Genomic DNA, 57487 nt, shown 5'->3' with positions numbered 1-57487 from the left:
GGATCTCGAAATGCTCCTCGCCGCGATCCACCTGCAGCTGCTCGCCGACGCGCACCGCGCGTGAGGATTTCGGGCGCTGCCCAGCCACGCTGACCTTGCCGGTCTCGATGGCCTGCTTGGCCAGGCTGCGGGTCTTGAAGAAACGGGCCGCCCACAGCCAGATGTCCAGGCGGACACTGGGCGGCAGCGGGGAAAGCTCGGTCATCGGCAGGGACTACTCCGTTCGCTTGTTCAGGGGACGCGGGTTGTCGGGGTCGGTGCGGCAGCCGCTGCCCCCGATCAGGGTGGGTACGCCGGCAGAAAGATCCTGGCGCTGGCTGCCGACCAGGCACTCGGGCCGGTCGGTGGGCCGCACCTGGGTATCGCCCAGCCGGTCACCTGTCGAACATGCGGCCAGTACGACGCTGATCAAGGCCAGCGCCAGGCTCCACTTCACCTGCAGTCGTTGATGCATTGCCACATCCCGCAAACCGGCTTGGTGCTAGTGTGCGCCTCCCGGGATTCGATCACCACTCCATGGCCAAAGCGCCGCTTGACCTGACCTCCGGCCCGATCGGCCGCAATCTCCTGCTGTTTTCCCTGCCGATCCTGGCAGGCAACATCGCGCAGTCGCTGAACGGTTCGGTGAATGCGGTCTGGGTCGGGCGCTTCCTCGGTGAGGCGGCACTGACCGCCACCGCGAACGCCAACAACATCATGTTCTTCCTGATCGGCTCGGTGTTCGGCTTCGGCATGGCTTCGACCATCCTGATCGGACAGGCGATCGGCGCGCGTGACATCGCGCAGGCGCGGCGCGTGGTCGGCACCAGTGCCACCTTCTTCATCGGCCTGTCGGTGATCATCGCCATCGCCGGTTGGTTCATGGCCCATCCGCTGCTGGCGGCGATGGGCACGCCGGCCGCCTCGCTGCCATTGGCCGAGGCCTACCTGCAGATCATCTTCCTGGCGATGCCGACGCTGTACGCGTTCGCCTTCCTCACCGCCGCCCTGCGCGGTGCCGGTGATTCGCGCACGCCGTTCCGCTTCCTGATGGTATCGGTGGCACTGGACATCGTGCTGAACCCTGTACTGATCTTCGGCATGGGGCCCTTCCCCGCGCTGGGCATCGCCGGCTCGGCCTGGGCCACGCTGGTCGCGCAGACGCTGTCGCTGGCCGGCCTGCTGCTGTACATGCGGCACAAGCGCCACACCCTGTGGCTGGGCCGCGCCGACCTGCGCCTGTTCAAGCTCGACATGACCATCCTCAAGGCGCTGGTGGTCAAGGGCGTGCCGATGGGCCTGCAGATGGTGCTGATCTCGCTGTCGGTGATCCTGCTGATGACCATGGTCAACCAGTACGGCACCGACACCGCCGCGGGCTACGGCGCGTCCCTGCAGCTGTGGAACTACCTGCAGATGCCGGCGATGGCGATCGGCGCGGCGTGCTCCTCGATGGCCGCACAGAACGTCGGCGCTCAGCGTTGGGACCGCGTGCGCGGTACCGCACGCCAGGGCGTGCTGTTCAACTTCCTGCTGACCGGCGCGCTGATCCTGCCGTTGGTTGTGTTCGATCGCCAGCTGCTGGCGCTGTTCCTGCCGCCGGCCAGCCAGGCGCTGGACATCGCCCGCCACCTCAACCATGTGGTGATCGGCTCGTTCCTGTTCTTCGGCGTCAGCTTCGTGATCTCCGGCGTGGTGCGCTCCACCGGCGCGGTGATTCCGCCACTGCTGATCCTGGCCGGCTCGCTGTGGGGCGTGCGCGTGCCGTTCGCCGAACTGCTGCAGCCGTACTGGGGCGCCGATGCAATCTGGTGGAGCTTCCCGGTCAGCTCGCTGGTGTCGATGCTGCTGTCGCTGGCGTATTACCGCTGGGGCGGCTGGCGCAAGGCGAAGATGATGGGCAAGCCCTCGCATGCCGAAGAACTGGCGACGCCGTCGGAGATTCCGGCCAGTCCGCCGTCGCCGGTGGCCGACCCGGATGCCGCACCACCACGGTAGTGCCGGCCGCCGGCCGGCAACCTCATGGACCGGCCAATGACAAGGTAGTACCGGCCGCTGGCCGGCAACCTCACACCTCTCCAGCAGCATCGCGCAACAGCCGGCCAGCGGCCGGCTCTACCGTTTCTTCTTCGCCGCATTGAACGCCGCCGCTGCGCGCAGCAGCGCCTTGAACGCAGCGGCATCCGGCATCGCACCTTCATGGATGTCGATCGCACGCCGCGTGTTGCCCTCCAGGCTGGCGTTGAACAGGCCCTTCGGGTCCGCCAGCGCCGCACCGTTGGCGAAGGTCAGTTTCACTGCCTGCTTGTAGGTTTCGCCGGTGCACAGGATGCCGTTGTGCTCCCACACCGGTGTACCGCGCCACTTCCAGGCTTCCTGCACGTCCGGCAGCGCTTCATGGATCAATGCACGCACGCGTGCCAGTGTTTCACCGCGCCAGTCTGCCAGCTCGGCGATGCGTGCATCGATCAGTTCGGCCGCCGGTGTTCCGGCATCGGCCGGGTTGGGGGCATGCGTAGCCATCAGGAGCTCTCGTCGGGAAAGGAATGAGAAAGTCGGGGTTACATGCGCTCGCCGGGCAACGCGGCGGCCTGGCGCACCCAGTCGAGGAACTGTGCCTCATCCAGCGCGCCATCCTGTGCGATATGCAGGTAGCGCGTATCGGCACTCCTGGACGGCTCGGGCGGCATCGGCTTCAGCACCGCGCCACGAAAGAACGCCACCTTGATGTAGCGGGTGAAGCAATGGAAGCTGAGAAACCAGCCTTCGCCCGGCGCCACCGCATACATCGGCGAGTTCCACTTCACCGCCTTGTGCACGCCGGGTACGGCCCGTTCGATCAACGCATCCAGCTGTGCGCCGACCGGGCGTTTCCAGTCCGGCATGGCGGCGATGTATGCCTGCACCGGAGCATCGCCCTCGCCCTTGGCGATCCGGGGGTTGCCGCCGGACAACAGCGTGGGCGCGGTGGAAGGTGCGGTTCGCTTGGCAGGCATCGCACGGCACGTCCATCGGGATGAAACCGCAGCCTAGCGCGGCCCGTAGCCAGCGGTCACGGCGCAGTGCGCCATCGGCTCAGTCCGCCTGCCGCGCCCGGAACTGGCGCCAATCCGGCAGCTTGCGGTGGCGGCGCAGCGAGCGCATCAGCGCCGCCATCACAAGGCCGAACAGCGCGCCGGCCACCAGACCGGCCACCAGCAACAGCACCAGCGGACGTTCGCTGCCCTGCCACAGCATCAGCCACATCAGCGCGGTCCAGAACAGCCCGAACAGCAGGCCCTGCACCAACGCGTTGGTGCCAAAGCCGGCCAGGATCGGTGGCGGCAGTGCGATGCCCAGGCGCCACAACAGGCGATGCAGCAACGGCGCCGATTGCACGCGTGCCAGCCCCTTGCCGTCGAGAAAGCGCAACGCCGACTGGATCACGGCCGGATAGCGAAGGTTGATGTCGTTCATCACCTGATCGTGGCCGATGCGATGCCGGAAACGCAAACGGCCACCCGAAGGTGGCCGTCGCGGCAACAACCGAAGTTGTTTATCAGGCCTTGTCGGCCAGACGGGCAGCCTTGGCGGCAGCAGCGGCAGCCAGGTCTTCCTTGATGCGGGCAGCCTTGCCTTCCAGGCCACGCAGGTAGTACAGCTTGCCGGCGCGGACCTTACCACGACGCTTCACTTCGACCGAGTCGATGATGGCGCTGTGGGTCTGGAAAACGCGCTCGACGCCGTAGCCGTGCGAGATCTTGCGGACGGTGAACGAGGAGTTCAGGCCGGCGTTCTTGGTGGCGATGACGACGCCTTCGTAGGCCTGCACGCGCTCGCGGCTGCCTTCCTTCACCTTCACGTTGACGACAACGGTGTCGCCCTGGCTGAACTTCGGCAGTTCACGGGTGATCTGGGCGGATTCGAATTCCGCGACGATGGACTTGTTCAGCTTGCTCATGGGTTACACCGATTCTTGTTCGGGTGGGCGTGTCGTATCGACAACGTAGGCTCATGCAGTCACCGGACTGTGCTGCACGTTTGTTTTGGGTACTGCGCGCGCCGACCAGGGCCGACGGGAATTGGCCATGATAGCCGATAAAGCCGACCCTGCGCTAGGGGCTGGCCTTCTGGTTCCGGGCCTGACGGCCCTGCTCCAGCAGTTTGCGGTCGGCCTTGCCCAGTGCCTGTTCATCCAGCAGGTCCGGGCGCCGCTCGGCGGTCCGGAGCAGCGACTGCTGGCGACGCCAGGCGGCGATGGCCGCGTGGTTGCCCGAGCGCAGCACGTCCGGCACGTCACCCAGCGGGTGCTGGGCCGGCTGGCTGTAATGCGGGCAGTCGAGCAGGCCGAGGTCGCCCTCGAAGCTGTCCTGCGCCGCCGATTCGGCGTCGTTCAGGGCACCGTCCTGCAGGCGGGCCACGGCGTCGATGATCACCGCCGCGCCCAGTTCACCCCCGGACAGCACGTAGTCGCCGAGGGAGATCTCCTCGTCGACATTGGCCTCCAGGAAACGCTCGTCGATGCCCTCGTAGCGGCCGCAGAGCAGGACCACGCGCGGCAGCGCCGCCAGTTCCCGCACCTTGGCCTGGGTCAGCGGCGCCCCCTGCGGGCTGAGGTAGATCACCCGCGCCGGGGTCGGATCGGCCTCACGGATCGCCTGCAGGCAGGCCTGCAACGGCTCGATCAGCATCACCATGCCCGGGCCACCACCGAACGGACGGTCGTCCACGCGGCGGTAGTTGCCTTCGGCGTAATCACGGGGGTTCCAGCCGTGCAGGCTGAACAGCCCCTTCTCCTGCGCGCGCCCGACCACGCCCAGTCCGGCGGACTGGGCGAGGAACTCGGGGAACAGGGTGATGACGTCGAAACGCATGCTCACGCTCAGAACTCGGGATCCCAGTCGACCACGACCAGGTTGGCCTCGAAGTCGACCGACTTGACGAAGTCCGGCTGCACGAACGGAATCATCCGCTCGCGGTCACCGCGGACCACCACCACGTCGTTGGCGCCGGTGCTGAACAGGTGCGAGACCTGGCCCAGGGCAACGCCCTCGGTGGTCTTCACGTCCAGGCCTTCCAGGTCCACCCAGTAGTACTCATCGGGCTTCGGCGGCGGCAATGCACTGCGGGCCACGTAGATCTCGGTGCCGCGCATCGCTTCGACGGTATCGCGGTCCTCGACGCCGGGGAAACGGGCGACCAGGTGCTTGCCGCTGTCGCGGCCACGCACACCTTCAATCGTGGTTTCCACGCCGGACGGGCTGCGCACGATCCACGGCTGGTAACGGAAAATGGCGGAACGTGGCTCGGTCCAGGACTCGAGCTTGATTTCGCCGCGCACACCAAAAGCGCCGACAACCCTGCCCAGCAGGATGCGGCGCTCGATATCTTTCATCTGCTTCAACCAAGAGGGCCACGCCGAAGCGTGGCCCGTCAGGATCAGGCCGCAGCGGCCTGGGACTTGGTCGCTTCCTTGATCAGGTTGCGGACCTTGTCGGTCGGCTGGGCGCCGTTCTTGACCCAATGGTCAACGCGGGCCAGGTCCAGCTCGATGCGCTTCTCGGCGCCCTGGGCAACCGGGTTGTAGAAGCCAACGCGCTCGATGTTGCGGCCGTCGCGCGCGCTGCGCACGTCGGTGACGATGATGTGGTAGAACGGACGCTTCTTGGCGCCGCCGCGGGTCAGTCGAATCTTGACCATGGTGTTTTTCCTATTGCCCAGTCGCCAGGATGGCGAGGTAAGCGGGCGATTATAGCGGCAGAGCCCGGCCGAGCCAACCCCGGGCTGTATCCATCTTCACGGTAGCGCAGTGCTATGCCTCGCCACTTTCGTTCAGCAAAGTGATCAACCTCCGACCGCCCCTCCAAGATTCCCGGGGCGATAGCGTCAGAGCGCTCCCGCTACCGGCGCCCGATGCATGTCCAGCACATCTACCTCGTGCCGCTGCAGCAGGTCGTCAAATGCATCGCCGCCAATCCGCTCGACAAGTTGCCGCTCGGATTCGTGGATGGCGATGCACTGCAGCCAGTTGATGGCAACCGGCGGGAACTGCAGCCCCGGGAACCTGGCGTCATTCCAGAAGAAGGGCGGCACCAGATAGACGTGCGGCATCCGGGTCGACGGGAAGTAGTCCTGCAGGATGTCGGGAATCACGCTACCAGGCTGCACCGCCGCACGATCGCGCATGATCGCGAAAGCCGTCGAGGCGACGACGTTGTCCCAATGCAGCGCGTCCTGTTCTGCACACGCACACAGCTCGACGCGCGTTTCCAGTTCGTGCCCCTCCGCATGACATAACACAGAATCCGATAGGCCGATGGACGAGATGGACTTCAGCCCTGCTTCCGGAGAGCTGAACATCGTGAGGATATCGACCGAACGTAGGCGATGATCATCGTGAAAGGCCTGGACCTTGGGCCGCCCCTCAGCGCCCATGACCTTGATTGCGTGCATCGCTACCGCGCGATGCTGCTCGGTGACCGTACCCATATCTGATTGGAACTCCTGAGTGTTGTTCGCTGCGGACGCATCCGCCGGGCATGGCCCGGCGCTACCGGCTGCAACGCTTCAAGGTAGCGTCCGGCTATGCCCAGCGATCGGCAATCACGCGCCTCGTTCAGGAAAGCGGCTGCCACGGCACCGCTGCCAGCACCGCCCTGCCCTGTTCAGCCAGCGTCTGCGAGCTTGGCAGGGCATGCCCGTCGATGGCGTCCAGCGCCCATAGGCCGCTGGCGTTGCAGGCAAAAGCGGCCTTCACACTGTCCAGTTCTGCCAGCGCCAACGGCCGCGTCAACTGTGCGCCGGGCCAATGCTGCTTCAGCAACGTTTCGGCGGTCCCGCGCAGGGCCGGCGCCTGCGGCCAGAGCAGCCGTTCACCATCGTGCACGGCCAGGTTCCAGGTGCTCCCTTCACTCACGTCGCCATCGGCGGTTACGAACAGCACATCGTCGAATCCTTGCGCCATCGCCGCGCGCCGCTCGGCAAACAGGCCAAACGTGCCCACATGCTTGATCTGCGGCATTTCGCGCTGCCAGGCCACGCTGCGCACGCGCTTGGGCGCGGCCAGGGCCACCGGCGCTGAAACTGCCACCAGCACGTCCACCGGCACGGTCGCCAGCGGATTGCGGAAATCGAAGCGGCGCGAGTACACCGTCACCCGCAGCGAGGCATCGGCCAGGCCGGCCTGCCGCAGCGCCTGCGACATCCACGCCTGCACCTGCACCGTGTCCAGTTCGCTGCCGAACAGTTCGCGCGTGGCCTGCGACAGCCGCGCCAGATGCAGGTCCAGCCCCTGCACTGCACCACCACGCACCTGCAGCGAGGTGAAGTGGCCGTAGTTCACCAGCGCCGGCAGCAGGTCCGCCACCTGCGCCGGCTGGCCATTGCAGGTGACCCTCATCGCAGCAGCGCCTGCGCCTGTTCCCACATGCCGCGCAGCACGTCGGCGGCCGGCTGTGCAGGCGCCATCCACGCCGACTGCCCGGCCCAGGCCTGCATCGCCGCCAGGCGATTTTCCTGCACGGCCTGCTTGCGCATCGGCGCGGTCAGGCCACGCTGCACCGGGTACGGGCGCGGCGCAGGGGCGCCTTCGGCAGCAGCGGCGCGCACATACGCGGTCGCCAGGCCACGGCCAAGGCGGCCGCTGAACGCGCGCGTCGGCCAGGTATCTTCCGGTTCGCTGGCGGCCAGCCCATCGGCCCACGCCGATGCGATCGCCGCCTCGGGCGTGCGCAGGAAGGCGGTGCCGATCTGGACGGCGCTGGCCCCCAGGGTGAGTGCGGCAGCAATGCCACGGCCATCGGCGATGCCACCGGCAGCGATCACCGGAATCTGCAGGTGATCGGCCAGGCGCGGCAACAGCGCGAACAGCCCGACCAGCTGGCGTTCGGCCATTGCCGGATCAAACGCACCGCGATGGCCACCGGCCTCCATGCCCTGCGCCACCACGGCGTCGGCACCGGCGTCCTGTGCGGCACGCGCTTCGGACAAGGTGGTCGCGCAGGCGATCCAGGCAATGCCGGCGTCCTTCAGCTGCTGCACGTGGCGCGGCAGCAGCACGCCCATGATGGTCGACGCCACCGCCGGGCGTGCCGCAAGCAACGCAGCGAACTGTTCTTCGAAATCGGCAGGCGTGGCGTCGGCGGCGCTGGCCGGCACGTCCGGGCCCCACTGCGCGAGGAAAGCGCGGCTGGCGGCCTCGGCAGCGACATCACGGCTCGGTGCGGGGTCCGGCAGCCACAGGTTCACCTGCGCCGGGCCGGTGGAGGTCGCGCGGAAGTCCTCCATCCAGCGACCGATATCGGCCGACGACGACAGCACCGCGCCCATCGCCCCCATGCTGCCGGCATTGGCCAGCGCGGCGGACAACGGTACGGGGCAGGCACCGGCCATCGGTGCCAGCAGGATCGGAACGGAAATGCCAAAGCGCCGGCAGAACGCCTCGACGCGGGAAGTTACAGCGGAACTCTGCATGATGGCCCATCGTTTCGGACAGGCCCCCATGGTGCGCGCGGGACAGGGGAAGAGTCGAGCCTGCTGCCCGACCACCTGCTGCGGCGCTTGCGCGCCGCCGCCCGAGCGTGGGCTCGGGCGCTACATCACACTGCGGACGGGGCCGTCATCAACGGAACGGCATGCCACGGCCGCCCATGGCACCCATCATGCCCTTCATGCTGCGCAGCATGCCCTTCATGCCGCCGCCGGCCATTTTGCTCATCATCTTTTCCATCTGCATGTACTGCTTCATCAGCTTGTTGACGTCGGCCGGGGTCACGCCCGAACCCTTGGCGATGCGCGCGCGGCGCGAGCCGTTGAGCAGGTTCGGGTTGCGCCGTTCCTTCTTGGTCATCGAGCCGATGATGGCGATCATGCGCGGCACTTCCTTGCCCTGGCTGACCTGCTGCTTCAGGTGGTCGGGGATGTTGCCCAGGCCCGGCAGCTTGTCCATCAGGCCGCCGATGCCGCCCATGTTCTGCATCTGCTCGAGCTGGTCGCGCATGTCGTTCAGGTCGAACTTCTTCCCCTTCGCGACCTTCTCGGCCAGCTTGGCGGCCTTGTCCTTGTCGACCTGCTGCTCCACCTGCTCGACCAGCGACAGCACGTCGCCCATGTCGAGGATGCGGCTGGCGATGCGGTCCGGATGGAACACGTCCAGGCCTTCCGGCTTTTCGCTGACACCGACGAACTTGATCGGCTTGCCGGTGATGTAGCGCACGCTCAGCGCGGCACCGCCACGGGCGTCACCGTCGGTCTTGGTCAGCACCACGCCGGTCAGCGGCAGCGCGTCGCCGAAGGCCTTGGCGGTGTTGGCCGCGTCCTGGCCGGTCATGGCGTCGACCACGAACAGGGTTTCGGCCGGGTTCACGGCAGCGTGCAGGGCCTTGATCTCGGCCATCATCGCTTCGTCGATGGCCAGGCGGCCGGCGGTATCGACCAGCAGCACGTCGACGAACGACTTGCGCGCGTCGTCGATGGCGGCGCGGACGATGGCCTCCGGCTTCTGGTCGGCGCTGGACGGGAAGAACAGCACGCCGACCTGCTCGGCCAGGGTCTTCAGCTGCTCGATCGCGGCCGGGCGGTAGACGTCGGCCGAAACCACCATCACCTTCTTCTTGCGCTTTTCCTTCAGGTGCTTGGCCAGCTTGCCGACCGTGGTGGTCTTGCCGGCGCCCTGCAGGCCCGCCATCAGGATGATGGCCGGAGCGGGCACATTGAGGTTCAGGTCGCTGGCCTCGGCACCCATGACCGCGGTCAGCTCGTCGCGCACGACCTTGATCAGGGCCTGGCCCGGGGTCAGCGACTTCAGCACTTCCTGGCCGACCGCGCGCACCTTGATGCGCTCGATCAGGGCCTGCACCACCGGCAGCGCGACGTCGGCTTCGAGCAGCGCGATGCGCACCTCGCGGGTCGCCTCGCGGATGTTCTCCTCGGTCAGGCGGCCGCGGCCACGCAGGCGCTCGATGGTGCCGGAAAGGCGCTGGGTCAGGGACTCGAACATGCGGCGCAACCTGTCTGAAAGCGGGGGACAATAAGGCAGACAGTATAACGGGTCCGGCTGTCCGCCCGGACTGCGACCACCGGGCCGTCGCCAGCATCACAGGGGTATGCGAAACTGCAACGATGACAATCGTTCTCATCGCCGTCCTGCTCTACCTGGCTGCCAGTGCCCTGCTGGTGCGCGCGCTCGGCCGCGATGAAAGCACCGGCTCCCCCACCTGGCTGTGGCCGGCCCTGCCAGCGATGCTGCTGCATGGCGGTTACCACGTGATGGTGGCGATGCGCACCAACGGCGGGCCGGACATGCACTTCTTCGCCGCGCTGTCGCTGGTCGGCCTGGGCATGGCTTGGCTGACCTCGCTGGTGGGCGCGCGCGGCCGCATGTCGGCGCTGGGCGTGGTGGTGTTCCCACTGGCCGCGGTACTGCTTCTGGTCTATCACGGCTACGGCCACGAGCCGAGCAAGGTGCTGGGCTGGCGCCTGGCCAGCCACGCATGGCTGGCGCTGCTGGCCTACGCCACGCTGAGCATCGCCGCGCTGCTGGCGATCATGCTGTGGCTGCAGGAACGCGCCCTGCGCCGCCGCGAGTTCCGCCCGTGGCTGCGCGCGCTGCCACCGCTGGCCGACCTGGAATCGCTGCTGTTCCGGGTGATCACGGTCGGCTTCGCGCTGCTGACCCTGACCCTGGTCACCGGCGTGCTGTTCGTCGACGACCTGCTGGCGCAGAAGCTGGTGCACAAGACCGTGCTGAGCGTGCTGTCGTGGATCGTGTTCGGCGTGCTGATGATCGGCCGTCGCCGCTACGGCTGGCGCGGCATGAAGGCGGTGCACTGGACGCTGGCGGCAATGCTGTTGCTGCTGCTGGCGTTCTTCGGCAGCCAGTTCGTGATCGAACTGGTGTTCGGGCATTCGCGATAAAGGCATGCCGACCAACGGTCGGCACCCACCCAACATCACCTGGTAGTGCCGGCCGCTGGCCGGCAACTGGACCGCACCCTGCGTGGATGCTGCCGCCGGTCAGGGCACCGGCTGCGCCAGGATCTTCCGCACCGAGCGACCGCTGTTGGTGAGGATGTCATCGACCTGCCAGCAGCCCTGGCCCTGGCGCACCATCGGCAGACGGGTCACGTAGGCCTTCTTCCATACCGCATAGCGCATCTCGACCTGGCCGGCAGTGGCCGAGGCCTCTTTCCAGCGGTAACGCACCGGGGTTTCAATGTCGCCGTCCTGCGCATCCAGCCACGGGTCGGAATCGATCGTGCAGATGCCCTCTTCGCGCTGCTGGCAGGCACGCTCGCCACGCAGTGCCTTGCCGAACGCCGGGCTGACCAGCGCGGGCGGTGGCTCCAGCAGGTCGCCATTGCCGGTCGTGGCCTCGAACAAGGCACGGGCAACGGCCATGGGTTCCTGGCAGGCCGGTGCGGCCTGCACGGTGGGGGCCAGCAGCAGCCCGGCGATCACGAACATCCCTGTCTTTCGCATGTATCCGTCCCTGATGTAGTGCCGGCCGCTGGCCGGCACTACAGGATATCCCGGTGCTGCCGGCCAGCGGCCGGCACTACCCGATACCCGGCTTACAACCCGTAACGCTCGATCACGTCCAGGTGCGGCTGGCGATCCTGGTCACAGGCTTCAGCCAGGCGCAGCCAGCAATGCGGATGCGGCCACGTCGCGGTGTGCTGCTGGAGGAAGCGGTGCAGCGCCAGCGGCGCATGGTCCTGCGGCTGGGCGACGGTGAACAGCAGGCCGGGCAGCGTGCCCTCCTCCCTATCGGGGTCGGTGACGGTGTAGTCCGGGCGGCTGTGCGACCACACCTTCCAACCCTGTGCTTCGGCCGCCTCGACGAAGGCATTCCACGCCTCTTCGCCCGGGTGCGCGCCATCGATCATCCAGCTGCGGGCGAAGCCGCCGCGCTCCAGCACATGCACCTGCGCATAGGTCGGGATGAAATGCTCGCGCGCTTCCTCCTCCTCGGGTGCCGGATGCACCAGTGCGGCATCGAACACCACCCAGTCGCCCACCTGCTGGGCGCGGTTGGACGGCGCATTCTCGACGATGCGCGCGGTCACCGGTCCGCTGCGGCGGGCGTAGTACTCCATCGGTTCGCCGTTCTCTTCGCTGCGGATGATCACCCAGCCCCAAGGCTCCTCGACCACGCCCTCGTGGCTGGACAGCTCCATGCCGATCGCCGCGGCCGAGCGGCGCACCGCGTCCCAGTCGCGCGCCGCGCTGGCCGCACTCATGTGGTCCCAATGCGCGGCGTTCGGCTCGTCCAGCAGCTCCACCAACTGCGCATAGCAGGCCTGGGCCTCGCTGAAGCGGCCGGTTTCCATGTACATGCGCGCCAGCGTGCCGCGCGCGCCGTGCGAGCCCGGAGACAGCTCCAGAAGCGATCGGGCCGCCTGCTCCAGCGCCGGCCAGTCGGACACCCGGCGTGCGCGCTGCACGTCGCACCAGTGCGCGAACACCGGCACGCTGCTGCGGTAGACCTCGGCCAGCTGGCGCAGGCCGTCGTCGTCCCCCTGCTCGGCCAGCCAGCGCATCAGCGTGTAGGCTGCGGGACCATCGTTCTGCGCATGGCTGCGTACGAACCGCCACAACAGCGCTCGCGCCTCGGCCTGCGCGCCGCAGGCGCTCAGCGCCGAGGCGGCCATCTCGGCCAAGGCCTCGTCATCGGGCAGCTGCGCCTGCGCCTGCAGCAACCACTGCGCCTCGCGCTCGGGGTCGCGCGCCTGGTTCTGTTCACCCTGCGCGTCCAGCCATGCCAGCAGCTCGCCGGCCGGCACCGGCAGCGGTGCGACATCCGGCAATGCATCGATGCGCGCCGCCAGGCCGGCCACCAGCGCTGCCGCCCCCCGGTCCTGGCGCAGCTGCGCCAGATGGGTGCGGGCCAGTTCCAGCTGGCGCAGCGCCACCCAGCGCGCACCACGCTGCAGGGCAAGCTCCAGGCTCAGCGCTGCCACTTCGATCAGCAGGCGATGCGATCCGACCCGGGCGAAGTGCTCGATGATCGTGTTGAAGCGCGTGCCCAGGTCCCACGTATTGCGCGCAGGGTCACGCTGGCACAGCGCTGCGGCGGTGTTCGCCCACAGCCGCCAGTAGTTCGGGGTCAGCTCGCTCCACGGCACCAGCTGCTGCAGCGCTTCTTCGTCGCGGCCCAGCTGGGCCAGCGCCCATGCCTTGGACAGGCGACGCGGCACCGTGCAGTTGGCCGGCTCGTACTCCCCGGAGGCGGCCACTTCGGCTTCGCGCTTCTCGATCAGCGCCAGTGCCTCGTCGGCGCGGCCGACAGCGAGCAGGATCTTGATCTGCATCTCCGGGAAGCTGTCGAACACTTCCTTGCCACAGGCCTCCACGGCGTCGGCCTGCGCCTGCAGGTAATCCAGCGCCTCCTGGCCACGGCCATCGTCGAGCAGCGCATCGGCCTTCTCGCAGCTCAGGCACTGGAAGCAGGCCCAGCTGGGATCGATGCGGCCGAGGGTCTCGTCGCACACCTCGATGCGCTCGGGCACCCAGCCCGGGCCATCGATGTTGCCGTAGCAGGCGGCCAGGTCCTGGGTCACGCAGATCGACTGCGGGCATTCCAAGGTGTCTTCGCGGTGTGCCCGCTCGAACAGCGCAACGGCTTCGCCAAGTGCGCTCTCGCCTTCAACACGGTTGCCGACGCGGTTGCGCAGCGCCCAGTGGCCGACGTAGACGTCGACCCAGGGGTTGTCGAGCGCCTTGCCCAGTGCGCGTGCTTCGGGCAGCAGTGCATCGACGCGGTCGATCTGCAGTTCACTGACCTCGTCGGCGAGGCGGTTCAGCAGGTGCGCGTTCTGCGCCTGGCCGGCCTGGCGCAGGTCGCCCTGCAGTTTTTCGACCCAGTTCCAGATGTCCATGGGGTAAGTACTCCTGTCTAGCGAAGGCTGGATGAGAGGGCGCGGTGCTCAGCGCAGCATCTGCTGCAGGGCACCGGCGATATCGGTAAAGGCGCCGTTGAGATCCGGGCCCTGCGTGGCGGTCGTTGCCCGGGCCAAGGGACGGCCCTGCGCAGCGACGATGATCTTCAGCGAGCGCAGCAGGCGCGCCGCCGCTTCGGCCTGCGGGTGGCCCTCGCGCTGGGCGCGCAGCAGCGCCTGCACCGCCGGGTTGTCGAGGTTGAGGTACAGCCGCGAGGGTGCGCGCGATTCGATGCGTGCGGTGAACTGGCGCGCCAGGCGCAGCGCCGCCATCGAAACGCGCTTGTCGTTCTCGTCGTCTTCCAGGCGCTGCTTCAGTTCGGCCTCGCGGTCGGGCACCACCACCACCGGCAGTGCTTCCGGGCTGAAACGCGCCGGCAGCAGCTGCTCGCCATCACCCAGCTGTTCGCGCAGCCAGGCCAGCTGCGCATCGTCGAGGCTGTCATCGCTGCGGAACAGTGCGCGATTGCCCTGCTCGGTGCCGAGTTCAACCAGGCGCAGGCCCTTGGCCTGGGCCCAGCGCCGCAGGAACGGCACCACCGCGTAACGATGGCCATGCGCGACCGGCACCCCCATCGCGCGGAACAGCATCTCTTCGAAGCCACCGCCATTGTCGAGGATGACATGCACGGCACCGCGCGCCGGCAGGGCACTGGCCGGCAGGTCGCCCTGCGAGGTCGGCACGCGCACATGCTCCATCAGCAGGTCGAACAGGCGGTCATCGCACAGCGCCGCGCCCAGCAGCGCCTCGTTGTGGCGGCTCAATACGCGTCGCCACGCCTCCGGCTGCTGCCGCGCAACGTCGGCCAGACCATCGATCAGCGCCTCCAGCAAGGCATGTTGCACAGCGCGGTACTGGTCATCGCGCTGCAGGTCTTCGCGGCTGGCGGTGGGAGTCAGCCGCGAGGATTCGATCACCCCGCCGATGAAGCCGGCCCACGGCGGCAGCAGGTCACGGGCATCGTCATCCAGCAGCATGCCGCGCACGAACACCGACAGGTTGCGGTTGTCGCTGGTGCCATAGGTGGCACCATCCTGCACCCACAGCAGGCCGGTGGCATCGCTGTTGCCGTCGGCACGCAGCGGCACGGTGACGATCGGCTCGAAATCGTGCTCGAAGCGCGCGGCGAACTGCAGTGCCTGGCGGCGTGCCTGCACCGGGTGCACGGCCACGTCACCCTGCCCCCGCCACGGCGGCGGCTCGGGGTTGAGCGCTTCGGTCGCAGCACCGATGAAGATCGGTTCGGACAGCAGCGCGCAGTAGCGGCCCAGCACCTCGTGCAGGCGCGCCTCGTTGGCCAGCGGCAGGAAGTCCGGATGCAGCTCCAGTTCCACCTCGGTGCCGACCGCGCGTGCCGGCACTTCGCTGACGGTGTACTGCTCGGCATTGCTGGACACGTACAGATGGCCCAGCTCCGGCGTCTGGTACGAGGTGGTACGCACGCTGACCCGCCGCGCCAGCACGAAGGCCGACAGGAAGCCGAGGCCGAACATGCCGATCAGGCCTTCATCATCCTCGCCGCCCTGGCGCAGGCCACGGGTATAGCCGACACCGACGGTGGCCAGGTAGTCGTGGATCTCCTGGCGGGTCAGGCCGGCACCGGTATCGGTGATGCGCAGCACGCCGGCACCGGCATCGACCTGCACCGAAATGCGCGAAGGCACCTGGGCGCCGGGCTGCTCGATGCGGCGGCGGATGATCGAGTCGTGCGCGTTCTGCACCAGCTCGCGCAGCGCCACCACCGGGGCGGAATACAGGTGCTTGCCCAGCACCGTCATCAGTCCATTGAGATCGACCCCGGCACGACGGATCTCGGCGTTGGGGGCGGTGAGCGCGGTGTCCTGCATGTAATCGTTTACTCCTGGGCACGGAAAGGCGCCAGAGGGCGCCTTCGTCGAGCGGGAAAAACTAGCACAGCCAGCCTGACCGTTGCCGTATACGACGTATGTAGAGGCAGGCCCCGCAGCAGTCCCCCCAGTGCCTCACGCCGCGTCGATGGCCTCGGACAGGCGCTCCACCGCGATCACTTCCATGCCTTTCACCGATCCGCCCTTGGGCGCATTGGCCTTGGGCACGATGGCGCGCTTGAAGCCATGGGTGGCGGCCTCGCGCAGGCGGTCTTCGCCATTGGGCACCGGTCGGATCTCACCGGACAGGCCCACCTCGCCGAACGCAATCGTCTTTTCCGCCAGCGGCCGATCCTGCAGCGAGGACAATACGGCCAGCAGCACCGGCAGGTCGGCGGCGGTTTCCTGCACGCGGATGCCACCGACCACGTTGACGAACACGTCCTGGTCGCCGACCAGCACGCCACCGTGGCGATGCAGTACCGCCAGCAGCATGGCCAGGCGGTTCTGCTCCAGGCCGACCGCGACACGGCGCGGATTCGACAGCGGCGACGCATCGACCAGCGCCTGCACCTCCACCAGCAGCGGCCGGGTGCCCTCGCGGGTGACCATCACGCAGCTGCCCGGCTGATGGGTGCTGCCGCCGGACAGGAAGATCGCCGATGGGTTGGAGACCTCCTTCAGGCCCTTGTCGCCCATCGCGAACACGCCCAGTTCGTTGACCGCACCGAAGCGGTTCTTGAACGCGCGCAGCAGGCGGAAGCGGCTGCCGCTCTCGCCCTCGAAATACAGCACCGCGTCGACCATGTGCTCGAGCACGCGCGGGCCGGCGATGCCGCCCTCCTTGGTCACGTGGCCGACCAGGAACACGGCCGTGCCGGTTTCCTTGGCAAACCGGACCAGCCGCGCCGCGCTCTCGCGCACCTGGCTGACCGAACCGGGCGCGGCGGTCAGGCTCTCGGTCCACAGGGTCTGCACGGAGTCGGCCACGATCAGCCGCGGGCCGGCCTTGGACGCATGCTGCAGGATCGATTCGACCCCGGTCTCGGCCAGTGCGTTGACCCCGTCCAGCGGCAGCTCCAGGCGGTGCGCGCGGCCGGCGACCTGCGCCAGCGATTCCTCGCCGGTGACGTACAGCACCGGCAGTTCGGCCGCCATCTTCGCCACCGCCTGCAGCAGCAGGGTCGACTTGCCGATGCCCGGATCGCCACCGACCAGCACCACCGCGCCCTCGACCAGGCCACCGCCCAGCACCCGGTCGAACTCGCCGATGCCGGTGGAGACCCGGCGATGCTCGGTCTGCTCCACGTCCTTCAGGGCGGTGATCTTCGGCGGGTCGATCTTGCCGGCCCAGCCGGCCCGGCGCGAAGCCGGCGCCTTGGCCGCCGCCGCGCTTTCCAGCACGATTTCCGACAGCGAGTTCCAGGCGTTGCACTCGGTGCACTGGCCCTGCCACTTGCTGAATTCGGCGCCGCATTCATTGCAGACGTAGGCGGTGCGGGCTTTTGCCATCGGATGATTTCCAGCAACGGGAACAGGCGTGGCAGGATAGCCGAGCCGGGTCGCAGGTGCTGCGACCACTCAAGTCCTGCCCACCTGCGCCGATAGGGGTCGCGGGCGTGCGCCTTGCGGGCGCCCCTCCCTCCCCCACTGGATTCATCATGACTGGCAGCTACAGTCAGAGCCTGGTCATCATCTCCCTGCTGGTGGCCATTCTTGCTTCGTACACGGCACTGGACATGGCCGGGCGCCTGGCCACGGCCGAGGGTCGCGTGGCCCGCTGGTGGCTGGCCGGGGGGGCGGCGGCCATGGGCCTGGGCATCTGGTCGATGCACTTCATCGGCATGCTCGCCTTCGACCTGCCGATTCCGGTGGGTTACGACCTTGGCATCACCCTGTACTCGCTGGCGGTCTCGATCGGCGCCTCGGCCTATGCGCTGTGGCTGGTGTCGCGGCCCAGCCTGCCGTGGCGCCGGCTGCTGGCCGGTGCCGTGCTGATGGGCCTGGGCATCGCCACCATGCATTACCTGGGCATGGCGGCGATGCGCATGCAGCCCGGCATCGACTACCACCCGGGCTGGTTTGCCGCCTCCATCGCGGTGGCCATCGGTGCCGCCGGCGCCGCACTGTGGATCGCCTTCCGCCTGCGCGCCGAGCGGCGCAACACCCTGCTGCTGCGCGCGCTCGCTTCGCTGGTGATGGGGCTGGCCATCGTCGGCATGCATTACACCGGCATGGCGGCGGCGCGCTTCCCCGAAGGCAGCATCTGTGGCGCCGTCGGCAGTGGCGGCATCGACACGCGCTGGCTGGCAGTGCTGGTGATCGTCACCACCGTGGCCACGCTGGGCATCGCCCTGGTCGCCTCGCTGTTCGACCGGCAGATGCGCGTGCGCACCGGTCTGCTGGCCGATTCGCTGGCGCACGCCAACGACAAGCTGATCCAGGCCGCGCTGCACGACCCGTTGACCCAGCTGCCCAACCGCATGCTGCTGCAGGACCGCATCGAGCAGGCCATCGAGAAGGCGCGGCGCCGCAACCATGCAGTGGCGGTGATGTTCTGCGACCTGGACGGCTTCAAGGCGGTCAATGATGCGTACGGCCACCAGCTCGGCGACCGCCTGCTGGTGGCGGTGGCACAGCGCATCGGCGGCCAGCTGCGACCGCAGGATACCTTGGCCCGCCTCGGCGGCGATGAGTTCGTGATCGTGCTGGCCATCGACATTCCCGACGATGCGGTGGTGGTGGCCGAGCGCATCATCGCCGCGGCCGGCGAACCGTTCCTGCTGGATGCGGCCGAACTGCAGGTCAGCGCCAGCCTTGGCATTGCCCTGTACCCGGATGACGCCGGCAACGAGCGCGAGCTGATGGCCCACGCCGATGCGGCGATGTACCACACCAAGGAAACCGGGCGGAACGGCTACACCTTCTTCACCCCCTCGATGCAGCTCAGTGCCAACCGCCAGCTGCGCCTGCTGCAGGACCTGCGCAAGGCCATCGCCCGCGACGAACTGATCCTGCATTACCAGCCCAAGTTCCCTGCCGCCGGCGCACCGGCCACCGGGGCCGAAGCGCTGCTGCGCTGGCAGCACCCGGAGCTGGGACTGCTGGCGCCGGACGTGTTCATCCCCATTGCCGAGCGCAGCGGCCTGATCCTGCCGATCGGTGACTGGGTATTGGACCGCGCCTGTGCGCAGCTGCGGGCATGGCACCAGGCCGGGCATACGGAATGGTCGATGGCGGTGAACCTCTCGCCGCTGCAGTTCGCCTCGCCGGCACTGCTGGACAGCGTGCGCGAGGTGCTGCAGCGGCACCGGATCGAACCGGCGCGGCTGACCCTGGAGATCACCGAGACCACGGCGATGAAGGACGTCGATGCCAGCCTCGCGATTCTCAACGACCTGACCGCGATGGGCGTGCACATCGCCATCGATGATTTCGGCACCGGCTATTCCAGCCTGCTGTACCTCAAGCGCATGCCGGCCACCGAACTGAAGATCGACCGTGCGTTCGTGCACGACCTGGAGCGCAATGACGAGGACGCCGCCATCGTCTCGTCGATCATCGCGCTGGGCCGCACCCTGCAGCTGCAGGTGGTGGCCGAGGGCGTGGAGACGCAGGCGCAGCGCGAGTACCTGAGCGAACTGGGGTGTGATCAGTTGCAGGGTTACCACCTGGGCCGACCGATGGACGCCGAGGAATTCCTGCGCCGGGTGGGGTGAGGCGCCAGGTCCGGGGTCGGATCCCTTGCCGCAGGCAAGGGATCTGACCCCATCCACGCATGGCGTGGATCTCCTGGTAGAGCCGGCCGCTGGCCGGCTTCGCGTAATTGCCGGCCAGCGGCCGGTACTACCAGCCTGGTGGGTGCACGAAACGCGCAACCACAGCAAACAGAAAGGCCGCCCGAGGGCGGCCTTTCTGCGTGGCAACGTCGCGAGGACGTCAGTGCATCATGTGCACGTTCATGTTGTGCATGACCCACAGGGTGCCGATCACGATGATGCCGATCACCACAACGGTGAAGGCCGCAGCGTTGACGTTCCAGCGGCTTTCCGAAGAGCGGTCCAGGTGCAGGAAGAACACCAGGTGGACCAGCATCTGCAGCACCGCGGTGACCGCGATCACCACACCGTTGACGGTGCGCGAGAAATCACCCGACATCACCATCCAGAACGGGATGACGGTCAGCACCACCGCCAGCACGAAGCCGATCAGGTACGACTTCACGCTGCCGTGGCTTTCGCCGCCGGTGCCGTGGTCGTGTGCGTGGTTGTCATGTGCCATTACAGCGCTCCATTGAGGTAGACGACGGAGAACACGCCGATCCAGATCAGGTCCAGGAAGTGCCAGAACAGGCTCAGGCACGCCATGCGGGTCTTGTTGGTCGGGGTCAGGCCGTACTTCTTCAGCTGCACGAACATCACCAGCAGCCACAGCAGGCCGGCGCTGACGTGCAGGCCGTGGGTACCGACCAGGGCGAAGAACGCCGACAGGAAGGCACTGCGATCCGGACCGTAGCCCTGATGGATCAGGTGCTGGAACTCATAGACTTCCATGCACATGAAGCCGAAGCCCAGCAGCCAGGTAACCGCCAGCCACAGGAACATCTGGCCAACCTGCTTGCGGTGCATGGCGATCATGCCCAGGCCGAAGGTCAGCGACGAGGTCAGCAGCAGCGCGGTTTCCCACGCCACGAACGGCAGTTCGAACAGGTCCTTCGCGGTCGGGCCACCATCGGTACCGCCTGCCAGCACCACGTAGGTGGCGAACAGCGAGGCGAAGATGAGGCAGTCGCTCATCAGGTACACCCAGAAACCGAAGACGGTGTTGCCGCCGGTGTCGTGGTGCTCGTGGTCGTCATGGCCATGGGCCGCCGCGTGCGCGGCGTGCCCGTGGCTCAGGGTCGAGGTATTGGTGCTCATGCCTTCAGCTCCGACTTCACCAGGCCCTGGGCTTCCAGGTGCTTGCGGTGTTCGTTCTCGATGCGTTCCACCTCGGCGGCCGGGACCCAGTAGTCCACGTCCTGGTCGAAGGTGCGGTAGATGAACGTGGCGATCATGCCGACGAAGCCGACGATGGCCAGCCACCAGATGTGCCAGATCATCGCGAAGCCGAACACCAGGCTGAAGGCACCGATGACAACGCCCGTGCCGGTGTTGCGCGGCATGTGGATGTCGGTGTACTTGGCCGGCTTCGGCCAGGCTTCACCACGCTGCTTGCGCTCCCAGAAATCGTCCAGCTCGGTGACTTCCGGCAGCGTGCCGAAGTTGTAGAAGGCCGGCGGCGAAGAGGTTTCCCACTCCAGCGTACGGGCATCCCACGGGTCGCCGGTCAGGTCGACGGTCTTCTTGCGGTCGCGGATCGAGACGGCCACCTGGATGATCTGGCACAGGATGCCGGCGCCAACGATGAAGGCACCTGCGGCGGCGATCAGCAGCAGCGGCTCATAGGCCGGGTTGACCGTGCTCTGCAGGCGACGGGTCATGCCCATGAAGCCCAGCACGTACATCGGCATGAAGGTCACGTAGAAGCCGATGAACCAGCACCAGAACGCGCACTTGCCCCAGAACTCATTGAGGCGGAAGCCGAACATCTTCGGCCACCAGTAGGTGATGCCGGCGAACATGCCGAACACCACGCCGCCGATGATGACGTTGTGGAAGTGGGCGATCAGGAACAGGCTGTTGTGCAGCACGAAGTCGATGGCCGGGATCGCCAGCATCACGCCGGTCATGCCGCCGATGACGAAGGTGACCATGAAGCCGATGGTCCACAGCACCGGGGTGGTGAAGTGCACGCGGCCGCGGAACATGGTGAACAGCCAGTTGAAGATCTTCACGCCGGTCGGGATCGAGATGATCATCGTCGTGATGCCGAAGAAGGCATTGACGTTGGCACCGGAGCCCATGGTGAAGAAGTGGTGCAGCCACACGATGAACGACAGCACGCCGATGCACGCGGTGGCGTAGACCATGCCCTTGTAGCCGAACAGCGCCTTGCGCGAGAAGGTCGCGATGACTTCGGAGAACACACCGAACGCCGGCAGGACCAGGATGTACACCTCCGGGTGACCCCAGATCCAGATCAGGTTGATGTACAGCATGGCGTTGCCGCCACCGTCATTGGTGAAGAAGTGCGTACCCAGGTAACGGTCCAGGGTCAGCAGCACCAGGGTGATGGTCAGCACCGGGAAGGCAGCGACGATCAGCACGTTGGTCACCAGGGCGGTCCAGGTGAACACCGGCATCTGCATCAGCTTCATGCTGGGGGTACGCATCTTCAGGATGGTGATGAAGAAGTTGATACCGCTCAGCGTGGTACCCAGGCCTGCGACCTGTAGACCCCAGATGTAGTAGTCCATGCCGACGCTTGGACTGTATTCGATGCCCGACAGTGGCGGGAATGCCAGCCAGCCGGTGGCAGCGAACTCACCGATCCACAGCGACAGCATGATCAGCACCGCACCGGACACGAACAGCCAGAAGCTGAGCGAGTTGACGAACGGGAACGCGACGTCGCGCGCACCGATCTGCAGCGGCACGGCCAGGTTCATCAGGCCGGTGATCAGCGGCATCGCCACGAAGAAGATCATGATCACGCCGTGGGCGGTGAAGATCTGGTCGTAGTGGTGCGGCGGCAGGTAGCCCTCGGAGCCACCGACGGCGATGGCCTGCTGGGTACGCATCATGATGGCGTCGGAGAAACCGCGCAGCAGCATGACGAAGGCGACGATGAGGTACATCACGCCGATCTTCTTGTGATCCACCGAGGTGAACCACTCCTTCCACAGATAGCCCCACAGCTTGAACTTGGTGATCAGGGCGACGACGCCCAGGCCACCAAGAACCGCGCCGATCAACGTCGTCAGGACGATCGGATCGTGGGGGATCGACTCAAGAGAGAGTTTTCCCAACATGTTCATTCTCCCGAACCCGCATGGCCGGCATGGCCTGCGTGTTCGTGTTCGTTGGCATCCAGGTTTTCACCCGATTCCTTGGAATCATGCGCATCACTGGGGGCATGGCCCTCGTGCGCTTCATGCGTGGCGGCATCGGCAGCGGCGGCACCGGCATGCGAGTGCTTCATGCCGTAATGCTTGTTGTCGCCCATGTGCTTGGCGATGACCCAGTCGAACAGGCCTTCTTCGGTCTTGCCGAAGTAGGTGACCGGATACCACTCGGCGTTGCGTGCTTCACCCAGCGCCTTGAACGAGGCCTTGTCCAGGGTCTGCTCACCGGCGCGGACCTGGTCCAGCCACTGGCGGTATTCGGCATCGGTGACCGAGTAGGCGGTGAAGTGCATCTTGGCGAAGCCCGCGCCGCTGTAGTGCGAGGACATGCCCGGGAATTCGCCGGTCTCGTTGGCGATCAGGTGGAGCTTGGTCTCCATCGCAGCCATCGAGTAGATCATGCTGCCCAGGTGCGGGATGAAGAACGCATTCATCACCGAATCGGACGTGATCTTGAAGTTCAGCGGCGTGTTGACCGGGAACTTGATTTCGTTGACGACCGCCACCTTCTCTTCCGGATAGATGAACAGCCACTTCCAGTCCAGCGAGATCGCCTCGATGGTGACCGGCTTGACGTCCGAATCCAGCGGACGATACGGGTCCAGTGCGTGCGACGAACGCCAGGTCAGGACCGCCAGCACCAGCACGATCATGCAGGGAATGGACCACACCACCACCTCGATCGCCGTCGAGTGCGACCACTTCGGCTCGTAACGGGCCTTGGTGTTGGAGGCGCGATACTTCCACGCGAACGTCAGGGTCATGATGATGACCGGGATGACGACCAGCAGCATGAGCACGGTGGCCGTGATCAGCAGGGTCTTCTCATCCTGGCCGATCTGGCCCTTCGGACTGAGGATGGCCACCGCATCGCAACCGGTGAGCATCACCAGCAACGACAGCAGCAGGCCCGGGCGCAACCAGCGCCCAAGGGTTTTCAACGGAATCATCGGTCGATCCAATTGCGAGGGAATGCCGTTCCCCGTCCCTGCCTGTTCCGGCCAAAAGCCGGTCCCACCGGTCCGGAAGACAGGCAGGGAGGTGGGGTCGAGTCAGCCTTTCAATTTTAGGCCGTCACCCACCATTTAAGAAAGGCATTGACATTGATCGAGCGCAGGAAAGGCCCGATTCTGGCTGCGACACGTTGTCGCACCGCGCAGGTGTGACGGGCCCATGACCCAGGACTGCGTGCCGGCCCCGCGCGCTCGTGGGGCCATTCGCCCTCGTTCGGCAAAGTCACCTGAACCGGTTCAGCGTACTGGCGGGTGCCTGGCGTGGGATGCTCTGCACAGGAGGAAGCCCCCGATGGACAAGATCGACTTCAAGAAGCGCGACCGGGCGCTCTATCAACCGCCCGCCGGCAGGTTCGTACCGGTCGATGTGCCGCCCCTGCCCTACCTGATGGTCGATGGTCGCGGCGACCCGAACACGGCCCCCGCCTACCTGCAGGCCGTGCAGTGGCTGTATTCGGTGAGCTATGCATTGAAGTTCGCGCTGAAGGCCGAAGGGCGCGACTACGTGGTGCCACCGCTGGAGGCGCTGTGGAGCGCCGAGGACCCGGCCAGCTTCATCGCGCGACGCAAGGATGAGTGGGCCTGGACCGTAATGATCCGCACGCCCGAGGGCATCGGCCCTACGCAGTGGCAGGCCGCGATCAGCAAGGCGCGCGCGAAACTGGGGGATGCGCCGCCCAGCCTCCGCCATGAAATCCTTGCCGAGGGCCCCAGCCTGCAGACCTTGCACGTGGGCGCCTACGACGACGAAGGCCCCGTCCTGGCGCATCTGCATGACGAAGTGATGCCCGCACTGGGTTACACCTTCGCCGGCCCCCATCATGAGATCTACCTGAGCGACCCGCGCAGGACCGACGCGGCGCGGTTGAAAACCGTGCTGCGGCAGCCGGTGCGGCCGATCAAGCCTGATGAGGATTCCGGCACATGACACAAGGAATGCCATGCACCTGATCAACCGACTGCTGCACTGGACCACCCTGCCCGCCGGGCGCCGCCTGATGGCCGTGCTGGGTGCCGCACTGGTGATCGTGCTGGCCTGCAATCCGGATCTGCTGCCGTTGTTGCCGGTGGTGGATGCGCTGGGCCTGGACGTACTGATGCTGTTGCTGGGTGCGCAGGTGGTGGCGGTCCTGCCTTGGGTGCGGGAGCGGGCCGCGCGTGGGATCAGGGTGCTCGCACACCTGCTGATCGGTGCATCGGCGGGAGCAGCGGGTGGTTATCTCCGGCAGCTCGCGTGGTGGCTGGCACGGGATGCGGGGATGACGAGACGTTGCTGAAGGCTTGCAGCCTTCAGTGAGGTCACCATCCTATGATAACCGGCGGGCGCAAACAAAAAGCCCCGACCAAAGGCCGGGGCTTTTCACTACAACTGGTGCCGGAAACAGGAGTCGAACCTGCGACCTACGCATTACGAATGCGCCGCTCTACCAACTGAGCTATTCCGGCCTAGCTGGACATTGTAGGACTACAAGCAACATGCGGTCAATGGCTGCGCATCTACCCTCTTCATGGGCCAACAAGCCGCTACCAGCTACTGATAGTGGCTTTCACGGATGACCTTGGAACATCGCTGGTCGAGATCAACATGAAATGACTTCAGTCCACCTTCTGGCAGCAGAACCCTGTCATGGACGTGCTGGACTGAGAAGCCAATATCTGCGGTGCCGGAAGACTCCTCCGCAATGCGATACATCTCCCGTTTCCATCCCCTCGTCTCTTGGACGTAAGTCTCGATTGTCGTCACGCATCTTTCTAGCCCTTCCAACCCCTTCTCACCTCGGGGCTCCTTCGCTGCACAGCCGCCTGCCATCAGCAATGAAAACAGCAGCCCCACTTTCAAGATGACTGAGCGTTTCATCTGCGTCCCTCCATGATAGGTACGAACTCATAACCCTCATGACTTCTAATCATCCCAGGCACTCCCATTTCTTCAAGGAACTGATAGTCATACCCGTTAGCTGCAGGGCGATAACCCTCTTCCCGAGTATTCGGGTGAGTATGGAAGAATCCTATAACTCGGCAACCACACTGAAACTCTGAAGGCTTGAAAAGCACATCCTGCCCCATTTGAGCACGAGTACCAGGTTGAGCACGAATCAATTGAGGGGCGCCAACCAGGTTCGGAGCCACGATCCACCCTCCTTGTTCCCGCTTCAGCGATCCAGGTTGCCCCCACAATACAGTTGGCGCATCGGGGTTGGAGTCCTGCCAAGCTCGCTCCATCTGCCGCTTCAGCCCAGGATCTCTCGTCCAAGCAGGATCAGTCGATTGCGGAGAGCGACCGTAACTTGGTGACGCCGAAGTTGACTGCCTGCTTCCCACTGCCCCCGTGCCCATCGTTCCTCGACCTGCAGAAGAACCACCGTATGCCCCCTGCTCCAACTGGCAGTCAGTGTCTTTGCCACATGCTCGCCGGCCATCGGGATCAAAGTAGCGATATGGGTTCGAATTGGCATACCTGTAGCGTCCGAATGCTCCCACCGAATCGCTTTGGGGCGACACCGGATCCACACTAAGGAACACACCAAGGATTGGATCCATATACCGCTGCTGCATGTAACTCAAGCCCGTCGAAGCATCACTCACGTGCCCTGCATAGCCAGGCCCATCAGCAACGGACCCACCAACCACGGCGCCATAGGGCTCATAGGTGGTACGCCGGATAACGCTGCCAGCCGCGTCAGTCTCAGCGACCGGTGACCCTAACGCATCGGTATGGATATAGGTAATCGTCTCCGCAGCAGCCTGATTGAACAGTCCACCCAGAATCAGCGCGGCCCCACCTACGGTTCGACTCACCAGCATCTTCATTCCTGCGTTCATCGCGCCCACCTCAGTTCGACCAGGCCGAGCACGCCTGCGCGTTGCAGGCACGCACCTTGTAACCACCCTGGCAGCGCGTATCGAGGTCGTAGCCGATGCCTTCTGCCCTATAGGTCGCGCCGCCGCTGCTTGAACGCATGTTGTAGTAGGTGGCACCCGGCGACGCATTCCAGATGACCGAGCAGATGTTGGGGCCGCTCTTTACGATCCTCACACCCGTAGGTACGGCCGGCGCACTGGAAATCGCAACCAGGCCAGCAGCAGAACTGGGGCTGCAGCCTGCGGGATTGCAAGCACGACCACGGTAGTAGAAGTTGCCTCCGCCGCCCTTGCTGAGGGAAACGGCTCGATCCCCCGCAATCAGCGACCAGTTGGCGCCGTCAGTACTTTCGTCGATTTCATAGCGCGTCGCGTCCGCCACTTCCAGCAGGGAGATCGAGTAAGCCGCGCCGATTCCCACCCCATCCGGCACGCGCAGAACCGGGGTCGCCGGAGGACCAATCACGCGCACGCCCGCTACCGCGGACCACGGTCCGCAACCGGCGACATTGCAGCCACGCACCTGGTAGTCCCACTGTCCCGGCCAGCGGCCGCCTCGGGCCACGGCGGTCGCACCGTCTTCCTGGGCGAGTCCGAAGCCACCCCCATTGAGCTGCTCCATCAGCTGATAGCTCGTCGCTGCGGGGATTGCGCCCCACCACATGCTCACGGTTGAACTGTAGCTCACGCCACCGAGATTGATCGCCGTGGCTTGGACCGGTGGCAATGTCACGACGATACTGCCTACGGCGCTTGACGCACTGCACCCGGCGTCATTGCATGCAAAGGCACGATAGGCGTAACTGCCGGCGATTCGTCCGCTGATGGCCAGTTGATTCCCACTGATCCGGTTGATCTCAGTCCATGCTGCTCCGTTGAATTGTTCTTCAATGCGATAGCTGCTGGCCTGTGCCACGCTCGAAACAGAGACGGCGTAGCTGCCGTTGTAGCTCGCAGCAGGTACCGACAGTGCGGGTACGGATGGGGCATACAGCGCGGTAATCGCCGCTTCGGCCGAGTAGACGCCGCAGCCCTGTGGATTGCATGCTTTGACCCGATAGCGATAGGTGCCTGCCGGTTTGCTGGTCACTTGATAGGTGCGGCCAGCACCATCAAAGACCACGCTCCATCCGCCACCCACGGCCTCTTCAAGCACAAAGCGGGCGGCACCCTGTACCGCTGACCAGCTCAGGAAATAGGTTCCGTTGATACCTTGCGCCGGTGCAGTGATCACCGGCGCAGCGGTGGGAGCAAGCTCCACCTGGATGGAGGCTTCCACACCCCAAGCACCGCAGACAGTGCCATTGCAGGCACGGCCACGATAGCGATAGACGCCGGAGCTTCGCCCGGCCAGCGAAACGTTCAGCGCAGGCCCTTGATAGACAGCCTGCCAGTCACCGCCACCCGACTCCTGCACCTCGTAACGCTGCGCACCGGCAACGGCTGTCCACTGCACCGCAAACGCACCGTCCGCGCTGTAACCCGGAACCGTTACGACCAGTGCTGCAGGCGCGATATCCACGGCACGCTTGGCAACAAGGCTGCCGTTGAGCTGGATATAGTCAAAGCCCTTCGCCTGGCGCTGATCGTGCTGATAGCGCAGCACGCCATCCTGCCCATAGAGGGAACGAATGTTGCCATTGGGCGCACTGGCCAGGGTGCGGCGTCCATGCGCGTCGTACTGATAGGCCTCCTTGCCATCGACCTCGCGCAGGCGATTGCCGTAGTCGAACCGGAACGCCACGCCATTGCGGATCTTCAGGTTACCCTGGCTGTCATAGCCAAGCCCGGTCACGGTCGCACCACTGCCGACATCCCGCACGTTCGTCAACCGATTGTTGAAGTCGTACTCAAAGGACTGCCGCCGTGCACCAACGCTGGCGGTGACGATATTGTCCAGAACGTTGTACGCATAGCTTGCGTTTCCGAAGCTGGCCGCCGTCACCGTGGTCAGACGATCCAGGCCGTCGTAACGCATGTCGCGGTTTCCAGGGGCTGCCGGCAGGCCGTCACTGATGGCCGCCACATTGCCATTGGCATCGTAGTCGTAGCCGTCATCGATGACCTTGCCACCTGCACCACTGTCGGTGCTGCGATCGGGCAGGCCGCGCGCGTTCTGCGTCATCTGATGCACGACGCCGTTGCCATAGGTGAAGCCGCTCATGCCGCCGTTCGCGTAATAGCGCACGTTGGTGGCGAAGGCTCCGGCTCGCGTCGGCTGCCCCAGCGCATTCGGGCCGTAGTCGATCGTCAGGCCGGACGGCTGCACATGGGTTGCCAAGGCGCCGTTTGCATCGTAGCCATAGCCCAGCGCCCAGGCCTCGCCACCGTCGTAGGCCACGCTCTCGGACGTGGGCAGTCCACGCAGATTGTAGGTGTAGTCGTTAGTGGTGACGGCGCCGTTGTTGCGCGTCTGCACACGCTTGACTTTCCCGCCCGGCCAATAACTCCAGTCCTGATCACCCTGGCCATCAGAGAAACGCAGGGTCAGCAAGCGATTCATGCTGTCGTAGCTGCGGTCAGCCCGCGAAGGCGACGCATAGGCAGCGTCGCTGTCGCACTGAGGGCCCAGCAACGTCAGGCCCGAGGCAGACCAGAGCAGATTGCCTGCAGCGTCATAGCCCATGCCGGTCGCACCGGTCTCAGGCTCCATGCTCTTGCACAGCCGCTGGGCGCCGTCATAGACGTACTGGCGCCGTACACTGACGCTGCCATCGTAGTTGCGCCTCAGGATCGACAGCGGTTTGCCCAGCGTGTCGCGCTGAATCTCCGTCACTACCCCTTCCGCGTGGAGAATCCGGATGGGCGTGTCCTGGCTGGGCTTGCCGTACATCAAGTAGTCGGTGGTGGTGGCAATGCCGCGCGGATTGGTCACCCTTACGCTGCCTCCGCCGATCTGCTCGGTGGTCGTGACAAGCCGGCCCAGTTCGCTGTCCTGCTCGCTGCGATTGGGGCGCCCGAGCGCGTCATAGCCGGTATGGGTGCCGGGCAGCGCCGAGCGGAAGTCGGACGCCGCGCGCGTCGGATAGGAGGTAAAAACCAGGCGCCCATTGCTGTCATAACGGGTCACCGTCTGGCGCAATGTACCGCCACGGTCCGCAGCGTCGAACGACTCTTCCAATACTGGGCGCCACAACCCATCGTAGTACGTCACCGCGCGTGCGTTGCCGGTACTGGACTCGCGCTTCCAATGTCCCGCTTCCAGCCCGATCTCCGCTCCCGCCACCTGGAAGAATCGCGTTGTAGAAGGATTCCAGGCCACGCTGTCATTGGCGGCCTGGGTCGCCAGTACGATTCGGCCCATCCCGTCGTAGTCGAAGCTTCGGCTGGCACCATTGGGCTCCACCGCTGCGCGCACCCAGCCATTGTCATCGACCTGCAGCGAGGCACTGCTGCCGTCCGGGTACGCGACACTCTGCGGCAGGCCACGCTTCCAGCTGCCAAGCGCAATGGCATTGCCCTTGCCATCGGCCACGGAGGCGAGCGTGCCATCGGCGTGATAGCCCAGCGTCTGCTGCAACGCGCCGAAGGCGTAGGTACGTTGCGGGCGCGCCATCGAGTCGAACTCGGTGCGTTCGGTCTCAATCTCAACGCCGCCAACGCTCTGTGTGCTGCGCGCGACTTGGCTGAGTATCCAACGACCCGTGTCGTCGAAGTAGGTGGTTCTCAGCGTTCGCGCGCGCCCCAACGAGTTACTCTCGGTCTGCACCACCGGCCGCACATGCGCATCGAACTGATCGGTCGTATTGACGAAGTTGACGCCATCCTGGCTGAGCACAGATTGCTTCAGGGGACGAATCTTGACGGCGAAGGGATCATCGGCCGCGGTCATCGAACCGTAGCTGTCCGGGAACGGTCCGGCCTGGACCTCGTCCGAACTCATATAGGTATTGGTGATGACCTGGACGATCTGACCGTCCGGCGCACGCACCGCCTCCTGCAGCAACTGCCCCTCGTTCTCGTCGAGTTTTCGTCCGAACACACTGTGACGGCGCGTACCATCTGGCTCCACAATCGTCGACACTGCGGAGTTGGCCAGGCCCGAGTCATATCCGCCCGACTCGTACGTCCAGGTCAAACTGCCCAACCCGGGCCCCGTCAGCGTCTTGCTGGTGATCGCGAAGAGGTCGAACGCATTGGAGGCGCGTTGCGCGTAGCGCCCACCGCCCATGTCTGCGCAAGCGGTACTTTTTACACCCAGCCGGGTGCGGCGCAGGTACTTGAACTCAAACTGTCCACGCGTTCCTGATGGATGGGTCGCGATCAGGGTGAATCCAGACTGCTCGAACGTGGGCTTGATGCAGAGCTTCGGTTCACCATCCCAGCTCTGATACTCCGGGTTCAGGCCCCCGAATCCGCCGTCCTGCCAGCTGTACTCATAGCCGAAGCGAGCACCATCCGGCTGCTGCACGGCACGCAGCGCAGGCCAGCGTGCGAATCCCATTGCACCGGAGCCCTCGTTGTACTCATAGCTCCAGGTACGGCCATTGGCTGTTGCACTTGCAATACGGTCCCCGGCATAGGCAATGGAGATGGCGCGACCATCACTGCCGCGAATGCCAACCAGCTTGTCGCCCGAATAGTCATAGGCTACCCAGTTGCCGTGGCGATCTTCGACCCGACTGGCCATCAGCAGAACACGCACCAGTTTTGAACCTACGCCCTGGCCGAGATCCATGAAACCGGCTGTTCGTTCAATACCCACATTGAAGAAGTAGCGATTCCCCGATGCATCCACGCCCAGGAATCCCTCACCGGGATAGCCATTGGCCGTCGAGCCCAGGCAACTGAGGCGCATGTTGCCCCGAGTACCCCAGCGATAGGTTTCACCGTTGGTGGGTTTAGGGTTGGAGGCGTTGGCGATCAGCAGCATCTCCTGCTCGCCCTGGTCGGGGACACGCACCTGCACGCCGGTCCATATCTCGAAGGTGCCCACGCCGGTACGCGTCTTGGGGTAGAAGGTCTGCGAGCAACGCTGGGTGGCGCCATTACCCGACTCGTTCCACTTCCAGATGGAGTCGAAGGTGGCGTGCATGTAGGGGACTTCGATGTCCCAGCTGCCGAATCCCCCCAACGGCTGCCGGTCCTTGAAGGACTGCACAGCGAGACGACGCTGCAATCGCACCGGCAGCGCGTTGTTGCCTGGCAAGTCGATGTCGGTAACGATAAATTCGGTCGACCCCGAGCTGGGGCTGATGCTATCCCCGAACAGGCTCGAGGTCAGCGGTGCCAGCCCCTCGCTGTTCTTGATCTTTTTGTAGTACTCGGTATGCGGGGTGACCGGGCTACTCGCCCAGGTCCACCCGGATGACACGACCAATGCCGCGCCCAACAACGCCTGCCACTGCCAGATACGCATGGAACATCCCTTTGTCCAATTGCGTCGGCAATCACCAGACGATCGGTAATCCACCGACGTGTGCTGGCGTCATGTTCCGGCCAGAAAGCAGCTGCGCCGTCCCTTGCGCCCCCTGTACTTCAAGGGAGGACAAGCCCCCCCTTCACGACAGCTTCATATGATATTCACCCAAAGTAAATACCCCAGGTGGGGACTGGGTGAGGCCCACTTCCGCAGCGTGTCTACGCTCCCACCCGGTTCGCACACACCCGCCCCTCGGCGAAATCCCGCAGGTTCCCCAGCGTGATTGCCGAGATCTCCTGCAGCGCCTCTACGGTGAAGAAGCCCTGGTGGCCGGTCACCAGCACGTTGGGGAAGGTCATCAGGCGCTGGAAGGCCTCGTCGTCGATGATCTCGCCGGACAGGTCCTGGAAGAACAGCGCGCTTTCCTGCTCGTAGACGTCGATGGCCAGATGACCCAGCCGCCGCGACTTCAGCGCGCGAATCACCGCATGGGTATCGACCAGCGCGCCGCGCGAGGTGTTGACCAGCATCGCGCCGGTCTTCATCCGCGCCAGCGAGGCGTCGTTGATCAGGTGCTGGGTATCGAGCGTCAGCGGGCAATGCAGCGACACGATGTCGGCGCGCGCCAGCAGTTCATCCAGCCCAACCATGTCGCCCACGCCGGCGAAGGCCGGCGATGGATACGGGTCATGCCCCAGCGCGGTGCAGCCCATGCCGTGGAAGATGCGCGCGGTGGCCAGGCCGATCTTGCCGGTGCCGACGATGCCGACCGTGCGCCCATGCAGGGTGCGCCCGAGCAGGCCATCGAGCATGAAGTTGCCCTCGCGCACGCGGTTGTAGGCGCGATGGGTCTGCCGGTTGAGCGTCATCACCAGCGCCAGCGCGTGCTCGGCCACGGCTTCGGGGGAATAGGCCGGCACCCGTGCGACGAACAGGTCCAGCGCTTTCGCGGCGGCCAGGTCCACATTGTTGAAGCCGGCACAGCGCAGCAGTACGGCGCGTACGCCCAGCGCATGCAGCGCGTGCAGTACCGGCGCGTCGAGGCGGTCATTGACGAACACGCAGACGGCGGCGCAGTCCTTTGCCAACGCAGCGGTATGCACGTCCAGCGCGGCATCGAAGTACACGAACGCAAAGCCCTGCCCGGCCGCATCGCGCTGGTTGGCCTCGTCCAGGAAACGACGATCGTAGGGGCGGGCACTGAAAACGGCGATCTGCATGACGGGGCCTGGCTGGATTTCCCTGCCGACCATACCGCAGCACCTGCCCTGATGGGATGGCCCCGGCGATACGCATATCGCCGGGGCCGGGTACCGCTTAGAACCGGTAGCCCAGGCCCAGCATCACGCCGTTCTGGATCTGCCCGTCGCGGCGCTCACCCACGTAGTCGGCCATGATCGACAGGCGCTCGCTGGCGCGACTGGTCACGCCCACGTTCCAGGCCAGTACCTGCTCGCCCACGGCCTGGCTGCTGGCACCGAACACCAGGTCCGGGGCTGCGGCGAAACCGGTGCTGTAGCGCGCCTGCGAGTCGCCCAGCTCCTTCTGCCAGACCACGCGGGCACGCGGGGTGATGCGCTCGCCGTTGTTGCCCTCGAAGGTCTTGAACAGCTGGAGGCCGGCGCCCACGCGGATGCTCTCCAGGCTGCCGCTGCGCCCCACCAGCGCGCCAGCGCTCTGCCCTTCGTTGAAGCGGGTAGCCGAGGTCCGCGCGTAGTCCACCACCGGCAGCAGCGGCTGGATCACCAGTCCCTTGCCGGTGGTGAAGGAGAACGCATGCTCCACCCGCGCCGAGATCGCGTCGTTGCTGTATCGGGCGCGCAGTGGCTGTTGCAGGCCATCGATGGCCGAAAGGCTGCGGCGGGTATCGTGGCGCAGGTCGGTGTAGCGCACGGCCGCCGACAGGTAGCCACGCGAATAGATCGCATCCAGGTAGCCGCCCACATCCAGCGCGCGCACGTCGCCACTGAAACCGGAGCCATCGCTGGCCTTGGTCGACATGTCCGCGGCGGCCACGCTGACGCCGAGGGTGACGCGGTCATCGGCCACGCGCGTGTCGGCACCGACCACGATGCCGCCGATGTTATGGCTCAGGCCGGCCACGCCACCGTCGGCATCGATGCGGCCATGGCTGGCAAAACCGCGCGCCCACAGGCCACGGCGGCCACCCGCCGCGCGGCTGTCGCCAGCAGCCTCGCCGGCCGGCTCGACCAGATGCATGGCCAACTGGTTGAACAGGCTGCCATGGCGCATGCCCGGCTGCGCCGAGACCGACTGCGCCGCCTGCGAGGCCAGGCCATCGGCATCGCCGCCACTGCGCATCGCCGCCTGGTGCTGCTGCACCACGTTGCCGATGCTGCCCAGCAGTGCATTGTCGGCCAGGCGCAGGCTGGCATGCGCGTCACCGCGCAGGGCGCCGGCCTGCTGTGCGATCACATCGCGGTCGGCGAACTGCAGTGCGCCGAGCAGCGACTTCAGGCCGCTGTCCTGGCGATCCGATGCGGCTGCCAGCGCGCGCCCCAGTCCATCGCCGGAGGTGCCGTTGGCAAACAGGCCCAGCTGATCGAAGCCCGGGTTGGCGGTCAGCCACAGCCCGTCGGCCGTCTGGTTGACGTTGAAGCTGAGCAGCGAATTGTGGCGCGGGCGGAATACTTCGCCCGCGGTGATGCTGGCGCTGTAGCCGGTGTCGCCCAGCCGCACGGCATCCTGGAAACCGCCCTGGTAGATCGGCCCTTCCACCAGATCGCGGCGGTAGCCGCCGGCATAGAAGCCCTGGGCGACGTTCAACGCCAGGTGTGCGCCCTGCGCGATCACCAGCGCCCCCTCTTCGGCCCCGCCATCGTAGAAGCTGCCGACGCGCAGGCGGCCACTGCCGGTGCCCCCGGCCTCGGTAACATCGAACAGCACCTGCCCGCCGGGCATGATGTTGACGTAGCCGTGGGTCACCAGATCACCGCCACGCGGCATCAGCGTGCCGAACACGCGCAGTCGGTTGAAGCCGTCTTCGCGGTAGGACGGGCCGGTGCCATCCAGCAACGCATCACTGTCGGTGCCGACCGATGCGATATCGCCATGGCCAACCACCACGCTGCCCGGCATCACCCGCAGCTCGGGGGTACGCAGCGCGCCGCCCTCCAGCGCGATGGTGCCGTTGTCGACCAGCATGAAATCGGCGCCGGTGGTTTCGGCGGTGCGCCAGGTGGCGCCGTTGCTGACACGGATCACGCCCGCCGAACTTGCCAGGGTGGACGCATCCAGATCGGCCAGCCGCAACTGGCCGCGCAGCTCATCCTGGAGGTCGGGGTCGGCAAGCAGCTGCTGCAGCGACTGCGTGCCGATGCCGTTCGGCCCCCGCGTGGAGACGTTGTACAGGCTCACCGCGTAGTTGATGTAGGTGCTGGCCCAGTCGGTGTTCCAGCGCGCGAAATCGTCGTCGACGAAGGCCTGCAACTGGCGCGCGGTGCGCAGGTAGCCCGGATTGATGTCGCCGCTGACGTTGCTGGTGACACGCAGGGTGTCGCCCGGGTCGCGATAGCCTGCCGTGTTGATGATGTTGTTGCCGCGGATGTCCTGGCCATGGAAGGACTCCAGCTTGCTGCCGCTGCCATCCGGATCGAAGGTGACCGAGGTACCCGTGGTGCGCGCCGGGTCGCGGAACACCAGCAGGCCATTGGGCCGCACCACCTCATACATGGCCTTGTGCAGCAGGCCGGCATCCATGCCGCCGCCATAGTTGCCGGTGTAGATCTGGGTCATGCGCGGCGACGGTGCGTAGGTGATCCTGCCACCACTGCTGGCGGCATGGATCTGCACCGAATCGACCAGTGGCAGGTCGCCGCCGAGATAACGGTTGACGCCGCCGGACTGCATGATCGAGCAGGACGAAATGCAGTGGCCGGACACGATCGTGTCCAGGCCCTGGGTGCGGATTACCGCCTGCAGCCACTCGCCGGCGATCAGCGCGCCACCGTTGGACGTGCGCAGCACGACTTCGTGGATCGGGCGTCCTTCGGCCTGCGCCTTGGCCAGCAGCGCGGGCAGCGCCACCACATCGGCAACGGTTACGCCGCCACTGAGGAAGACGCGATCGTCCCGCACGTGATAATTCATTGCCATGACGTCATCAACCGCCGCCATGGCGGTGATGCCCAGCAACGCTGCCAGGGCCAGGCTCAACTTCGAATGCTTCATGTGTTCTCTCTCTCCACCCGCAACGCGCGGGTCGAAAGTTCAACGTCCGGACGGTGCGCCCTCCCCCAGTGCAGCGCCCCTCGAAACATGAACGCATTCACAATGGATTCGTGGGCCACGCACACTCTTCCCCATCCGGTCATCGTCGCGTAAAACTCGAAGACGTACCCGCCACCGACGTCCGAGGCCAGCCCTGTCCGCCCCCTCTCCTCTGATCCATCGCGCGCCGGACCTGTCCGCGCCGGCGGACGCGTTCATTGCGTTCGTGCGGGAGGAACGCGCGCCGTTGTGTGCGTTCCTGCGCACGCGCGGTGTCGGGCCGGAGGATGCCGAGGACATCGCGCAGGACTGCATGGAGCGGCTGATCCGCTATCGCGCGCACAGTGCCGACGAGCTGCGGCTGCTGCTGTATCGTATCGCCCGCAACCGCCTGGCAGACCGCGGCCGTTCGTCGCAGTCGCGGCCGCATCTGTCCCTCGCCGAACATGATGGCGGCAACGAGCCTTCCAGCACGTCGCCCGATCCATTGCGCCAGGCCGAGTCCGGGCAGATGCTGTCCCTGCTGCGGCACGCCCTGTTCAAGCTGCCCGAGCGCGCGCGCGAGGTGTACCTGCTCAACCGGATCACCGGCATGAGCTACACGCAGATCGCGCGGCACTGTGGAATTACTGCCAAGACCGTGGAAAAACACATCGCCCGCGCCCTGCAGGGCCTGCGCCAGGAACTCGGAACGGATCCGCTGCACAACGACAGGGACAACGGATGAGTCACGCCAGGCCCAGGGAAGATACGCAGCTGTTCGAACGCGCCAGCGCCTGGGTGGCGCGGCTGGAGGCTCCGGACTGTACGCCGGGCGAGCGCGAGACGTTCGAGGACTGGTTGGCCGAGGACCCGGCCCATGTCACTGCCTGGATCCAGGCCGAGACCCTGTTCCAGCAGGGCGAGGAACTGGCCGCCGACCCGTGGCTGCGCACCGCCGCGGCACGTGCGGCACGGCCGGCGCCGCGTCGCTGGCTGCCGGCAGTGGCCGCTGCCGCAGGCGTCTGCCTGGCCATCGGGATCGGCTGGATGATTGCCGTCGACGGCAACCCCACGCCGCTGCGCTACGCCAACGACTCCCACCAGCCCCGGCAGCAGACGCTGGCCGATGGCAGCGTGGCCACGCTGGATGCGGGCACCACCCTGCACGCCCGTTTCGGTTGGCGCCATCGCAACCTGGTGCTGGAACGTGGCCGCCTGCAGCTGCAGGTCGCACCGTCGGGCAAGGCCCTGCAGCTGCGCGCCGGCGACAGCACCATCCGCGACATCGGCACCACCTTCCAGGTGGAACGCCTGCATGATGGCCTGGTCGAAGTCGCACTGCTGGAAGGTGCGGTGGAAGTCAGCAGCGGGGGCACCCAGCACACCCTGGCGCCCGGCCAGCAACTGCAGGTACTGCCGAGTGGCCGCATCCAGCCCGGTCCGGCACTGTCGTCCAATGCCGCAGCTGAAGGCTGGCTGCAGGGACAGCTGGTGTTCGATGCCACACCGCTGTCGATCGTGGTCGAACGCATGAACCGCTACGGCCACACGCCGCTGGTGATCGCCGATCCGGAGATCGCCAGCCTGGCGGTAAGCGGCACCTTCCGTGCCGGCGACGCGCAGGAACTGCTGTCGGCACTGGAACTGGGCTGGTCGGTGGCTGGCCAGACGCGACCGGATGGCGCGCTGGAACTGCGCCGCACGTACTGAGGAGGCCTGCGGTGATGGCAGTACCGGGCGCGCTGCAGGGGGGGCTGCTGCTCCGCACCCTGTTCTGCCTCGCGTTAGGCATCCCCGCGCTGCCGTCTGCCGCTGCGGCCGAGCAAGCGGGCACCCTGGAGGTCGATGTTGGCTCAGGCCCGCTGGCGCCGGCCCTGCAGCAATGGGCGCGACAGAGCGGCATTGCCCTGCTGTTCGATGCGCGTGAGCTGGATGGCCTGCGCACGGCCGGCACTCATGGCCACCGCGATGCGGCCGCGGCCCTGAAGGAACTGGTCGCGGGCATGCCGGTGAACATCCTGCGTACGCCTGCTGGCGGATTCGTCGTCCGCCGCACCCGCCCCGCGCCACCATCGCCACCGTCGGTCGCGGCACGCACCACGCCCGCAGCACCTTCGCCACACAAATCCGCCGACGCGCCGCCGCAGGTGGAACTGGCGCCGATCCATGTCACCGGCAGCCGGCTGCCGCGCACCTCCGTGCAGACCACGCTGCCGGTCACCATCATCGACCGCGATGACATCCTGCGCAGCGGTTACGGCAGCCTGTTCGACCTGCTGCGGCACTTGCCGGGCATGAACGGGCACCCGGCGATGAGCACCTCGCGCAGTGGCGATTCGCAGTACCTGCCGGTGGGTGCGGCCACCACCACCAGCCTGGACGGCATGGGTCCGCGTGCGACCCTGTTCCTGGTCAATGGCCGGCGCCTGCCACGCTATCCCATGGTGTCGCTGGAACAGGGTGGGCTCACCGATCTTGGGGGAATTCCGCTCAGCTTCGTCGAACGCATCGAGCTGGTACGTGGCGGCGCCTCGGCCATCTATGGCGCCGACGCGATGTCCGGCGTGGTCAACATCATCCTGCGCGACCAGGCTGACGGCCCGGAAGCCATGCTGCAGACCGGCCTGAGCGGGCGCGGCGACGCTGGCCAGTATCGCGTGCAGGCGGCCACGGGCGGCGTGCGCGACGGAGGGGACCGCTGGTTCGCCGGCATCGACCTGCACCGCATCGACCACGTGGCCGGTGATCGCCGCCAATGGCATGCGGAAACCTCGCAGTACCTGATCGGCGCGTTCCGCGATGGACGCTACTGGCCGGCAGAACGCTGCGAAGGCCCATTGACGCGGCGCGATGGTGCCTGCTGGTTCGACAGCGCCCGACCACGCTCGCTGCAACCGGCCTCGGATACCGCCTCGGCCTACCTGCGCTACCGGCATGAGCGCGGCGAAGGTCGCTATGCCTACGCCGAGGCGCGGGCCAGCCACAACCGGCAACGCTTCGACCTTGGTCCAACCGCCGTTGCCATCGGCCTGTACGGGTTCACCTTCAACAGCGTGCTGCGCGAAGCTGGCAACGTGCGTCCGCATGTACGTGCCACCGACGCCGACGTCACCTTCGGCATTGGCCGCGACCAGGGCCGGCGCAGCTGGGATGCCGGCATCAGCGCACAACGCAGCGATGTCAGCCTGTCCACGTCGGGCACCGTGCGCGCCGAGCCCCTGCTGCGGGTCGCCGAGACACTGGATTTCCTGCCCGGCTTCACCTCGTTGCCGGCGGGCGCGGCCGAGCAGTTGTTCCCGTCGATCCGCAATCGCGGGCGCACCGAGCAGTGGCAGGGCTGGTGGGGCATGCAGCGGGAGCTGATGCCATTGGCCGGCGGTGCTGCACAGCTGGCCACCGGCATCGACCTGCGCCAGGAGCGCTGGACCTCGCATCCCGACGCCCTGCTGAGCCAGGGTGACCTGGCGCTGGGCCTGCCGCAGGAGCAGCGCCACCTGGCGCGCCGCAGTGGCGGCGCCTACGCCGAACTCGGCCTGCCCCTGGCGCACACGCTGCGCATGGACCTGGCCGCACGCTGGGACCGCGACGGCGACTACCAGGCCTTTTCGCCCCGCGTGGGCGTGCGCTGGAGCCCCACGCCCCGGTGGTCCTTCCTGCTTGCCAGCGGGCGCGGCTACCGTGCGCCCAGCCTGTTCGAGCAGCGGCGCCCCCCGGGCTATTTCGGTGCGATCGAGCTGCCGGCCTCCAGCGCCCTGCCCGACTGCGCGCAGAGCAGCGGCAACGGGCGCTGCAGCGTCACCGTGGACGTGGTGGAGAACGATGCGTTGAAGGCCGAGCGGTCGCGCAGCCATTCCCTGGCCGCGACCTGGACGCCGACCGATACGTTCTCGCTGTCACTCACCCACAACATCGTCGAACTGCGCAACGAGATCCTGGCCCTGCAACCGGCCGACGCGGTGTGGAACCCCGGCACCTGGGAGCTGGACGAGGACGGCCACCTGAGCAACCTGCGCCTGTCCTTCGACAACATCGGCCGCACCACCTCGCGCAACTTTGTACTGCGCGGGGAGTACCACATCGATACCGGCAACACCGGCCAGTGGCTGTTCTCGCTCGACGCGCTGAAGCAGCAGGAACTGCGCCGCGAACGTGGCCATGATGCAACGGTGGACCTGCGCGGCCATGTCACGCCGACGATGGCCGCCGTGCTGAACGTGCAGTGGCAGAACAGCAACTGGGACATCGCCCTGCGCGGCAACCAGGTGGGGCGCACGCGCGCCTGGCTGCCCGGTGCGGAATGCCCGGAGGAACAGCGCGAGCAGAACCACTGCATGAACCCCCGGCAGCTGCGCTGGAACCTGCATCTCGCACGACGCCTGGGGCCGCGCGTGGTCGCCGCGCTGGACGTGCACAACGTGCTCGACACGCAACCGGTGAACTATCTGGTTGGCAACGGTGGCCAGATGCCGGGGCTGGACGATCCGCTCGGCCGCTACTTCCTGCTGACCCTGCAGATCCGCTGAGCGTAGTACCCTACGCGCCCTGTTCCATCGGTTCCCCACCACCCCATGAAGGCCTATCTCTGGTTCTGGGGCGCGTTCCTGCTGTTCTTCGCGTTGCCCTTCCCCTGCATCCTCTATGTCGGCACGTCGTGGCCGGTGCAACTGGCCGACCGCAGCGCACCCTGGCTGGCCCTGCTGCTGCTCGCGCTGTCGGTGATCCTGTGGCTGGCCCTGCTGCTCGCCTTCCTGCACTACCTGCTGCTGGGCCCGCCGCGCGCGCTGCATCGGGTGCGCACCATCCTGGCCGGCGGTGAGCCGCGCGACGCGTTGATCGAACAGGCCGAGCAGACCGGCGTGCACGTGCGCGGCTTCGCGCAGTGGAAGCTGCAACTGGGCTTCCAGAACCTGTCCGGCACGCCCATCAACGAACAGATGCTGGTGGTGGACAGCAAGCCGCAGCTGCAGCGTTTCGTGGCCGGCAAGCGTATCGAGGTACGCCTGAGCCGGATGCCGGGCGCGTTCCCCAACGTGGTGCTGGAGGGTGCCCAGCCTGAACTGGATGTCGCCAGCCTCTGGCGTCGTGGTGTCGGCGCAGCGATCGGCATCGTGGCGGTGGCCAGTGCCTATGTGGCCGCCTATCGGCTGCAGAGTGAGGGACTGGGCTGGACCTTCCTGTCGCTCGGTCATCCGCTGCTGGTGTGCCCGCTGGTGTTGTGCGGCTACGCGCTGGGCCTGCGCCTGCTCGGCCGGCTGCTGCAGGCCGACGCCCGCGGTGACGCGCTGAAGTATCGCGGCATCGGCGTGGATGCGAAGGTGCTGAAGCTGCGCCAGACCGGCACCTATCTCAACGAGCAGCCGCAGGTGGAGTTCCAGCTGGAATACATCGACCGCGAAGGTGGCGTGCAGCAGGTGAGCGTGCGCCGCTTCATCCCGTTGATCGAGCTGGCCAATCTTCCGCACGAGCGGGTCACGCTGTTGTACGACCCGGAAGATCGCCGCAACGTTCGCCTGGAGGGTGTATGAAGCAGCCGCCCTCGACCCGGCTGGTGTTCTCCGTGGTGTTGCTGGTGCTGGCCGGCGTCGCCGTGGCTGGCGGAGCCCTGCAGACGCTGGGCGAAACACTGGGCCATTCGGTGCAGGCCAACAGCGCAAGCGCGCCGATCGCCATGCCGCCAGCGCGCGAGAGGCCCGCTTCGCTCGCGCCGATGACCGAGCCGCGGTTGCCGCCGGTGCCCGAACGCAACAACCGGTTGTTCGATGCGGACTACCTGCTGGCCGCCCGCCAGGCACTGGAACAGATGCCTGCGCTGGCCGGGCACCGGCTGACGGTATTCCACAGCATCCACTTCTACGACGATGGCCGGATCAATCTGGACCTGGTGGATCCTCAGCAGCCGTCACGCGTGGACAGCTACCACTTCGAACGCGGCCAGTGGCGCAAGGGCGACCCGGTCAATCCGCAGCGCTTCGCGCCCACCATCACCCTGCGCCGCAGCAGCACGGCGCTGGCCAACATCGATTTCGAGGCGGTGCCGCGCGTAGCCCAGGCACTGCAGGCACAGCGCAACGCATTGATGGGCACTCCCGGTGAAGTCGGCCACGTCTATGTGATCGTGCGCAAGGGTGGCACTCTGGTCTGGCTGCCGGACGAGGTCGCCGGTGATCGCCAGTCCGCACGCCTCTCTTTCGACGCAGAGGGCCGTTCCGGCAACGCCAGCCTCCGATAGTCAACGCAAAAAAGGGGACGGAGGGGATTAAGTCGTTTGTGCCTTGGTGCCGTCTGCGACTTAATCCCCTCCGTCCCCTTTTTGCTGTTTCACGGAGCGGGCGATGGCGTACTGCGCGCCGTAGTAGGTGGACAGCACCAGCAGGCTGGCCAGTGGCAGGCCGCCGGCGAAGCGGTCCCAGGCCAGCAGCGAGTCGCTGGCGACGAACAGCAGCGCACCGGCGGCCGCCCAGCGGGAGCTGCTGGCATCCACAGCATCGGGCTTGGGGCTGCGCCACTGGCGTGCGAGCGCCAGGACCGCCATCGATGCCAGCACCACCACGTATGCCAGCACCGGAATGCGCATGGGTGCGGGCAGGTGCGGCCACAGGCCAAGCACGTTGAGTACAGCGAACGCGCCGAGCAGGACGCTGGCGGCAAGCAGGCCACGTCCGGCACGCAGGCCATCGCGGAAGGCGACGATGTAGCAGAGGTGCACCAGCAGGAACGCGACCAGCCCCGGCACGAACGCATCCACCGGCAACATCAGCGCGATATCCCCCACGCACGACAGCAGCATGCCAGCCAGCACCGCGCGGCGGTAGAACGGCTGCGCGGGATCGCGCACCCGCCAGGCGATGGCAGCGATCAGCAGCGTGGTGGTCGGCTTGGCCAACCAATGCAGCCAGCGCCCGTCACCGTGCAGGAACGCACCGAGGATGGCGAGGATCGCCATCAACAGGATCACGCCATCGCGGGCGCGCGGTTTCATCGTGCCTTCCACAGGTCCGCAAGGCGGTCAGGCTTGCCGGCGATACGCTCCAGCACCGGGTACTGCAGGCCACCGTGGTAGGCGATGTTCATCGTTTCGATGCGGTCGAACTGCTTCACTAGCAGCACGATCGGCGCCTTGTCCTTCGCCGCCGCAGCTACCGCATCCTTCAAGCGCTGGCTGCTGTACTCGCGCCCGCCAACGGCAATCACCTTCATGCCCGGCGCCAGGCCGGCATTGAACGCCGGGCTGTCCCAGATCACGTCGCCGACCACGCCGCTGTCGAGCACGGTCGCACCCAGCGAGTACGCCAGCAGCGCCGCCTTGGCGCGTTTTTCCTGCGCCTTGTAGGCATCGTTCGGCGTATCGCGGTAGACCAGCTTCCAGCCCGCCAGTTCCAGGCCGCCGGTCAACGAGCCGTGGCCGTCCAGGCGCCCGCGCAGGAACGTCGCCCAGTCATACGGCGCTATGCCGTTCAAGGTCGCGACCACGTCGTTGAAGGTGTACGGGTTGACGTCCCAGTCGCCGTTGCCGACGCCGAAGAACGCACGTGCGAAGTCATCCAGGCTACGCCGGTTGCCGCTCAGTTCGCGCAGCTTGCCCTCCACTTCCAGCCACAGCATCTGGCCGCCGGAGTAGTAGTCCTCGCTCATCTGATAGTTGCGGTAAGGCAGCGTGCGGCGCTGCGCGATGGTCGGGTCATTGGTGGTGTCCTGCAGCGGCCGCCAGGCCAGGCCCGGGCGACCACGGTCATAGGTCGCGGCCACGTTGGCCAGCATGTCGCGCGCCTGCGCGGTCGACCACAGCCCTGAACGCGCCGCCAGCACCTGGCCCCAGAACTGGGTCTGGCCTTCGTAGACCCACAGCAGACTATCGCCCATCGGCGTGTTGAAGTTGGCGGTGGCCAGATCGGCGCCGCGACGGTACTTGCCATTCCAGGAATGGGTGTACTCGTGCGGCAGCAGATCGCGCATCCACGCGTTGTTGTCCCACTCGGTGAAGTAGCCCGGGTCGGCGCTGTTCTCGCTGGAACGGTGATGCTCCAGGCCGATGCCACCGAGGCGGTCGGTCAATGCCAGCAGGAACTCATAGTGGTTGTAGTGCCGCGCGCCGTAGAGCTTGTCGGCCTGCTGCACCAGCGCGCGGTGCATGGTGATCTGCGCCTCGCTCGGCTTCAGCGATTTGGCGTCGTCGGCAAACACGTTGAGGTGCACCGGCACCTTCGCGCCCGGATCGAGATCGATGCGCTGGTAGTGCTCGCCGGCAAACAAGGGCGAATCGACCAGATGGTCATAGGAGATCGGCTTGAACACCACGGTGTCACCGTCGCGGCGCGCGGTCTCCAATGCAGTGGCGAACGACCAGCCCTTGGGCAGGGTAACGCTGGCCTGCGCCTGCAGCTGGCGCGCGTCGATGCCGGCCGGATACAGCGAGTTGGCGTTCCACTGCAGGTTGAGCATCTCCGGGGTCATCACCACCCGGCCCTGGCTGCCACCCTGCGAGGACAGGAAATCGAAGTGGGCGACGATCTCGCTGGCGCCCTCGGGCACGTTCACCTTGAACGCATAGACGTTGTACTGATCGCGCTGCCAGGCCAGCGGCTTGCCGTTGGCGGTCACGCGCAGGCCGGCCAGCTTGTCGATCGGGCCGGTGGGCGAATGGTTGCCGGGAATCCACTGCGGGTACAGCAGGGTCATCGGGCCGGGCTTGGCCGGCACGGTGGCGGTCACCTTGAAGATGCGCCGGGCCAGATCGCGCGCGTCCACATCGATGCGCAGCAGTCCTGGGGCTGCCGCGTTGGCCGGTGGCGAGGTCTGCGCAAGTGCAGGCGTGGCCGCCAGCGCGAACAGCAACGACATCGCCAGGGCTCGGGTCTTCATCGGGCAACTTCCAACAACGGAGAATCTTCCGATGCTAGGCCTGTGCCGTGCCCTGCCCCATGGCCAAAGGTCATGGGGCGAGAGAACTGTCTACGCAAATCCATGAGGGAACGTGCTTGCCAGACCGATCGCCGGCCTGGCAAGCCGCCCGGAAGGGAAGTCTAGTTTGATGCGCCTTCTTTGTAAGCCGCCTCAATGGCCCCCTTCAATCTCGTCGGATCTTCGATCCTCACACCGGTCAAGCACTTGGAGCCGGTCGCATCGAAAAACACTGTCGATGCGGAGCCGCCCTGGAAGTGTGCATAACCAAACACCGGCGCGGGGGAATCGGCCAACGGCGCCCATACGATTTTTCCGAGGAGCAGTCTAGCCTTGGCAACATCCCGCTCGATGCATCCGCCCGACGCCTTCACGACGATCGTTACCTGGCCGGATCGCTGTTCAAGTTGGGGCAGAAGCGCGATATCGCCGAAATTGCGGGCGATGCCGGAAGCCGAAGCGGAGTTCGCGCGGAAGCCATTCTCAATACCCAATGCATCAGCGGCGGCCTGCGGCCCAGCACTTCGCACCACCTCCAGCCTCTCGATGTAATCCAGTGCTGCCAGTTGGGAGTCCCTTGAGGCGGCACTCCACATTTGAGAAGGAGGTGTCACCGCAACCGCTGCGAGGGGAATGACCGCAGACAAGATGAGTAGTGCTTTCAGGGGCACTCTCACGAATTCACCAAGGATAGTTGGCATCGTAGTAGTCCTCATGCTGCTTGGTATAGGTTTTCCCCGATGCGACATGGTTGTTGTCACAGAATGCCTTGCCAATATCCACAAGCGAAGCACCACTTGACCACATGCCCCAAAGCGTAGCGGAATTCTCGGAAATCAGCGGAATCTCAACGGTTCCTTCCGAAAATCCTCGAATCTGATCACTCACGACCGCGTTATTGACAACGGCCTTGGCCTCCCACACACAATTTCTTTCAACGTACTGCGCCTTGGTAATCGGAGCATCAATATTGGGAACACCAGCCACGTGATGACCAAGCTCATGACTGAGATAGCCTACGGTCTTGTAGAGCCCGGGCAGATCAAAGCTATCACAAGAGTACGGCGGAACCAGTATTTTCGCCGTAAGCGGGTCATAGCTGGGAGGGAGACCATATGCCCTGACGCCCGAATGAGCCTGGATCTGCGAGGTAAGTGTTGTGGATGCAGCGGAGATGAAGTCTACGCATTGGCCCAAACCAGTTACAGGATAAGTTTGCGCCTTCGCGTAGACGGGACAAATAAGTGAAAAGATCAAAATCAGGTATTTCCATACCATATTCCAGCCCCATTCCCCGGATCCCAGCGATCCGGCTCAAATCCTGGCGCTAAGGATCTTTTCTCTCTATAGGAAAACTCCTAAAGACTCCGCTACCTGCAACCGATCACACCTGAAACGAGAAGGTCTTCGAACTTTCCGGCACCAAGGGGCAAGGGCTAGGGGCGTGAGACCACAACGCTGAATGCTCGCAGAGAGGTTCCAGGGTCATACAGGCGATACGACCGCTCATCACAGTGCGTCACATTCACGTCAAAATGATCACCCTGTTAAACAAGCCATGAGCGGCGCGAGAGCACGGGTCTTCATCATCAGACAAGTTCCAGCCATGAGAGAGGCCCCGCTGCCAGACCAGTAGCAGGCGCAGCACCGTCACCAAAGGCCATGGTTGTAGCATCCATCCAGATATGGAGCGGATGATGCGCATGCAGGCGCATTGCGCAGTGCGAACCAAGGTTCGCACCCACCAGAGTCAGGCCCGGTCAGTCGACCAGGCGCAGGCGCAGTTCCTTCGGCAGCGCGAACACCATCGATTCCGGTTCGCCGTCCAGCTCGCCCACGCCGGTGGCGCCCAGCTCGGCCAGACGCGCCAGCACGCCATCGACCAGCACCTGCGGCGCCGAGGCGCCGGCGGTCACGCCGATGTGCTGCTTGCCTGCCACCCATGCCGGGTCGATCTCGTGCGCACCATCGATCAGGTACGATTCCACGCCTTCGCGGCGGGCCAGCTCGCTCAGACGGTTGGAGTTGGAGCTGTTCGGCGAACCGACCACCAGCACCAGGTCGCAGCGCTTGGCCAGGTCGCGCACGGCATCCTGGCGGTTCTGCGTGGCGTAGCAGATGTCGTCGTTCTTCGGGCCCTGCATCGCCGGAAAACGCTCGCGCAGCGCATCGATGATGCCGCGCGTGTCATCCACCGACAGCGTGGTCTGGGTGGTGTAGGCGAAGTTTTCCGGCTGGTTGATCTGCAGCGTGGCGACCTGCTCCACGTCCTCGACCAGGTAGATCTGCCCGGTCCCGGCTTCGCGGTTCCACTGGCCCATGGTGCCCTCCACTTCCGGGTGACCGGCGTGGCCGATCAGCACCACGTCACGGCCGGCACGGCAGTGGCGGGCGACCTCGAAGTGGACCTTGGTCACCAGCGGGCAGGTGGCGTCGAACACCTTCAGGCCACGGCGCTCGGCTTCCTGGCGCACGGCTTGGGACACGCCATGCGCGCTGAAGATCACGGTGTTGTTGTCCGGCACTTCGTCGAGTTCCTCGACGAAGATCGCGCCGCGCTGCTTCAGGTCGTCGACCACGAAGCGGTTGTGCACCACTTCATGGCGGACATAGATGGGCGCGCCCAGCGTTTCGATCGCGCGCTTGACGATCTCGATCGCACGATCGACACCGGCACAGAAACCACGCGGGTTGGCGAGCAGCACATCCATCAGTTCAGTCTCCCGGCGGCAGCCGGCTTACGGTTTCGGGTTGGCATTATCCGCCTTTTTGGCGGACTTGCCGTCGAACAGGCCAAACAGCGCGATGCCGACGGCACCCACCACGATGGCCGAGTCGGCGATGTTGAACGAGGGCCAGGTGTAGCTGCCCACATACCACTGGATGAAGTCGACCACGTGGCCGTGCACCTGGCGGTCGATCACGTTGCCGATGGCGCCACCGATGATCAGCGCATACGGCACCGCGGCCTTCCAGTTGCCGCGGGCGGTGCCGCGCAGCCACCACGCCATCAGCCCGCTGATGGCGATCGCCAGCGCGGTGAAGAAGTACTTCTGCCAGCCACCGGCGTCGCTCAGGAAACTGAATGCCGCGCCGGTGTTGTAGGTGCGGTACCAGTTCCAGAAGCCGTCGATGACCACCACCGGCTGGAACTCCGGCAGGCTGGACAGCACCCAGGCCTTGGACCACTGGTCCAGGCCGATGATGGCCACCGACAGCAGCAGCCAGACCAGGGCGTTCGGATGCGGACGGGGCGCGGCCATCAGAACCAACTCCGCACTTCGCCGGCGCCGGTCACGTTGCTCACGCAACGGCCGCACAGCTCGGGATGGTCGGCGTTGCTGCCGACGTCGGCGCGGTGGTGCCAGCAGCGCACGCACTTGGCCTTGGTGGTCGGCTGGGCGCTGACGAACACCTCGTCGGTGGTCGCCGGGCGCACCTGCACGTCGCCACTGATGAACAGGAAGCGCAGTTCATCGGCCAGCGGCTGCCAGCGCGCGGCCTGTTCTTCGCTGGCGGCGATGGTGATCTCCGCTTCCAGCGCCGCACCGATCGCACCGTTGGCGCGCATCGGCTCGAGCACCTTGGCCACCTGCTCGCGCACGGCCAGCAGCTGGTCGAAGTCGGCGGCATTGAGCTGGGCATCGGCCGGCAACGGCGCCAGGCCGTCGTACCAGGTGGTGAACAGCACGTGGCCGGCGCGTTCGCCCGGCAGGTAGCCCCACAGCTCGTCGGCGGTGAAGGTCAGGATCGGCGCCACCCAGCGGGTGAACGCTTCGGCGATGTGGTACATCGCGCTCTGGGCCGAACGGCGACCGTGCGAATCGGTCGGCATGGTGTACAGCCGGTCCTTGGTCACGTCCAGGTACAGCGAGCCCAGGTCCACGCTGCAGAAGTTCAGCAGCAGCTGCACGATCTCGGCCATGTTGTAGCCGTCGTAGGCTGCCTTGATCTTCTCCTGCAGCTCCCACGCGCGATGCACGATCCAGCGGTCCAGCGCGACCATCTGCTCGAGCGGTTGCAGGTGCTGCGCCGGGTCGAAACCGTCCAGGTTGCCGAGCAGGAAGCGTGCGGTGTTGCGCAGGCGACGGTAGGCGTCGGCGTTGCGCTTGAGGATCTCCTGCGACAGCGACATCTCGTTGCTGTAGTCGGCCGAGGCGATCCACAGGCGCAGGATGTCCGCGCCCAGCTTGTTCATGATGTCCTGCGGCTCGATGCCATTGCCCAGCGACTTGGACATCTTGCGGCCGTGCTCGTCCACGGTGAAGCCGTGGGTCAGGCACTGCTTGTACGGGGCGCGCTTGTCGATCGCCACGCCGGTCAGCAGCGAGGACTGGAACCAGCCGCGGTGCTGGTCGGACCCTTCCAGGTACAGGTCGGCCGGCTTGCCGAAGCCACGCGCGGCGAGAACGCCTTCATGGGTCACGCCCGAATCGAACCAGACGTCGAGGATGTCGGTGACCTTCTCGTAGTCGGCCGCGTCGGCACCGAGCAGTTCGGCGGCGTCCAGCGAATACCACACGTCGATGCCCTCGGCTTCGACGCGGTCGGCGACCTGCTGCATCAGCTCCACCGAACGCGGATGGATCTCGCCGGTCTGGCGGTGGGTGAACAGTGCGATCGGCACGCCCCAGGTGCGCTGGCGCGAGATGGTCCAGTCCGGGCGACCGTCGACCATGCTCTGGATGCGCGCCTTGCCCCAGGTCGGGAACCAGCCGACGGTGTCGATGGCGGCCAGCGCATCGTTGCGCAGGTTGGCCTTGTCCATCGAGATGAACCACTGCGGGGTGGCGCGGAACACCACCGGCGTCTTGTGGCGCCAGCAGTGCGGGTAGCTGTGGCGGATCGGATGGAACGCCAGCAGCGAACCGTTGTCGCGCAGCACGCCGACGATGGCCTCCTGCGCCTTCCACAGGTGCTGGCCAGCCAGCACCACGTCACCGGCCGGCGGGGTCGATTCCAGGTACACGCCGCGGCCGTCGATCGGAGTGACCTGGCCAGCGTTGTACTTGTCCAGCAGGCCGTACTTCTGGCTGACCACGAAGTCTTCCTGGCCGTGGCCGGGGGCGGTGTGCACCGCACCGGTACCGTCCTCGTCGGAGACGTGGTCGCCATTGAGCACCAGGATCTCGCGCTCCGGGTAGAACGGATGCGCCAGCAGCTGGTTTTCCAGCGCAGCGCCGGTGGTTTCACCGTGCAGCACCACTTCGTCCACGCCATAGCGCTGCAGCGCGCGCTCGGCCAGGGCCGCGGCCAGCACCAGCCAGCGGCGCTTGCCGTTGTGGGCCGGGCCTTCGGCCAGCACGTAGTTGATCTCCGCGCCCAGCGACACCGCCAGCGAGGCCGGCAGCGTCCACGGCGTGGTGGTCCAGATCGGTACGGCCACTTCGACGTCGACCGGCACGCTCACGCCGAACGCCTGGCCGATGGCCTGCGCATCGCGTGCAGCGTAGGCGACGTCGATCGCCGGCGATTCCTTTTCCTGGTACTCGATCTCGGCCTCGGCCAGCGCCGAGCCACAGTCGAAGCACCAGTACACCGGCTTGGCGCCGCGGACCAGGTGGCCGTTGGCCACGACCTTGGCCAGCGCGCGGATCTCGTTGGCTTCGAAATCGAAGCTCAGGGTCTTGTACGGGTTGTCCCAGTCACCGGTCACGCCCAGGCGCTTGAAGTCCACGCGCTGGATGTTGATCTGCTCTTCGGCGAACTCGCGGCACTTCTGGCGGAATTCGACGGCGTCAAGCTTGGTGCCGACCTTGCCCCACTTCTTCTCGACCGCGATCTCGATCGGCAGGCCATGGCAGTCCCAGCCCGGCACGTAGGGCGCATCGAAGCCGGCCAGGTAGCGCGACTTGACGATGATGTCCTTCAGGATCTTGTTGACCGCGTGGCCCAGGTGGATGCGGCCGTTGGCGTATGGCGGGCCGTCATGCAGCACGAACAGCGGGCGGCCGGCGGCGTTGTCGCGCAGCTGCTGGTAGAGCCCCTGCTCTTCCCACCGCGCCAGAATGCCCGGCTCGCGCTTGGGCAGGTCGCCGCGCATCGGGAATTCGGTGGCTGGCAGGTTCAGGGTGGTCTTGTAGTCCTGGCTCACGCAGTGGCTCGCAATCTATGTTCGGAAAGGATGGCGCGCGCCTGTTCGGCGTCGCGGTGCATCTGGTCGGTCAGCGCCGCCAGATCATTGAATTTCTCTTCGTCGCGCAGCTTGGCGACGAACTCCACGTCGATGTGGCGGCCGTACAGGTCGCCCTGGAAATCGAACAGGTGGGCTTCCAGCAGCGGCTCCACGCCCTCCACCGTCGGCCGCGTACCGAAGCTGGACACCGAAGGCCAGGGCTGGTCGAACACGCCGTGCACCCAGGTCGCGTAGATGCCCGACAGTGCCGGGGTCTTCGGGAAGCGCAGGTTGGCGGTGGGGAAGCCCAGCGTACGGCCGAGCTGGCGCCCGCGCACCACCCGCCCGCTGATCGCGTAGGGGCGGCCGAGCAGGTCGTTGGCGCGGGCGAAATCGCCCTCCTGCAGCAGCTGGCGGATGCGGGTGCTGGAGATGCGCTCGCCATGCAGGTCCACCGCTTCGATCTCGCCCGCGGTGAAGCCGAGTTCGGCGCCCATCCCCTGCAGCAGTGCCAGATCACCGCGGCGGCGGTTGCCGAAGCAGAACTCGGGCCCGATCCACACTTCGCGGGCGCCCAGCCGGTGCACCAGCAACCGGCGCACGAAGGTCTCGGCCGGCATCGCCGCCATCGCCGCGTCGAAACGCAGCAGGCCGATCGCATCGACGCCGAGCTCGCGCAGGATCTCGACCTTGCTGCGCGCCAGGGTCAGCCGCGGCGGCGGCGTGCCCTGGGCGAAGAATTCACGCGGCAGCGGCTCGAATGCCACGGCCACTGCGGCCACGCCCAAGGCGCGCGCGCGGGCAACCGCGTGGCGGACCAGCGCACGATGGCCCAGGTGGAGGCCGTCGAATGCACCGATACAGACCACGCTTCCGTTGGGGAACAGCTCCCCGCCCTCGACGCTTCTGAACAGCCTGCTCATCAACTCTCGTTCCGGCCCGACCGGGGCCGCCGCTTCAATGGTGTAACCCTGAAGTATAGCCGCCACGGACCGCGATCAATGCCCGCGCAGGTCGCGCGGGCGGAAGCCCATCGCCAGCATGGCCACCACGTAGGTCGCGCCGCCGCCGCCGACCAGCAGCATCAGGCCACCGATACGGTGCCATTTGTCCATGCCGGTGAAGTCGGGGACCCAGTGCAGCAGGGCCAGCAGCACGCCGACCATGGCCACGCAGGCCACCCCCAGCCGCACCAGATAGCCGCCCCAGCCCGGCCGCCGCTGGTAGACGTCGGTCTTGCCCAGCCAGTACCAGAGCAGGCCCAGGTTCAGGTAACTGGACAGCGCACTGGCAATGCCCAGCGCCAGGTGCAGGCCCGGCTGCTTGCCGATCGCCGCCATCACGCCCTGCGCCTTCAGCGCGTCGGGCACCATCACCTGGTACAGCACGGCCAGCAGGGCGAAGTTGAACACCATGTTGGCCACCAGCGCGGCAACACCGGCGCGCACCGGGGTCTTGGTGTCCTGGCGGGCGTAGAAGGCCGGCAACACCACCTTGAGCAGGGCGAACGCCGGCAGGCCGAAGCTCAGGCCATACACCGACAGCGCGGTCATGCGGGTATCGAACGCGGTGAACTGGCGGTACTGGAACAGCGTGGCGATCAGCGGCTCGGCCAGCAGCACCAGGCCCAGCATCGCCGGCACCGAGATCAGCAGGGTCATGCGCAGGCCCCAGTCCAGCGAGCGCGAGAAGCCCTCGCGGTCGGTGCTGACATGGTGGCGGGCCAGCGCCGGCAGGATCACCGTGCCCAGCGCCACGCCGAACACGCCCAGCGGCAGCTCCAGGAAGCGATCGGCCAGCGACAGCCAGGACTGCGAGCCGTCGGTCAGCTTGGCCGCGATGAGGGTATCCAGCAGCAGGTTGATCTGCGCCACCGACGAACCGAACAGCGTCGGCACCATCAGCGTCAGCACCTTGCGCACCCCCGGATGGTTCCAGCCCCAGCGCGGCAGGGTCAGCAGGTTGATGCCCTTCAGCGAGGGCAGCTGGAACAGCAGCTGCAGGAGGCCAGCCGCCAGTACCGCCCAGCCCAGCGCCAGGATCTGCTTTTCCGGCGTGCCGCCCAGGCGTGGCGCCAGCCACAGCGCGCCGGCGATCATGCACAGGTTGAGGATGACCGGGGTCAGCGCCGGCATCGCGAAGCGCTGGAAGCTGTTCAGCGCACCGCCGGCCAGCGCGGTCAGCGACACGAACAGCAGGAACGGGAAGGTCAGGCGGAACAGGTCGACCAGCAGGGTCTGCTTGACCGGATCGGTATCAGCACCACTTGAGAATGCCACCGCCAGCTGCGGCGCGAAGATCAGCGCCAGGGCGGTGACCAGCATCAGCACCCCGCCCAGGGTGCCGGCGGTCCGGGACATCAGCTCACGCAGTTCGGCGTGGCTGCGGGTCTCCTTCACCTCGGTGAACACCGGCACGAAGGCGGTGGAGAAGGACCCCTCCGCGAACAACCGGCGCAGGAAATTGGGTATCCTGAAGGCAACCCAGAACGCATCGGTAACCGCATTGGTGCCGAACGTGGTAGTGATCACCTGATCCCGGACAAGTCCGAGAACCCGCGAGACCATGGTCATGCTGCTGAACGACAGCAGGCCCCGCAACATCTTCGGTGAACTCACTCAGCGTCCCTCTTGACAATCGACTTGACGTGCATTTCTCGGGCCATCATACTAGCTAGCTTGCTGTTCCCATAACACCGATTTTTTCAGGAAACCACCACCGTGGCCAATATCAAGTCCGCCAAGAAGCGCGCCAAGCAGACCGTCGTGCGCAACGCGCGCAACGTGGCTCAGCGCTCGATGCTGCGCACCGCTGTCAAGAAAGTGATCAAGGCGCTGGACGCCAACGATGCCGCCGGCGCCGAAGCCGCCTTCGCCGTTGCCCAGCCGATCCTGGATCGCTTCAGCGCGCGTGGCCTGATCCACAAGAACAAGGCTGCTCGCCACAAGAGCCGCCTGAACGACCGCATCAAGGCCCTCAAGGCCGCCTGATCCGGCGTTGCCGCCCTGCCCTTCGGGGTTGGGCAGCAGACAAAAGCCCGGCCCCGGCCGGGTTTTTTGTTGCCTGCGGTTCACCGGGATTGCCGGCCAGCGGCCGGCACTACCAAATGAAAAACCCGGCCGAAGCCGGGTTTTCCGCATGGAACCACAACGGCATTCACTGCGCGTTGCGGGCTTCCAGCTCGTCTTCCTTCTGGCGATCGAAGAAGGCCATGATCCGGCTCATGATCGGGAAGGTACCTTCGCGGCCCAGCGCGGAAACCAGGAACCACGGCTCCTTCCAGCCCAGCTCGGCGACGATCTGCTCGGCCGCGGCCTGCGCCTCGTCTTCGAACATCAGGTCAGCCTTGTTCAGCACCAGCCAGCGCGGCTTGTTCAGCAGCTCCGGATCGTGCTTCTCCAGCTCGCGTTCAATCGCACGCACCTGCTCCACCGGCGAAATGCCCTCCACGCCGCCTTCCATCGGCGAGATGTCCACCAGGTGCAGCAGCAGGCGGGTGCGCTGCAGGTGGCGCAGGAACTGCGCACCCAGGCCGGCGCCGTCCGCAGCGCCTTCGATCAGGCCCGGAATGTCGGCGATCACGAAGCTGCGGTGGTTCTCCACCTTCACCACGCCCAGGTTCGGGTACAGCGTGGTGAACGGGTAATCGGCCACCTTCGGCGTTGCCGCCGAAACGGCACGGATCAGGGTGCTCTTGCCGGCGTTGGGGAAGCCCAGCAGGCCGACATCGGCCAGCAGCTTCAGCTCCAGCTTCAGCGTGCGCTCTTCGCCCGGCTCGCCTGGCAGCGCCTGGCGCGGCGAGCGGTTGGTCGAGCTCTTGAAGTGCATGTTGCCCAGGCCACCGCGACCGCCCTTGGCCACCAGCAGGCGGTCCCCGTGCTGGGTCAGGTCGCCGATGACTTCATCGGTGGCAACGTTGATGACCACGGTGCCGACCGGCACGGTGATGGTCAGGTCTTCGCCGCCCTTGCCATAGGCCTGGCGGCCCATGCCGTTCTCGCCGCGCTGCGCCTTGAAGATACGCTCATGGCGGAAGTCGACCAGGGTGTTCAGGTTTTCGTCGGCGCGGATGTACACGCTGCCGCCCGCACCGCCGTCGCCGCCGTCCGGGCCGCCGAGCGGAATGAACTTCTCGCGACGGAAGCCAATGCAGCCGTTGCCGCCGTTGCCGGCGAACACTTCGATTTCTGCTTCGTCTACCAGTTTCATTGTTTCGATGCCTGCGATGGGCGCGACCTGCTGGCCGCCACCTTGAATGTCATGCCGGCCGCGGGCCGGCAACCCGGCCCAGCCGGTCTTGCTTCAACTCTAACGAAAAGCCCCGCCGAAGCGGGGCTCTCCATGCAGCGTGCTCTTCATCCAGCACGGCCATGCCGCGGCACGGGTGCCGGCGATGCCTGGATCAGGCGTCGGCCGAGACGATGCTGACGGTGCGACGCTTCTTGGCGCCCTTGACCGAGAACTCCACCTTGCCGTCCACGAGGGCGAACAGGGTGTGGTCACGGCCCAGGCCAACGCCGGTGCCCGGGTGGAACTGGGTGCCGCGCTGACGCACGATGATGTTGCCGGCTTCGATGGCCTGGCCGCCGAAGATCTTGACGCCCAGGTACTTCGGGTTGGAGTCGCGACCGTTGCGCGAGGAGCCTACGCCCTTTTTATGTGCCATGACTGCTTCTCCTGATGCTTAGCCGGCGATGCCGGTGATCTCGATTTCGGTGTAGTACTGACGGTGACCCTGACGCTTCATGTGGTGCTTGCGGCGACGGAACTTGATGATCCGGACCTTGTCAGCACGACCCTGGGACAGGACCTTGGCGGTGACGGCAGCGCCCTTCAGCGCATCGCCCAGCTTCACGCCGTCGCTGTCACCCAGCATCAGGATGTTGTCAAACTTGATCTCGCTGCCGACTTCGACTTCGAGCTTTTCAATGCGGAGCTTTTCGCCCTGCGCCACGCGGTATTGCTTACCGCCGGTGACCAGTACTGCGTACATGACCAGGCCTTCCTCTGTAGTTATTGTGGTCTGAGCTGCCGCCATCGAGGGCGGACAGGAGCGGAATTGTACGCAGATCAGCGGGCGCGGGTCAAGTCAACCCCCGAACGCCGCTGGGGACGGCTCCGGAACGGGGTCAGATCCCTTTTCACCCCGTGAAAAGGGATCTGACCCCTGCCTGACGGCCTGTCTCACCAGATGAGACATCGGGCTGGCATTGTCGCCCATTGCCCCCATCTGGTCACCTCGGTAGGCTGACCGATTGCCGTTCCCTGCTGGCCCGGCACCCAGCCAACGCCCCCACAACCGGATCCCCCATGGCGATGGATTTCATCCGCATCCGCGGCGCGCGGACGCACAACCTGAAGAACCTCGACCTCGACCTGCCCCGCGACAAGCTGATCGTGATCACCGGCCTGTCCGGCTCGGGCAAGTCCTCGCTGGCGTTCGACACCATCTATGCAGAAGGCCAGCGCCGCTATGTCGAGTCGCTGTCGGCCTATGCGCGCCAGTTCCTGAGCGTGATGGAAAAGCCGGACCTGGACCACATCGAGGGCCTGTCCCCGGCGATCTCGATCGAGCAGAAGTCGACCTCGCACAACCCGCGTTCGACGGTCGGCACGATCACCGAGATCTACGACTACCTGCGCCTGCTGTACGCCCGCGTCGGCACCCCGCGCTGCCCGGACCACGGCTATCCGCTGGAGGCGCAGACGGTCAGCCAGATGGTCGACCAGGTGCTGACCCTGGACCCGGAACAGCGCTACATGCTGCTGGCCCCGGTCATCCGCGACCGCAAGGGCGAGCATGCCCAGGTGTTCGACCAGCTGCGCGCGCAGGGTTTCGTGCGCGTGCGCGTGGACGGCGAGCTGCATGAAATCGATGCGGTGCCGCCGCTGGCGCTGCGCCAGAAGCACACCATCGAGGCGGTGATCGACCGCTTCCGCCCGCGCGAGGACATCAAGCAGCGCCTGGCCGAGAGCTTCGAGACCGCGCTGAAGCTGGGCGACGGCATGGCCTCGGTGCAGAGCCTGGACAGTGCCGACGCTTCGCCGACGCTGTTCTCCTCCAAGTACTCCTGCCCGGTCTGCGATTACTCGCTGCCGGAGCTGGAACCGCGCCTGTTCTCGTTCAACGCACCGATGGGCGCCTGCCCCGGCTGCGACGGCCTGGGCATGGCCGAATTCTTCGATCCTTCGCGCGTGGTGGTGCATCCCGAGCTGTCGCTGGCCGCCGGCGCGGTGCGCGGCTGGGACCGCCGCAACGCCTATTACTTCCAGCTG

50 protein-coding genes and 1 tRNA gene (2 of these 51 cut by a window edge) are annotated in these 57487 nt (G+C 66.1%); 12 read left to right on the top strand and 39 right to left on the bottom strand.

Going from position 1 to position 57487, the window contains the following annotated elements:
• Together VG556_RS05315 and VG556_RS05310 are read right to left on the bottom strand one after the other, a co-directional pair.
• Positions 1–205, bottom strand: the 5' portion of a protein-coding gene (locus VG556_RS05315; RefSeq protein ID WP_014646408.1) for an RNA-binding S4 domain-containing protein. Its footprint begins 203 nt before the window's first position; only the first 205 of its 408 coding nucleotides appear in the window; its start codon is at positions 203–205; its stop codon lies beyond the left edge, outside the window.
• Positions 206–214: 9 nt separating this feature from the next.
• Positions 215–454 carry a hypothetical protein gene (locus VG556_RS05310; RefSeq protein WP_014646407.1) on the bottom strand — a complete coding sequence of 80 codons (240 nt, stop codon included), beginning with the start codon at positions 452–454 and terminating at the stop codon, positions 215–217.
• Positions 455–516: 62 nt separating this feature from the next.
• On the opposite strand from VG556_RS05310, the gene VG556_RS05305 reads away from it, so the two are divergent.
• A complete protein-coding gene (locus VG556_RS05305) occupies positions 517–1977 on the top strand; it encodes an MATE family efflux transporter (protein ID WP_100449631.1) in 1461 nt (486 codons plus the stop codon).
• 117 nt (positions 1978–2094) lie between these two features.
• On the opposite strand, the gene VG556_RS05300 is transcribed toward VG556_RS05305, so the two are convergent.
• From VG556_RS05300 to ffh, 11 genes are all read right to left on the bottom strand, one after another.
• Complete coding sequence (locus VG556_RS05300; protein WP_100449630.1) at positions 2095–2502, bottom strand: DUF1801 domain-containing protein; 408 nt, start codon at positions 2500–2502, stop codon at positions 2095–2097.
• A gap of 38 nt (positions 2503–2540) precedes the next feature.
• Positions 2541–2975 carry a DUF1801 domain-containing protein gene (locus VG556_RS05295; RefSeq protein WP_032956352.1) on the bottom strand — a complete coding sequence of 145 codons (435 nt, stop codon included), beginning with the start codon at positions 2973–2975 and terminating at the stop codon, positions 2541–2543.
• A gap of 79 nt (positions 2976–3054) precedes the next feature.
• Positions 3055–3435, bottom strand: coding sequence for a DUF6404 family protein (locus tag VG556_RS05290; protein WP_032956354.1), 381 nt, complete (start codon positions 3433–3435; stop codon positions 3055–3057).
• Positions 3436–3517: 82 nt separating this feature from the next.
• Positions 3518–3919, bottom strand: coding sequence for a 50S ribosomal protein L19 (gene rplS, locus VG556_RS05285; RefSeq protein ID WP_005415736.1), 402 nt, complete (start codon positions 3917–3919; stop codon positions 3518–3520).
• 154 nt (positions 3920–4073) lie between these two features.
• Positions 4074–4832 carry a tRNA (guanosine(37)-N1)-methyltransferase TrmD gene (trmD, locus tag VG556_RS05280; RefSeq protein ID WP_046429552.1) on the bottom strand — a complete coding sequence of 253 codons (759 nt, stop codon included), beginning with the start codon at positions 4830–4832 and terminating at the stop codon, positions 4074–4076.
• A gap of 8 nt (positions 4833–4840) precedes the next feature.
• A complete protein-coding gene (gene rimM / locus VG556_RS05275) occupies positions 4841–5353 on the bottom strand; it encodes a ribosome maturation factor RimM (RefSeq protein ID WP_005408595.1) in 513 nt (170 codons plus the stop codon).
• A gap of 44 nt (positions 5354–5397) precedes the next feature.
• Positions 5398–5658, bottom strand: coding sequence for a 30S ribosomal protein S16 (gene rpsP, locus VG556_RS05270; protein WP_005415733.1), 261 nt, complete (start codon positions 5656–5658; stop codon positions 5398–5400).
• Between the two features lie 186 nt (positions 5659–5844).
• Entirely contained in the window at positions 5845–6447 is a 603-nt protein-coding gene (locus VG556_RS05265) for a suppressor of fused domain protein (protein WP_049404396.1), read from the bottom strand.
• A gap of 127 nt (positions 6448–6574) precedes the next feature.
• On the bottom strand, positions 6575–7357 hold the full coding sequence (locus tag VG556_RS05260; protein ID WP_049404398.1) for an aminotransferase class IV family protein: 783 nt from the start codon (positions 7355–7357) through the stop codon (positions 6575–6577).
• Positions 7354–8430 carry an NAD(P)H-dependent flavin oxidoreductase gene (locus VG556_RS05255; RefSeq protein WP_046429548.1) on the bottom strand — a complete coding sequence of 359 codons (1077 nt, stop codon included), beginning with the start codon at positions 8428–8430 and terminating at the stop codon, positions 7354–7356. Before VG556_RS05255 ends, VG556_RS05260 begins: the two co-directional genes overlap by 4 nt.
• Before the next feature lie 148 nt (positions 8431–8578).
• Positions 8579–9955 carry a signal recognition particle protein gene (ffh, locus tag VG556_RS05250; protein ID WP_014036403.1) on the bottom strand — a complete coding sequence of 459 codons (1377 nt, stop codon included), beginning with the start codon at positions 9953–9955 and terminating at the stop codon, positions 8579–8581.
• A 122-nt stretch (positions 9956–10077) separates the two neighbouring features.
• Between ffh and VG556_RS05245 the strand changes: the two genes are divergently transcribed.
• Entirely contained in the window at positions 10078–10872 is a 795-nt protein-coding gene (locus tag VG556_RS05245) for a cytochrome C assembly family protein (protein WP_100449629.1), read from the top strand.
• Between the two features lie 99 nt (positions 10873–10971).
• Here VG556_RS05245 and VG556_RS05240 read toward each other — a convergent pair whose 3' ends face one another.
• From VG556_RS05240 to radA, 4 genes are all read right to left on the bottom strand, one after another.
• Positions 10972–11436 (bottom strand): hypothetical protein, encoded by a 465-nt coding sequence (locus tag VG556_RS05240; protein WP_100449628.1) that lies wholly within the window; start codon positions 11434–11436, stop codon positions 10972–10974.
• A gap of 92 nt (positions 11437–11528) precedes the next feature.
• Positions 11529–13835, bottom strand: a complete 2307-nt coding sequence (locus VG556_RS05235; protein ID WP_049441479.1) for a tetratricopeptide repeat protein — start codon at positions 13833–13835, stop codon at positions 11529–11531.
• 48 nt (positions 13836–13883) lie between these two features.
• A complete protein-coding gene (locus tag VG556_RS05230) occupies positions 13884–15743 on the bottom strand; it encodes an ATP-binding protein (RefSeq protein WP_100449627.1) in 1860 nt (619 codons plus the stop codon).
• 135 nt (positions 15744–15878) lie between these two features.
• Positions 15879–17255: a DNA repair protein RadA gene (radA, locus tag VG556_RS05225; RefSeq protein ID WP_014646395.1), complete on the bottom strand. Its 1377-nt coding sequence runs from the start codon at positions 17253–17255 to the stop codon at positions 15879–15881.
• Positions 17256–17404: 149 nt separating this feature from the next.
• Between radA and VG556_RS05220 the strand changes: the two genes are divergently transcribed.
• On the top strand, positions 17405–19462 hold the full coding sequence (locus VG556_RS05220) for a putative bifunctional diguanylate cyclase/phosphodiesterase (RefSeq protein ID WP_100449626.1): 2058 nt from the start codon (positions 17405–17407) through the stop codon (positions 19460–19462).
• Between the two features lie 220 nt (positions 19463–19682).
• Here VG556_RS05220 and cyoD read toward each other — a convergent pair whose 3' ends face one another.
• Genes cyoD through cyoA form a run of 4 tightly spaced genes read right to left on the bottom strand, consistent with a single transcriptional unit; the run spans position 19683 to position 23699 of the window.
• Positions 19683–20024 (bottom strand): cytochrome o ubiquinol oxidase subunit IV, encoded by a 342-nt coding sequence (gene cyoD / locus VG556_RS05215; protein ID WP_005415725.1) that lies wholly within the window; start codon positions 20022–20024, stop codon positions 19683–19685.
• Positions 20024–20662, bottom strand: coding sequence for a cytochrome o ubiquinol oxidase subunit III (gene cyoC / locus VG556_RS05210; protein ID WP_014646393.1), 639 nt, complete (start codon positions 20660–20662; stop codon positions 20024–20026). Before cyoC ends, cyoD begins: the two co-directional genes overlap by 1 nt.
• Positions 20659–22656, bottom strand: coding sequence for a cytochrome o ubiquinol oxidase subunit I (cyoB, locus tag VG556_RS05205; RefSeq protein ID WP_032956371.1), 1998 nt, complete (start codon positions 22654–22656; stop codon positions 20659–20661). Before cyoB ends, cyoC begins: the two co-directional genes overlap by 4 nt.
• A 2-nt stretch (positions 22657–22658) precedes the next feature.
• On the bottom strand, positions 22659–23699 hold the full coding sequence (cyoA, locus tag VG556_RS05200; RefSeq protein ID WP_014646391.1) for a ubiquinol oxidase subunit II: 1041 nt from the start codon (positions 23697–23699) through the stop codon (positions 22659–22661).
• Between the two features lie 355 nt (positions 23700–24054).
• Here cyoA and VG556_RS05195 point away from each other — a divergent pair, with 355 nt between their 5' ends.
• Complete coding sequence (locus VG556_RS05195) at positions 24055–24690, top strand: GyrI-like domain-containing protein (protein ID WP_049404409.1); 636 nt, start codon at positions 24055–24057, stop codon at positions 24688–24690.
• A 13-nt stretch (positions 24691–24703) separates the two neighbouring features.
• Positions 24704–25039, top strand: a complete 336-nt coding sequence (locus VG556_RS05190) for a hypothetical protein (RefSeq protein ID WP_014646389.1) — start codon at positions 24704–24706, stop codon at positions 25037–25039.
• A 93-nt stretch (positions 25040–25132) separates the two neighbouring features.
• Here VG556_RS05190 and VG556_RS05185 read toward each other — a convergent pair.
• The 6 genes from VG556_RS05185 to VG556_RS05160 form a co-directional block, all read right to left on the bottom strand.
• Positions 25133–25208 (bottom strand) — tRNA-Thr (locus VG556_RS05185).
• Positions 25209–25293: 85 nt separating this feature from the next.
• Positions 25294–25620 carry a hypothetical protein gene (locus VG556_RS05180; RefSeq protein ID WP_041863164.1) on the bottom strand — a complete coding sequence of 109 codons (327 nt, stop codon included), beginning with the start codon at positions 25618–25620 and terminating at the stop codon, positions 25294–25296.
• Positions 25617–26567 (bottom strand): RHS repeat domain-containing protein, encoded by a 951-nt coding sequence (locus VG556_RS05175; RefSeq protein ID WP_227863666.1) that lies wholly within the window; start codon positions 26565–26567, stop codon positions 25617–25619. The genes VG556_RS05180 and VG556_RS05175 overlap by 4 nt, the downstream gene beginning before the upstream one ends.
• A gap of 28 nt (positions 26568–26595) precedes the next feature.
• Positions 26596–31983: an RHS repeat protein gene (locus tag VG556_RS05170; protein WP_100449625.1), complete on the bottom strand. Its 5388-nt coding sequence runs from the start codon at positions 31981–31983 to the stop codon at positions 26596–26598.
• Between the two features lie 221 nt (positions 31984–32204).
• On the bottom strand, positions 32205–33206 hold the full coding sequence (locus VG556_RS05165; protein ID WP_100449624.1) for a 2-hydroxyacid dehydrogenase: 1002 nt from the start codon (positions 33204–33206) through the stop codon (positions 32205–32207).
• A 97-nt stretch (positions 33207–33303) separates the two neighbouring features.
• The gene (locus tag VG556_RS05160; RefSeq protein ID WP_100449623.1) at positions 33304–36177 is read right to left on the bottom strand and encodes an autotransporter outer membrane beta-barrel domain-containing protein; all 2874 of its coding nucleotides are present in this window, start codon (positions 36175–36177) and stop codon (positions 33304–33306) included.
• A gap of 232 nt (positions 36178–36409) precedes the next feature.
• On the opposite strand from VG556_RS05160, the gene VG556_RS05155 reads away from it, so the two are divergent.
• From VG556_RS05155 to VG556_RS05135, 5 genes are read left to right on the top strand one after another with little or no spacing between them, the layout of a single operon-like run.
• Positions 36410–36943: an RNA polymerase sigma factor gene (locus VG556_RS05155; RefSeq protein WP_100449622.1), complete on the top strand. Its 534-nt coding sequence runs from the start codon at positions 36410–36412 to the stop codon at positions 36941–36943.
• The gene (locus tag VG556_RS05150) at positions 36940–37908 is read left to right on the top strand and encodes a FecR family protein (RefSeq protein WP_049441225.1); all 969 of its coding nucleotides are present in this window, start codon (positions 36940–36942) and stop codon (positions 37906–37908) included. The genes VG556_RS05155 and VG556_RS05150 overlap by 4 nt, the downstream gene beginning before the upstream one ends.
• Before the next feature lie 14 nt (positions 37909–37922).
• Entirely contained in the window at positions 37923–40721 is a 2799-nt protein-coding gene (locus tag VG556_RS05145) for a TonB-dependent receptor plug domain-containing protein (RefSeq protein ID WP_100449621.1), read from the top strand.
• Between the two features lie 45 nt (positions 40722–40766).
• On the top strand, positions 40767–41723 hold the full coding sequence (locus tag VG556_RS05140; RefSeq protein ID WP_100449620.1) for a hypothetical protein: 957 nt from the start codon (positions 40767–40769) through the stop codon (positions 41721–41723).
• A complete protein-coding gene (locus tag VG556_RS05135) occupies positions 41720–42427 on the top strand; it encodes a hypothetical protein (protein ID WP_100449619.1) in 708 nt (235 codons plus the stop codon). The genes VG556_RS05140 and VG556_RS05135 overlap by 4 nt, the downstream gene beginning before the upstream one ends.
• 60 nt (positions 42428–42487) lie before the next feature.
• Here VG556_RS05135 and VG556_RS05130 read toward each other — a convergent pair whose 3' ends face one another.
• The 9 genes from VG556_RS05130 to murJ all read right to left on the bottom strand — a co-directional run bounded on the left by VG556_RS05130 (position 42488) and on the right by murJ (position 53814).
• Positions 42488–43177, bottom strand: a complete 690-nt coding sequence (locus VG556_RS05130; RefSeq protein WP_100449618.1) for a lysoplasmalogenase — start codon at positions 43175–43177, stop codon at positions 42488–42490.
• Complete coding sequence (locus VG556_RS05125; RefSeq protein WP_014646379.1) at positions 43174–45057, bottom strand: M61 family metallopeptidase; 1884 nt, start codon at positions 45055–45057, stop codon at positions 43174–43176. The genes VG556_RS05130 and VG556_RS05125 overlap by 4 nt, the downstream gene beginning before the upstream one ends.
• 161 nt (positions 45058–45218) lie before the next feature.
• Entirely contained in the window at positions 45219–45797 is a 579-nt protein-coding gene (locus tag VG556_RS05120; protein WP_046429524.1) for a hypothetical protein, read from the bottom strand.
• On the bottom strand, positions 45778–46374 hold the full coding sequence (locus tag VG556_RS05115; RefSeq protein ID WP_126411839.1) for a hypothetical protein: 597 nt from the start codon (positions 46372–46374) through the stop codon (positions 45778–45780). The genes VG556_RS05120 and VG556_RS05115 overlap by 20 nt, the downstream gene beginning before the upstream one ends.
• A 482-nt stretch (positions 46375–46856) precedes the next feature.
• Entirely contained in the window at positions 46857–47807 is a 951-nt protein-coding gene (gene ispH, locus VG556_RS05110; protein ID WP_005408565.1) for a 4-hydroxy-3-methylbut-2-enyl diphosphate reductase, read from the bottom strand.
• 27 nt (positions 47808–47834) lie between these two features.
• Positions 47835–48359: a signal peptidase II gene (gene lspA / locus VG556_RS05105; protein WP_032956391.1), complete on the bottom strand. Its 525-nt coding sequence runs from the start codon at positions 48357–48359 to the stop codon at positions 47835–47837.
• Positions 48359–51190, bottom strand: a complete 2832-nt coding sequence (gene ileS, locus VG556_RS05100; RefSeq protein WP_100449617.1) for an isoleucine--tRNA ligase — start codon at positions 51188–51190, stop codon at positions 48359–48361. Before ileS ends, lspA begins: the two co-directional genes overlap by 1 nt.
• The gene (locus VG556_RS05095; protein ID WP_049404434.1) at positions 51187–52134 is read right to left on the bottom strand and encodes a bifunctional riboflavin kinase/FAD synthetase; all 948 of its coding nucleotides are present in this window, start codon (positions 52132–52134) and stop codon (positions 51187–51189) included. The genes ileS and VG556_RS05095 overlap by 4 nt, the downstream gene beginning before the upstream one ends.
• 75 nt (positions 52135–52209) lie before the next feature.
• Positions 52210–53814: a murein biosynthesis integral membrane protein MurJ gene (murJ, locus tag VG556_RS05090; RefSeq protein WP_014646374.1), complete on the bottom strand. Its 1605-nt coding sequence runs from the start codon at positions 53812–53814 to the stop codon at positions 52210–52212.
• 117 nt (positions 53815–53931) lie between these two features.
• Between murJ and rpsT the strand changes: the two genes are divergently transcribed.
• On the top strand, positions 53932–54201 hold the full coding sequence (gene rpsT, locus VG556_RS05085; protein WP_005408560.1) for a 30S ribosomal protein S20: 270 nt from the start codon (positions 53932–53934) through the stop codon (positions 54199–54201).
• 166 nt (positions 54202–54367) lie between these two features.
• On the opposite strand, the gene cgtA is transcribed toward rpsT, so the two are convergent.
• From cgtA to rplU, 3 genes are all read right to left on the bottom strand, one after another.
• Positions 54368–55420, bottom strand: coding sequence for an Obg family GTPase CgtA (cgtA, locus tag VG556_RS05080; protein ID WP_014646373.1), 1053 nt, complete (start codon positions 55418–55420; stop codon positions 54368–54370).
• Positions 55421–55613: 193 nt separating this feature from the next.
• Positions 55614–55877, bottom strand: coding sequence for a 50S ribosomal protein L27 (rpmA, locus tag VG556_RS05075; RefSeq protein WP_005408558.1), 264 nt, complete (start codon positions 55875–55877; stop codon positions 55614–55616).
• 18 nt (positions 55878–55895) lie between these two features.
• A complete protein-coding gene (gene rplU, locus VG556_RS05070) occupies positions 55896–56204 on the bottom strand; it encodes a 50S ribosomal protein L21 (protein ID WP_005408557.1) in 309 nt (102 codons plus the stop codon).
• A gap of 317 nt (positions 56205–56521) precedes the next feature.
• Here rplU and uvrA point away from each other — a divergent pair, with 317 nt between their 5' ends.
• On the top strand, positions 56522–57487 hold the start of the coding sequence (gene uvrA, locus VG556_RS05065) for an excinuclease ABC subunit UvrA (protein WP_049441204.1). 2028 nt of this gene lie beyond the right edge of the window; the window shows 966 of its 2994 coding nt (coding positions 1–966); the start codon lies at positions 56522–56524; its stop codon lies beyond the right edge, outside the window.

Origin of the sequence: Stenotrophomonas sp. CASM106, assembly GCF_049384825.1 — a bacterium.
In the GTDB taxonomy this organism is placed as follows: domain Bacteria; phylum Pseudomonadota; class Gammaproteobacteria; order Xanthomonadales; family Xanthomonadaceae; genus Stenotrophomonas; species Stenotrophomonas muris.
This window is presented reverse-complemented; position numbering and strand designations above follow the sequence as displayed.

Excerpts from the sequence above, each read along its gene's own strand:
- VG556_RS05310 (WP_014646407.1), bottom strand. The coding sequence starts at position 454 with ATGCATCAACGACTGCAGGTGAAGTGGAGCCTGGCGCTGGCCTTGATC.
- VG556_RS05305 (WP_100449631.1), top strand. The coding sequence starts at position 517 with ATGGCCAAAGCGCCGCTTGACCTGACCTCCGGCCCGATCGGCCGCAAT.
- VG556_RS05300 (WP_100449630.1), bottom strand. The coding sequence starts at position 2,502 with ATGGCTACGCATGCCCCCAACCCGGCCGATGCCGGAACACCGGCGGCC.
- VG556_RS05295 (WP_032956352.1), bottom strand. The coding sequence starts at position 2,975 with ATGCCTGCCAAGCGAACCGCACCTTCCACCGCGCCCACGCTGTTGTCC.
- VG556_RS05290 (WP_032956354.1), bottom strand. The coding sequence starts at position 3,435 with ATGAACGACATCAACCTTCGCTATCCGGCCGTGATCCAGTCGGCGTTG.
- rplS (WP_005415736.1), bottom strand. The coding sequence starts at position 3,919 with ATGAGCAAGCTGAACAAGTCCATCGTCGCGGAATTCGAATCCGCCCAG.
- trmD (WP_046429552.1), bottom strand. The coding sequence starts at position 4,832 with ATGCGTTTCGACGTCATCACCCTGTTCCCCGAGTTCCTCGCCCAGTCC.
- rimM (WP_005408595.1), bottom strand. The coding sequence starts at position 5,353 with ATGAAAGATATCGAGCGCCGCATCCTGCTGGGCAGGGTTGTCGGCGCT.
- rpsP (WP_005415733.1), bottom strand. The coding sequence starts at position 5,658 with ATGGTCAAGATTCGACTGACCCGCGGCGGCGCCAAGAAGCGTCCGTTC.
- VG556_RS05265 (WP_049404396.1), bottom strand. The coding sequence starts at position 6,447 with ATGGGTACGGTCACCGAGCAGCATCGCGCGGTAGCGATGCACGCAATC.
- VG556_RS05260 (WP_049404398.1), bottom strand. The coding sequence starts at position 7,357 with ATGAGGGTCACCTGCAATGGCCAGCCGGCGCAGGTGGCGGACCTGCTG.
- VG556_RS05255 (WP_046429548.1), bottom strand. The coding sequence starts at position 8,430 with ATGCAGAGTTCCGCTGTAACTTCCCGCGTCGAGGCGTTCTGCCGGCGC.
- ffh (WP_014036403.1), bottom strand. The coding sequence starts at position 9,955 with ATGTTCGAGTCCCTGACCCAGCGCCTTTCCGGCACCATCGAGCGCCTG.
- VG556_RS05245 (WP_100449629.1), top strand. The coding sequence starts at position 10,078 with ATGACAATCGTTCTCATCGCCGTCCTGCTCTACCTGGCTGCCAGTGCC.
- VG556_RS05240 (WP_100449628.1), bottom strand. The coding sequence starts at position 11,436 with ATGCGAAAGACAGGGATGTTCGTGATCGCCGGGCTGCTGCTGGCCCCC.
- VG556_RS05235 (WP_049441479.1), bottom strand. The coding sequence starts at position 13,835 with ATGGACATCTGGAACTGGGTCGAAAAACTGCAGGGCGACCTGCGCCAG.
- VG556_RS05230 (WP_100449627.1), bottom strand. The coding sequence starts at position 15,743 with ATGCAGGACACCGCGCTCACCGCCCCCAACGCCGAGATCCGTCGTGCC.
- radA (WP_014646395.1), bottom strand. The coding sequence starts at position 17,255 with ATGGCAAAAGCCCGCACCGCCTACGTCTGCAATGAATGCGGCGCCGAA.
- VG556_RS05220 (WP_100449626.1), top strand. The coding sequence starts at position 17,405 with ATGACTGGCAGCTACAGTCAGAGCCTGGTCATCATCTCCCTGCTGGTG.
- cyoD (WP_005415725.1), bottom strand. The coding sequence starts at position 20,024 with ATGGCACATGACAACCACGCACACGACCACGGCACCGGCGGCGAAAGC.
- cyoC (WP_014646393.1), bottom strand. The coding sequence starts at position 20,662 with ATGAGCACCAATACCTCGACCCTGAGCCACGGGCACGCCGCGCACGCG.
- cyoB (WP_032956371.1), bottom strand. The coding sequence starts at position 22,656 with ATGTTGGGAAAACTCTCTCTTGAGTCGATCCCCCACGATCCGATCGTC.
- cyoA (WP_014646391.1), bottom strand. The coding sequence starts at position 23,699 with ATGATTCCGTTGAAAACCCTTGGGCGCTGGTTGCGCCCGGGCCTGCTG.
- VG556_RS05195 (WP_049404409.1), top strand. The coding sequence starts at position 24,055 with ATGGACAAGATCGACTTCAAGAAGCGCGACCGGGCGCTCTATCAACCG.
- VG556_RS05190 (WP_014646389.1), top strand. The coding sequence starts at position 24,704 with ATGCACCTGATCAACCGACTGCTGCACTGGACCACCCTGCCCGCCGGG.
- VG556_RS05180 (WP_041863164.1), bottom strand. The coding sequence starts at position 25,620 with ATGAAACGCTCAGTCATCTTGAAAGTGGGGCTGCTGTTTTCATTGCTG.
- VG556_RS05175 (WP_227863666.1), bottom strand. The coding sequence starts at position 26,567 with ATGCTGGTGAGTCGAACCGTAGGTGGGGCCGCGCTGATTCTGGGTGGA.
- VG556_RS05170 (WP_100449625.1), bottom strand. The coding sequence starts at position 31,983 with ATGCGTATCTGGCAGTGGCAGGCGTTGTTGGGCGCGGCATTGGTCGTG.
- VG556_RS05165 (WP_100449624.1), bottom strand. The coding sequence starts at position 33,206 with ATGCAGATCGCCGTTTTCAGTGCCCGCCCCTACGATCGTCGTTTCCTG.
- VG556_RS05160 (WP_100449623.1), bottom strand. The coding sequence starts at position 36,177 with ATGAAGCATTCGAAGTTGAGCCTGGCCCTGGCAGCGTTGCTGGGCATC.
- VG556_RS05150 (WP_049441225.1), top strand. The coding sequence starts at position 36,940 with ATGAGTCACGCCAGGCCCAGGGAAGATACGCAGCTGTTCGAACGCGCC.
- VG556_RS05145 (WP_100449621.1), top strand. The coding sequence starts at position 37,923 with ATGGCAGTACCGGGCGCGCTGCAGGGGGGGCTGCTGCTCCGCACCCTG.
- VG556_RS05140 (WP_100449620.1), top strand. The coding sequence starts at position 40,767 with ATGAAGGCCTATCTCTGGTTCTGGGGCGCGTTCCTGCTGTTCTTCGCG.
- VG556_RS05135 (WP_100449619.1), top strand. The coding sequence starts at position 41,720 with ATGAAGCAGCCGCCCTCGACCCGGCTGGTGTTCTCCGTGGTGTTGCTG.
- VG556_RS05130 (WP_100449618.1), bottom strand. The coding sequence starts at position 43,177 with ATGAAACCGCGCGCCCGCGATGGCGTGATCCTGTTGATGGCGATCCTC.
- VG556_RS05125 (WP_014646379.1), bottom strand. The coding sequence starts at position 45,057 with ATGAAGACCCGAGCCCTGGCGATGTCGTTGCTGTTCGCGCTGGCGGCC.
- VG556_RS05120 (WP_046429524.1), bottom strand. The coding sequence starts at position 45,797 with ATGCCAACTATCCTTGGTGAATTCGTGAGAGTGCCCCTGAAAGCACTA.
- VG556_RS05115 (WP_126411839.1), bottom strand. The coding sequence starts at position 46,374 with ATGGTATGGAAATACCTGATTTTGATCTTTTCACTTATTTGTCCCGTC.
- ispH (WP_005408565.1), bottom strand. The coding sequence starts at position 47,807 with ATGGATGTGCTGCTCGCCAACCCGCGTGGTTTCTGTGCCGGTGTCGAT.
- lspA (WP_032956391.1), bottom strand. The coding sequence starts at position 48,359 with ATGGCCGCGCCCCGTCCGCATCCGAACGCCCTGGTCTGGCTGCTGCTG.
- VG556_RS05095 (WP_049404434.1), bottom strand. The coding sequence starts at position 52,134 with ATGAGCAGGCTGTTCAGAAGCGTCGAGGGCGGGGAGCTGTTCCCCAAC.
- murJ (WP_014646374.1), bottom strand. The coding sequence starts at position 53,814 with ATGTTGCGGGGCCTGCTGTCGTTCAGCAGCATGACCATGGTCTCGCGG.
- cgtA (WP_014646373.1), bottom strand. The coding sequence starts at position 55,420 with ATGAAACTGGTAGACGAAGCAGAAATCGAAGTGTTCGCCGGCAACGGC.
- rpmA (WP_005408558.1), bottom strand. The coding sequence starts at position 55,877 with ATGGCACATAAAAAGGGCGTAGGCTCCTCGCGCAACGGTCGCGACTCC.
- rplU (WP_005408557.1), bottom strand. The coding sequence starts at position 56,204 with ATGTACGCAGTACTGGTCACCGGCGGTAAGCAATACCGCGTGGCGCAG.